At 68.1% G+C, this 54,955-nt stretch carries 53 protein-coding genes, 1 tRNA gene and 1 riboswitch (1 of these 55 cut by a window edge); of the genes, 22 read left to right on the top strand and 32 right to left on the bottom strand.

Going from position 1 to position 54,955, the window contains the following annotated elements:
• Positions 1–1,145: the 5' portion of a D-arabinono-1,4-lactone oxidase gene (locus tag Q8K84_RS00270; RefSeq protein WP_305279372.1), read on the bottom strand. 115 nt of this gene lie to the left of the window's left edge; only the first 1,145 of its 1,260 coding nucleotides appear in the window; it begins with the start codon at positions 1,143–1,145; the stop codon falls past the left edge of the window.
• A 248-nt stretch (positions 1,146–1,393) separates the two neighbouring features.
• Between Q8K84_RS00270 and Q8K84_RS00265 the strand changes: the two genes are divergently transcribed.
• A complete protein-coding gene (locus Q8K84_RS00265; RefSeq protein ID WP_305279370.1) occupies positions 1,394–2,827 on the top strand; it encodes an NADP-dependent isocitrate dehydrogenase in 1,434 nt (477 codons plus the stop codon).
• A gap of 5 nt (positions 2,828–2,832) precedes the next feature.
• A complete protein-coding gene (cysD, locus tag Q8K84_RS00260) occupies positions 2,833–3,768 on the top strand; it encodes a sulfate adenylyltransferase subunit CysD (protein ID WP_305279367.1) in 936 nt (311 codons plus the stop codon).
• Between the two features lie 50 nt (positions 3,769–3,818).
• Here the strand turns inward: cysD and Q8K84_RS00255 are convergent, their stop codons facing one another.
• The gene (locus Q8K84_RS00255) at positions 3,819–4,001 is read right to left on the bottom strand and encodes a YdcH family protein (protein ID WP_305279364.1); all 183 of its coding nucleotides are present in this window, start codon (positions 3,999–4,001) and stop codon (positions 3,819–3,821) included.
• Between the two features lie 319 nt (positions 4,002–4,320).
• On the opposite strand from Q8K84_RS00255, the gene Q8K84_RS00250 reads away from it, so the two are divergent.
• Positions 4,321–5,799 carry a carotenoid oxygenase family protein gene (locus Q8K84_RS00250; RefSeq protein WP_305279361.1) on the top strand — a complete coding sequence of 493 codons (1,479 nt, stop codon included), beginning with the start codon at positions 4,321–4,323 and terminating at the stop codon, positions 5,797–5,799.
• Entirely contained in the window at positions 5,796–6,203 is a 408-nt protein-coding gene (locus tag Q8K84_RS00245; RefSeq protein WP_305279358.1) for a nuclear transport factor 2 family protein, read from the top strand. The genes Q8K84_RS00250 and Q8K84_RS00245 overlap by 4 nt, the downstream gene beginning before the upstream one ends.
• Here Q8K84_RS00245 and Q8K84_RS00240 read toward each other — a convergent pair.
• The 3 genes from Q8K84_RS00240 to Q8K84_RS00230 form a co-directional block, all read right to left on the bottom strand.
• Positions 6,200–7,135 (bottom strand): helix-turn-helix domain-containing protein, encoded by a 936-nt coding sequence (locus tag Q8K84_RS00240; RefSeq protein WP_305279356.1) that lies wholly within the window; start codon positions 7,133–7,135, stop codon positions 6,200–6,202. The two genes, Q8K84_RS00245 and Q8K84_RS00240, sit on opposite strands and share 4 nt — an antisense overlap.
• Before the next feature lie 113 nt (positions 7,136–7,248).
• Positions 7,249–8,067: a DUF1295 domain-containing protein gene (locus Q8K84_RS00235; protein WP_305279354.1), complete on the bottom strand. Its 819-nt coding sequence runs from the start codon at positions 8,065–8,067 to the stop codon at positions 7,249–7,251.
• Positions 8,068–8,156: 89 nt separating this feature from the next.
• The gene (locus Q8K84_RS00230; RefSeq protein WP_305279351.1) at positions 8,157–9,377 is read right to left on the bottom strand and encodes an acetyl-CoA acetyltransferase; all 1,221 of its coding nucleotides are present in this window, start codon (positions 9,375–9,377) and stop codon (positions 8,157–8,159) included.
• Positions 9,378–9,661: 284 nt separating this feature from the next.
• On the opposite strand from Q8K84_RS00230, the gene Q8K84_RS00225 reads away from it, so the two are divergent.
• Together Q8K84_RS00225 and Q8K84_RS00220 are read left to right on the top strand one after the other, a co-directional pair.
• A tRNA-Thr gene (locus tag Q8K84_RS00225) sits at positions 9,662–9,737 on the top strand.
• A 79-nt stretch (positions 9,738–9,816) separates the two neighbouring features.
• Positions 9,817–11,712: a DEAD/DEAH box helicase gene (locus Q8K84_RS00220; protein ID WP_305279350.1), complete on the top strand. Its 1,896-nt coding sequence runs from the start codon at positions 9,817–9,819 to the stop codon at positions 11,710–11,712.
• A gap of 21 nt (positions 11,713–11,733) precedes the next feature.
• Here the strand turns inward: Q8K84_RS00220 and Q8K84_RS00215 are convergent, their stop codons facing one another.
• From Q8K84_RS00215 to Q8K84_RS00205, 3 genes are all read right to left on the bottom strand, one after another.
• Entirely contained in the window at positions 11,734–13,284 is a 1,551-nt protein-coding gene (locus Q8K84_RS00215) for a class I adenylate-forming enzyme family protein (protein ID WP_305279349.1), read from the bottom strand.
• A gap of 83 nt (positions 13,285–13,367) precedes the next feature.
• Positions 13,368–13,898 carry a YcbK family protein gene (locus Q8K84_RS00210; protein WP_305279348.1) on the bottom strand — a complete coding sequence of 177 codons (531 nt, stop codon included), beginning with the start codon at positions 13,896–13,898 and terminating at the stop codon, positions 13,368–13,370.
• Between the two features lie 34 nt (positions 13,899–13,932).
• Complete coding sequence (locus Q8K84_RS00205; RefSeq protein WP_305279346.1) at positions 13,933–15,327, bottom strand: murein L,D-transpeptidase; 1,395 nt, start codon at positions 15,325–15,327, stop codon at positions 13,933–13,935.
• A 147-nt stretch (positions 15,328–15,474) separates the two neighbouring features.
• Between Q8K84_RS00205 and Q8K84_RS00200 the strand changes: the two genes are divergently transcribed.
• Positions 15,475–16,008, top strand: a complete 534-nt coding sequence (locus Q8K84_RS00200) for a cytochrome c family protein (RefSeq protein ID WP_305279343.1) — start codon at positions 15,475–15,477, stop codon at positions 16,006–16,008.
• Between the two features lie 194 nt (positions 16,009–16,202).
• On the opposite strand, the gene Q8K84_RS00195 is transcribed toward Q8K84_RS00200, so the two are convergent.
• From Q8K84_RS00195 to glpK, 4 genes are all read right to left on the bottom strand, one after another.
• Complete coding sequence (locus tag Q8K84_RS00195; RefSeq protein WP_305279341.1) at positions 16,203–19,325, bottom strand: efflux RND transporter permease subunit; 3,123 nt, start codon at positions 19,323–19,325, stop codon at positions 16,203–16,205.
• The gene (locus tag Q8K84_RS00190; RefSeq protein WP_305279339.1) at positions 19,322–20,473 is read right to left on the bottom strand and encodes an efflux RND transporter periplasmic adaptor subunit; all 1,152 of its coding nucleotides are present in this window, start codon (positions 20,471–20,473) and stop codon (positions 19,322–19,324) included. Before Q8K84_RS00190 ends, Q8K84_RS00195 begins: the two co-directional genes overlap by 4 nt.
• A gap of 235 nt (positions 20,474–20,708) precedes the next feature.
• Entirely contained in the window at positions 20,709–21,479 is a 771-nt protein-coding gene (locus tag Q8K84_RS00185; RefSeq protein ID WP_305279337.1) for a class II aldolase/adducin family protein, read from the bottom strand.
• 73 nt (positions 21,480–21,552) lie between these two features.
• On the bottom strand, positions 21,553–23,049 hold the full coding sequence (gene glpK, locus Q8K84_RS00180; protein ID WP_305279335.1) for a glycerol kinase GlpK: 1,497 nt from the start codon (positions 23,047–23,049) through the stop codon (positions 21,553–21,555).
• 128 nt (positions 23,050–23,177) lie between these two features.
• Here glpK and Q8K84_RS00175 point away from each other — a divergent pair, with 128 nt between their 5' ends.
• The 3 genes from Q8K84_RS00175 (at position 23,178) to Q8K84_RS00165 (ending at position 25,753) form a co-directional block, all read left to right on the top strand.
• Positions 23,178–24,305, top strand: a complete 1,128-nt coding sequence (locus Q8K84_RS00175) for a DUF2336 domain-containing protein (protein WP_370867806.1) — start codon at positions 23,178–23,180, stop codon at positions 24,303–24,305.
• 68 nt (positions 24,306–24,373) lie between these two features.
• Positions 24,374–25,156, top strand: a complete 783-nt coding sequence (locus Q8K84_RS00170) for an NAD kinase (RefSeq protein WP_305279331.1) — start codon at positions 24,374–24,376, stop codon at positions 25,154–25,156.
• 105 nt (positions 25,157–25,261) lie between these two features.
• Complete coding sequence (locus tag Q8K84_RS00165; RefSeq protein ID WP_370867804.1) at positions 25,262–25,753, top strand: Hpt domain-containing protein; 492 nt, start codon at positions 25,262–25,264, stop codon at positions 25,751–25,753.
• An 18-nt stretch (positions 25,754–25,771) separates the two neighbouring features.
• Here Q8K84_RS00165 and Q8K84_RS00160 read toward each other — a convergent pair whose 3' ends face one another.
• Both Q8K84_RS00160 and Q8K84_RS00155 read right to left on the bottom strand, forming a co-directional pair.
• Positions 25,772–26,557, bottom strand: coding sequence for an NUDIX domain-containing protein (locus Q8K84_RS00160; RefSeq protein WP_305279324.1), 786 nt, complete (start codon positions 26,555–26,557; stop codon positions 25,772–25,774).
• A 47-nt stretch (positions 26,558–26,604) separates the two neighbouring features.
• A complete protein-coding gene (locus Q8K84_RS00155; protein ID WP_305279321.1) occupies positions 26,605–27,744 on the bottom strand; it encodes a DUF2336 domain-containing protein in 1,140 nt (379 codons plus the stop codon).
• Between the two features lie 161 nt (positions 27,745–27,905).
• On the opposite strand from Q8K84_RS00155, the gene Q8K84_RS00150 reads away from it, so the two are divergent.
• Both Q8K84_RS00150 and Q8K84_RS00145 read left to right on the top strand, forming a co-directional pair.
• Positions 27,906–29,699 carry an ATP-binding protein gene (locus Q8K84_RS00150; protein WP_305279318.1) on the top strand — a complete coding sequence of 598 codons (1,794 nt, stop codon included), beginning with the start codon at positions 27,906–27,908 and terminating at the stop codon, positions 29,697–29,699.
• Between the two features lie 121 nt (positions 29,700–29,820).
• On the top strand, positions 29,821–31,020 hold the full coding sequence (locus Q8K84_RS00145; RefSeq protein ID WP_305279316.1) for a CaiB/BaiF CoA-transferase family protein: 1,200 nt from the start codon (positions 29,821–29,823) through the stop codon (positions 31,018–31,020).
• On the opposite strand, the gene Q8K84_RS00140 is transcribed toward Q8K84_RS00145, so the two are convergent.
• Both Q8K84_RS00140 and Q8K84_RS00135 read right to left on the bottom strand, forming a co-directional pair.
• Positions 31,017–31,841 carry a transglycosylase SLT domain-containing protein gene (locus tag Q8K84_RS00140; protein WP_305279313.1) on the bottom strand — a complete coding sequence of 275 codons (825 nt, stop codon included), beginning with the start codon at positions 31,839–31,841 and terminating at the stop codon, positions 31,017–31,019. The two genes, Q8K84_RS00145 and Q8K84_RS00140, sit on opposite strands and share 4 nt — an antisense overlap.
• A 57-nt stretch (positions 31,842–31,898) precedes the next feature.
• Complete coding sequence (locus tag Q8K84_RS00135; RefSeq protein WP_305279311.1) at positions 31,899–32,909, bottom strand: FAD-binding oxidoreductase; 1,011 nt, start codon at positions 32,907–32,909, stop codon at positions 31,899–31,901.
• Between the two features lie 115 nt (positions 32,910–33,024).
• Between Q8K84_RS00135 and Q8K84_RS00130 the strand changes: the two genes are divergently transcribed.
• On the top strand, positions 33,025–33,543 hold the full coding sequence (locus tag Q8K84_RS00130; RefSeq protein ID WP_305279309.1) for a CinA family protein: 519 nt from the start codon (positions 33,025–33,027) through the stop codon (positions 33,541–33,543).
• Positions 33,544–33,546: 3 nt separating this feature from the next.
• On the opposite strand, the gene Q8K84_RS00125 is transcribed toward Q8K84_RS00130, so the two are convergent.
• A complete protein-coding gene (locus tag Q8K84_RS00125) occupies positions 33,547–34,134 on the bottom strand; it encodes a TetR/AcrR family transcriptional regulator (protein WP_305279306.1) in 588 nt (195 codons plus the stop codon).
• 153 nt (positions 34,135–34,287) lie between these two features.
• Between Q8K84_RS00125 and Q8K84_RS00120 the strand changes: the two genes are divergently transcribed.
• Positions 34,288–34,434 carry a hypothetical protein gene (locus tag Q8K84_RS00120; protein ID WP_305279303.1) on the top strand — a complete coding sequence of 49 codons (147 nt, stop codon included), beginning with the start codon at positions 34,288–34,290 and terminating at the stop codon, positions 34,432–34,434.
• Here the strand turns inward: Q8K84_RS00120 and Q8K84_RS00115 are convergent.
• A complete protein-coding gene (locus tag Q8K84_RS00115) occupies positions 34,431–35,192 on the bottom strand; it encodes an RNA methyltransferase (RefSeq protein WP_305279300.1) in 762 nt (253 codons plus the stop codon). The genes Q8K84_RS00120 and Q8K84_RS00115 overlap by 4 nt on opposite strands.
• Before the next feature lie 152 nt (positions 35,193–35,344).
• On the opposite strand from Q8K84_RS00115, the gene Q8K84_RS00110 reads away from it, so the two are divergent.
• Both Q8K84_RS00110 and Q8K84_RS00105 read left to right on the top strand, forming a co-directional pair.
• Positions 35,345–36,601: a cytochrome P450 gene (locus Q8K84_RS00110; protein WP_305279297.1), complete on the top strand. Its 1,257-nt coding sequence runs from the start codon at positions 35,345–35,347 to the stop codon at positions 36,599–36,601.
• Positions 36,602–36,702: 101 nt separating this feature from the next.
• A complete protein-coding gene (locus Q8K84_RS00105) occupies positions 36,703–37,377 on the top strand; it encodes a spermidine synthase (RefSeq protein WP_305279294.1) in 675 nt (224 codons plus the stop codon).
• A gap of 2 nt (positions 37,378–37,379) precedes the next feature.
• Here Q8K84_RS00105 and Q8K84_RS00100 read toward each other — a convergent pair whose 3' ends face one another.
• On the bottom strand, positions 37,380–37,556 hold the full coding sequence (locus tag Q8K84_RS00100) for a hypothetical protein (RefSeq protein WP_305279290.1): 177 nt from the start codon (positions 37,554–37,556) through the stop codon (positions 37,380–37,382).
• A gap of 19 nt (positions 37,557–37,575) precedes the next feature.
• Positions 37,576–37,749 carry a hypothetical protein gene (locus Q8K84_RS00095; RefSeq protein WP_305279287.1) on the bottom strand — a complete coding sequence of 58 codons (174 nt, stop codon included), beginning with the start codon at positions 37,747–37,749 and terminating at the stop codon, positions 37,576–37,578.
• Between the two features lie 102 nt (positions 37,750–37,851).
• On the opposite strand from Q8K84_RS00095, the gene Q8K84_RS00090 reads away from it, so the two are divergent.
• Positions 37,852–38,322, top strand: a complete 471-nt coding sequence (locus tag Q8K84_RS00090; RefSeq protein WP_305279284.1) for a hypothetical protein — start codon at positions 37,852–37,854, stop codon at positions 38,320–38,322.
• Positions 38,323–38,324: 2 nt separating this feature from the next.
• On the opposite strand, the gene Q8K84_RS00085 is transcribed toward Q8K84_RS00090, so the two are convergent.
• The 3 genes from Q8K84_RS00085 to Q8K84_RS00075 form a co-directional block, all read right to left on the bottom strand.
• On the bottom strand, positions 38,325–39,053 hold the full coding sequence (locus Q8K84_RS00085; RefSeq protein WP_305279282.1) for a dienelactone hydrolase family protein: 729 nt from the start codon (positions 39,051–39,053) through the stop codon (positions 38,325–38,327).
• Between the two features lie 59 nt (positions 39,054–39,112).
• On the bottom strand, positions 39,113–41,116 hold the full coding sequence (locus tag Q8K84_RS00080) for an ATP-binding protein (protein ID WP_305279278.1): 2,004 nt from the start codon (positions 41,114–41,116) through the stop codon (positions 39,113–39,115).
• 119 nt (positions 41,117–41,235) lie between these two features.
• A complete protein-coding gene (locus Q8K84_RS00075; protein WP_305279275.1) occupies positions 41,236–42,006 on the bottom strand; it encodes an SDR family NAD(P)-dependent oxidoreductase in 771 nt (256 codons plus the stop codon).
• A gap of 179 nt (positions 42,007–42,185) precedes the next feature.
• Here Q8K84_RS00075 and Q8K84_RS00070 point away from each other — a divergent pair, with 179 nt between their 5' ends.
• Both Q8K84_RS00070 and Q8K84_RS00065 read left to right on the top strand, forming a co-directional pair.
• Positions 42,186–43,385 carry a parallel beta-helix domain-containing protein gene (locus Q8K84_RS00070; RefSeq protein ID WP_305279272.1) on the top strand — a complete coding sequence of 400 codons (1,200 nt, stop codon included), beginning with the start codon at positions 42,186–42,188 and terminating at the stop codon, positions 43,383–43,385.
• Complete coding sequence (locus Q8K84_RS00065) at positions 43,382–44,446, top strand: SO2930 family diheme c-type cytochrome (RefSeq protein ID WP_305279269.1); 1,065 nt, start codon at positions 43,382–43,384, stop codon at positions 44,444–44,446. Before Q8K84_RS00070 ends, Q8K84_RS00065 begins: the two co-directional genes overlap by 4 nt.
• A gap of 2 nt (positions 44,447–44,448) precedes the next feature.
• Here the strand turns inward: Q8K84_RS00065 and Q8K84_RS00060 are convergent, their stop codons facing one another.
• The 5 genes from Q8K84_RS00060 to Q8K84_RS00040 all read right to left on the bottom strand — a co-directional run bounded on the left by Q8K84_RS00060 (position 44,449) and on the right by Q8K84_RS00040 (position 50,907).
• Complete coding sequence (locus tag Q8K84_RS00060) at positions 44,449–45,225, bottom strand: ABC transporter ATP-binding protein (RefSeq protein ID WP_305279266.1); 777 nt, start codon at positions 45,223–45,225, stop codon at positions 44,449–44,451.
• The gene (locus tag Q8K84_RS00055; RefSeq protein WP_305279263.1) at positions 45,222–46,214 is read right to left on the bottom strand and encodes an iron ABC transporter permease; all 993 of its coding nucleotides are present in this window, start codon (positions 46,212–46,214) and stop codon (positions 45,222–45,224) included. Before Q8K84_RS00055 ends, Q8K84_RS00060 begins: the two co-directional genes overlap by 4 nt.
• The gene (locus Q8K84_RS00050; RefSeq protein WP_305279260.1) at positions 46,211–47,065 is read right to left on the bottom strand and encodes an ABC transporter substrate-binding protein; all 855 of its coding nucleotides are present in this window, start codon (positions 47,063–47,065) and stop codon (positions 46,211–46,213) included. The genes Q8K84_RS00055 and Q8K84_RS00050 overlap by 4 nt, the downstream gene beginning before the upstream one ends.
• A gap of 14 nt (positions 47,066–47,079) precedes the next feature.
• Positions 47,080–49,047, bottom strand: coding sequence for a TonB-dependent siderophore receptor (locus tag Q8K84_RS00045; RefSeq protein ID WP_305279257.1), 1,968 nt, complete (start codon positions 49,045–49,047; stop codon positions 47,080–47,082).
• A gap of 161 nt (positions 49,048–49,208) precedes the next feature.
• Positions 49,209–49,401, bottom strand: a riboswitch (cobalamin riboswitch).
• Between the two features lie 51 nt (positions 49,402–49,452).
• Positions 49,453–50,907 (bottom strand): alkaline phosphatase, encoded by a 1,455-nt coding sequence (locus tag Q8K84_RS00040; protein ID WP_305279254.1) that lies wholly within the window; start codon positions 50,905–50,907, stop codon positions 49,453–49,455.
• A gap of 443 nt (positions 50,908–51,350) precedes the next feature.
• On the opposite strand from Q8K84_RS00040, the gene Q8K84_RS00035 reads away from it, so the two are divergent.
• The 3 genes from Q8K84_RS00035 to Q8K84_RS00025 are packed head-to-tail and all read left to right on the top strand — an operon-like array spanning position 51,351 to position 52,466.
• Positions 51,351–51,800 (top strand): hypothetical protein, encoded by a 450-nt coding sequence (locus Q8K84_RS00035; protein ID WP_305279252.1) that lies wholly within the window; start codon positions 51,351–51,353, stop codon positions 51,798–51,800.
• Complete coding sequence (locus Q8K84_RS00030) at positions 51,797–52,129, top strand: hypothetical protein (RefSeq protein ID WP_305279250.1); 333 nt, start codon at positions 51,797–51,799, stop codon at positions 52,127–52,129. The genes Q8K84_RS00035 and Q8K84_RS00030 overlap by 4 nt, the downstream gene beginning before the upstream one ends.
• Positions 52,119–52,466, top strand: coding sequence for a ParB/RepB/Spo0J family partition protein (locus tag Q8K84_RS00025; protein ID WP_305279248.1), 348 nt, complete (start codon positions 52,119–52,121; stop codon positions 52,464–52,466). Before Q8K84_RS00030 ends, Q8K84_RS00025 begins: the two co-directional genes overlap by 11 nt.
• A gap of 524 nt (positions 52,467–52,990) precedes the next feature.
• Here Q8K84_RS00025 and Q8K84_RS00020 read toward each other — a convergent pair.
• The 4 genes from Q8K84_RS00020 to Q8K84_RS00005 form a co-directional block, all read right to left on the bottom strand.
• Positions 52,991–53,827 carry a DNA adenine methylase gene (locus tag Q8K84_RS00020; RefSeq protein ID WP_305279245.1) on the bottom strand — a complete coding sequence of 279 codons (837 nt, stop codon included), beginning with the start codon at positions 53,825–53,827 and terminating at the stop codon, positions 52,991–52,993.
• Between the two features lie 214 nt (positions 53,828–54,041).
• Entirely contained in the window at positions 54,042–54,263 is a 222-nt protein-coding gene (locus Q8K84_RS00015) for a hypothetical protein (protein ID WP_305279242.1), read from the bottom strand.
• Between the two features lies 1 nt (position 54,264).
• Positions 54,265–54,636 (bottom strand): hypothetical protein, encoded by a 372-nt coding sequence (locus tag Q8K84_RS00010; RefSeq protein WP_305279240.1) that lies wholly within the window; start codon positions 54,634–54,636, stop codon positions 54,265–54,267.
• On the bottom strand, positions 54,633–54,955 hold a 323-nt coding region (locus tag Q8K84_RS00005), incomplete at its 5' end, for a D-Ala-D-Ala carboxypeptidase family metallohydrolase (protein WP_305279237.1). The genes Q8K84_RS00010 and Q8K84_RS00005, both read right to left, overlap by 4 nt.

Raw genomic sequence — 54,955 nt, 5'->3', positions numbered from 1 at the left:
GTCAGGAAGTGCCGCTTGCCCCAGTGGGGGCGGCCCCCATGGCTGCGGAAGATGGGCTCGGCGGCGGCGAAGACCTCCCGCCAGGGCATCTTCGCGTACTGGTGCATGGAGATCGAGGCGCCAGGCCCCTTGTTGAACGGGCTGATCCAGATGTCGTCGGCCGCCGCCCAGCGGAATTCGAAGGGAAAGGCCACCGGCCGGCGGCCCTTGCGGATCCAGGCGATAGCCTCCTTCAGGGCCGGCAATCCGGCCTCGCGGGGCAGTTCGTACTCCATCTCCTCGAAGCGCACGTTCCGGGTCGAGGGGAAGATGCGGTAGGCCGGCCCGACCTTGTGCACGTCGCCGGAGGCGCGGGTGACAAAGCGCTGGATGGGGCCGGCCAGGAAGGGGAAGGCCTTCGTCATGTCACAGCAGAAGCGGAAGATGTCCTCCTCATTGCTGGGCTGCCCCCGGGGGGTGTCGTCCGCCTCGATGGGGTGCAGGGTCTTGACGATGGCCTCGTCGGCATAGGGGAAGACGAAGAACTCCGCGTGACGGTGGCGCTGGGCGAGGTCGGCGAAATTCTCATAGACCCAGGCCATGGGCTTCTTCTCCACCCGCTCCTCCAGCCTGTAGGCCGGCAGAACGTCGATGGTGGCCGCCGTGATCACCCCGAACAGACCGAGCGACAGACGCTGCCCCTCGAAGAGCTCGGGATTCTGAGTCCGACTGGTCTCCACCACCGACCCGTCGGCCATCACCGCGCGGACCCCCTGGACCAGGGTCGACAGGCTGCCCAGGTCCCGCCCCGTGCCATGGGTCCCGGTGCCGATGGCCCCAGCCAGGGACTGGGGATTGACGTCCCCCTGATTGGGCAGGGAGAGGCCTGCGTCCCACATGGCCTTGGTCAGGCGCTTCAGGCTCCAGCCGGCGGGCGCAGTGACCGTCTTGCGGTCCGGGGCGATGACCAGCTCGCCCTCGAGCTCCGAGAGGTTCAGCAGCAGGCCGTCGGTTTCGCAGAGCGGCGTGAAGGAATGCCCGGCGCCGACCACCCGGACCTTGGCGGCCTCACGCACAAGGGCCTGCAGGTCTTCCAGAGTCTTGGGTTGCGCAAATTGCGCCGGCTGGGCGCGTACGCTGCCCGACCAGTTGGTCCAGTTGGCCATGATCCCTCCCGCCGCGCAGCGTCGAGGCCCGCAGCAGGGTCAGTGAACCCGATCCCCCAGGGCGCCGTCCAGGGGCGTCGGCATCCTTTTTCGCGCGCCGCCATAGTGGGATCGCGCCAGCGCTTCCATCACCGATGAAGGGCGATGATTGCGGGACCTCATCAGGACCATGCAGACAATCAAGGACGGGAACCCGTCATGACCCTCTAAGTGCATAGGCGTCGAACTCACCCGCTGAGGAGCGCGCCATGAACGAGACCGCCATCCCCATCACCGTCGCCCTGGGCGACGGCGTCGGCCCGGAGATCATGCAGGCCTGCCTGCGAATTCTGGAGGCCGGTGGCGCGCGCCTGGCGCCGGAACTCATCGAGCTGGGCGAGGCGGTCTGGCGCCAGGGCCATAGCAGCGGCATGACGCCTGAAGGCTGGGAGAGCCTGCGGCGGACCGGGGTTTTCTACAAGGCGCCAGTGACGACGCCACAGGGCGGCGGCGTGAAGTCCATCAATGTGACAGTCCGAAAGAGCCTCGGCCTGTTCGCCAATGTTCGGCCCTGCGCGGCCTATGCGCCCTTCGTCCCGACACGGCATCCCGGCATGGATCTGGTGATCATCCGGGAGAATGAGGAAGACCTCTATGCCGGCATCGAGCATCGGCACACCCAGGACGTGGTCCAGTGCCTGAAGCTGGTCAGCCGGCCCGGTTGCGAGCGGATCGCCCGATACGCCTTTGAGTTCGCTCGCAGCCAGGGGCGCAAGCGGATCACCTGCATGACCAAGGACAACATCATGAAGTTGACCGACGGTCTCTTCCGCCAGGTTTTCGAGGAGGTGGGGCAGGACTATCCCGACATCGCCCAGGACCACATGATCATCGACATTGGCGCCGCCCGGGTCGCGGACAACCCAGAGGCCTTCGACGTCATCCTGGCGCCAAACCTGTATGGCGACATCATCTCCGACATCGCCGCCCAAGTGGCGGGTTCGGTCGGTCTCGCCCCGTCGGCCAACATCGGCGCCCGCTGCGCCATGTTCGAAGCTGTGCATGGATCAGCCCCTGACATCGCTGGTCAGGACATCGCCAACCCCTCGGGCCTGCTGCTGGCCGGACTGATGATGCTGAACCATGTGGGCCAGGGCGCGGCGGCGGCGCGGATCCATAATGCCTGGCTTTGCGCGCTCGAGGATGGACTAGGTACGCCCGACATGGCGCGAGGGCGCACGGCGGTGGGCGCGCAGGCCTTCACTGATGGCGTCATTGATCGGCTTGGACGCGCCCCGCAACGGCTGAAGCCGGCCCAGGCGCGGCCGACGCCCACCGCCCCGATCTCCAACCACGCCCCTGCGCCCAGGGTGGAGAAGACCACGGTGGGCGTCGACCTGTTCATCGACTGGCGAGGGGATGTCGAAACCCTCGCCGCCCGGCTGAAGGCCCTGGAACAGCGGCCACTGGAACTGCGCATGATCACCAATCGAGGGGTCAAGGTGTGGCCCGAAGGCCTGCCGGAAACCTTCTGCGTCGATCACTGGCGGTGCCGCTTCATGAACGGCGGCTCGCCCATCCCGCTGCGGGACATCGCCGCCCTCACCCTGCGCGCAGCCGATGCGGGTCTGGACTTCATCAAGACCGAGAACCTGTGCGCCTTCGACGGGGCGCCCGGTTTCAGCCTCGGTCAGGGGCAGTAGCGCCCATGCCGCCCCCCTCGCCACCTGCCACCCCGGCCGTGGATCTGCCGCCGCATCTGGCGCGTCTGGAAGCTGAGGCGATCCACATCTTCCGCGAGGCCATCTCCGGCGCCGAGCGACCGGTGATCCTGTTCTCAGGGGGCAAGGACTCAACCGTGCTGGCCCATCTGGCGGCGGCCGCCTTCTATCCGTCGCCATCGCCTGCGCCGCTGCTGCACATCGACTCCACCTTCGAGTTCAAGGAGACCCTGACCTTTCGGGACCAGTTCGCCGCCGCCTACGGGTTCAAGCTCCTGGTCCGCCGCAACGAAGAGGGCCGACGGGCCGGGGTCAGCCCGTTCACCCACGGCTCGGCCGTCTATACCGATGTGATGCGCACAGACCCGCTGAAGGCGGCCCTCGACGAACTGACAGCGGACATCATCTTCGGCGGGGCTCGCCGGGACGAGGAAAAATCCCGGGCCAAGGAGCGGGTCGTCTCCATCCGCCAGCCGGGACATGGCTGGGAACCCCGGACGCAGCGGCCCGAACTCTGGAGCCTCTACAACACCCGCCTGGGGCCAGGTCAAAGCGCCCGGGTCTTTCCCCTGTCCAACTGGACCGAGAGCGACATCTGGACCTACGTCCTGGTGCGGGGCCTGCCGCTCGCGCCGCTCTACTTCGCCGCCCTGCGACCGACGGTCATGAGAGACGACATGCTGATCGTTGTGGGCGATGACCGTTTTGTTTTCAACGCCGGCGAGGAACTGGTCACCCGGACCGTCAGGTTCCGAACCGTGGGCTGCTGGCCAGTTACAGGAGCCGTGGAATCCGAGGCGACGACGATCTCGCAAGTCCTCATCGAAACCCTGGCCGATCCGCGCTCCGAACGACAGGGCCGGATGATCGACCGCGATGAGGGCAGCTCCCTGGAGACCAAGAAGCGTCGCGGCTACTTCTAACGCCAGATGCGGCCGGCCGGGAACTGGAGAACCCAGCCGGCCGCCGGGCGTCAGGCTCGGACGGGGTGGAGGCCCGCCTCGGCGAAGAACAGCTGGTCCTTTACCGACAGCTTGCGGCGCTTCAGCTCCCGGATGCGCTCGATATCGGGGTGGGCGCGCCGCTCCTCCCGCCGAACCTCATGGTCGAGCCAGCGGTGTTCGCTGCGCAGCCGGTTCATACGGATGTAGTTCACAATGGGCTCCTCACACTTGGGAGGCGCGCTGTCGGCCACCGGGTCCGGGGAGCGTGGGGGACAAGCTCAATGACCCTGATCGCAGCCGGGCGCGCCCGCTGCGGTCCGACATCGCGATCCCATGATCGCCAGAGGGGCCCGGCCCGCCGGACGATCAGAGCACAGCCGGGCTCGCGTTCAAGCCAAACCGCCATGCCGATCGGTCATGGTCATGATGAGTTGTGAAGCGCGCCGGGACCATGTCACTTGCGTAAAAAGACCTTGCTGCTAGGTTTCCGACTGGCTCCCGTAGAGGAGCGTTCAATCAGGAGCCCAGGTCATGAAGTTGGAGCGTCTCGCCCCCGTCCAGACCTCGCTGCAGCCGAGCAACCACCCCTATCTCACCGGGGCCTGGACGCCGCTGCACGAGGAGGTCAACGCTGAGGGCCTGGAGGTCCTGGAAGGCGTCATCCCCACTGACATCGACGGGATCTATGTGCGCAACACCGAGAACCAGGCCCATCAGCCGCTCGGCCGCTACCACCCCTTCGATGGGGACGGCATGGTCCACATGATCAGCTTCAAGGACGGCAAGGCCGACTATCGCAACCGGTTCGTGCGCACCCGCTGCTTCGAGGCCGAACAGGAGGCGGGTCAGTCCCTGTGGGGTGGGCTGGCCGATGGTCCAGGCGTATCCGTGCGCCCAGGCTTCGGCGCCCATGGCAGCCTGAAGGATTCCTCCAGCACCGATGTGGTGATCCATGGCGGCAAGATCGTCTCGACCTTCTACCAGTGCGGCGAGGCCTATTGGCTGGACCCCGAGACCCTGGAACAGGGCGGCGTGGCCAGCTGGGGGCCGCTGGACGGGGTCTCGGCCCACACCAAGGTCGATGAGGCCACCGGCGAGCTGTTGTTCTTCAACTACTCCAAACAGGCGCCCTTCATGCACTACGGGGTGGTCGATAAGGACGGCAAGCGGGTCCACTATACGCCCGTGCCCCTGTCCGGCCCGCGCCTGCCCCACGACATGGCGTTTTCGGCCAACTATTCGATCCTCAACGACTTCCCGGTGTTCTGGGACCAGGACCTGCTGACCCAGAACATCCATGTGGTGCGCATGCATGAGGGCCTGCCGTCGCGGTTCGCCGTCATCCCGCGCTATGGCAGCCAGACCGATATCCGCTGGTTCGAGGCTGCCCCCACCTATGTCCTGCACTGGCTGAACGCCTATGAGGACGGCGACGAAATCGTCATGGACGGCTACTTCCAGGAAGACCCCTGCCCGGCGCCCATGCCCGACGCGCCCCGGGGCATGGCCCATATGATGGCCTATCTGGACGAGCATAGCTTCAAGCCCAAGCTGCACCGCTGGCGCTTCAACCTGAAGACCGGCGAGACCCGCGAGCATCACCTGGATGACCGCATCCTGGAGTTCGGGATGTTCAACCAGCGCTATGCCGGCAAGCCCTATCGCTACGCCTATTCCACAACCACGAAGCCCGGCTGGTTCCTGTTCAACGGTTTCGTCAAGCACGACCTGGAGACCGGCGAGTCCTGGTCCTTCACCCTGCCTGAGGGCCAATACGCCAGCGAGGCGCCCTTCGTGCCCCGCATCGGCGCGACCGCTGAGGACGATGGCTATCTGGTCAGCTTCATCATCGATGAGGCGGGCGGCGGTTCGGAATGCGTGCTGATTGACGCCCAGAAGATCGAGGCCGGGCCGGTGGTGCGGATCGCCCTGCCCCACAAGATCTGCAGCGGCACCCATAGCGTCTGGGCTGACCGGGATTTCCTGCGCAACGGCGTGGCCGCGGCATGAGGCCTGAGGATCACAAGGCCCTGGCGGAGCGCTTCATCACCGCGCTGGAGGCCGGCGATGTCGAGGCCGTGCGCGCCATCTACGCCCCTGACGCTAAGCTCTGGCACAACAATGACGAGGTCGAGCAGACGGTGGATCAGAACCTGCGGGTCCTGGCTTGGCTGATCCGCGCCCTGCCTGAGCGTCGCTACCGGATCGTGCGGCGGGAGATCCTGGCCGACGGCTTCATGCAGCAGCATGTGCTGGAGGGCGTCCTGGCCGATGGCGAGCCCTTCGCCATGCCTGCCTGCGTGGTGGTCCAGGCCAGGGATGGCCAGATCGTGCGCCTGGATGAATATCTCGATCCCGCCGCTGGCGCCTCCCTCGGCGCCCAGGCCAAGCGCGCCAAGGCCGCGGCGCCCTAGCTGGCCGGGGCGGCGATGCTGTCCAGACCCGCGGGCTCGCCGCACTGGTCGCAGGTGATCTTCGCCTTCAGGGGTTGGCCGCAGGGACGGTGATAGGTGATCAGCGGCGGCCCCCTGCCGCCGTCGAGCCAGCGATCGCCCCAGCGATTCAGTTCAGCGATCAACGGATAGAGATCACGGCCCTGATCGGTCAGCCGGTATTCCCAGCGCTGGGGCTTGTCCTGGTAGAGCGTCTTGCGCAGCACCCCGAGCTCGACCAGCCGCAGGAGCCGGTCAGACAGGATGTTCGGCGCGATCCCCAAGGCTGACTGCAGGTCACCAAACCGCCTGCGCCCCATGAAGGCCGAGGCGATCACATGCGAGGTCCAGCGGTCGCCCAGCACCTGGAAGGCGCGGTCGAGCATCGGATTGCCGAGGTTCAGGGCCTCGGCCGGCACGATGGACCGCCGCTGCGCCCGGGGCGGCTGGGCCGGCTCCACCCCGGCGCCGGGCCCATCGACCACATAGACGTCCCTCGCCGTCACCACCTCATTGCAGCAGCCGCAACGATACTGCGGCATGAAGGGCTTGCCGCAGGTGTGGCGGATTTGGTGGGCGGGATGAGTGGGGTCAAAGAACCAGTGCTGCTCCCAGGCGATGATCATCAAGGCGAGGCTGTAGAGATCACGCCCCATTTCCGTCAGGCGGTACTCCTCCCGGACCGGGCGCTCGCGGTACTGAACCTTCTCGAGCACGCCCACCCCGGTCAGCCGACGCAGCCGGTCGATCAGCAGGCTGCGGGCGACGCCGATACGTCCCTGAAAATCCTCAAACCGCCGCACCCGCTGGAAGGCCAGGTAGAGGATCATCAGGGTCCAGCGGTCGCCGAGAATATTCAGGGCCCGGGTGGCGGAATTGGCCTGCACGAGCTGGGTCGTACGACGTGCGTCCACGGGGGGGCTCAAGCTGGAATCAGCCATGGGATCTCGGCGTTATGGGCGGCCGGACCCTTGGAGCATGGCGCCCCCTTGTCAACCCGCGGTACGCCGGGCCTGGGTCCCCGCCCTCAGGCCTCTTCCAGGGGACGGGCGGGCTTGGGCGGCCAGGGGATAAAGGGCGAGGTGCGGCGGGCATAGTCCTCATAGGCTGGCTTGCGGCGGTGCATCCGGCCCTCGACCGTGGGCATGCCGCTCCAGCGGGTCAGGGTGTAGACGAGGAAGATCGGCCCCACGATGGCGAACAGCCCCGGGGTCGTCTCCGCAGCCACCAGCCACAGACCCCACCAGACGCAGGCGTCGCCGAAATAGTTGGGATGGCGGGTATACCGCCACAGGCCTGTGTCGAGGACCTTTCCCGCATTGTCCGGATTCTTCTGGAAGCGAACGAGCTGCCAATCGCCCAGGCTCTCAAACAGGATGCCGAAGATGGCGAGCCCGGCCCCGACATAGCCGATCACGCCGAGGCTCGCCGGCTCATCGGCGATCTGGCCAAGCTGGACCGGCAGACAGACCAGCCAAAGCAGCGGCATCTGCAGCATGAAGACCAGGCGGAACGAGGCGTAGCCATAGTTCCAACCGCGCTCAGCCTTGGCTTTCTCCATCATGCGCACATAGCGCCGGTCTGGCCCGTGGTCGCGCCAGCGCCACAGGAGATAGCCCCCCAGGCGCAGGGCCCAGAAGGCGCAGATCAGGGTCAGGACGAGGCGCCGTTCGGTGTCGCCGCCCGTCTGGATAAAGGTCGCGACGGCCACGATCCCCATGCCTATCGCCCAGAGGCTGTCCACCGGCGTCGGGTCGCGCATCGCCCAACAGGCCGCCCAGGCCAGGATGAACAGCACCAGCACCACCAGGGCGTTGATCCCCAGGACCGTCACGATCTCAAGCATGGTTCCCCCCGTCCCTCACCGAGGGACAATAGTCCGTCTTTCTATGCAAGCTACTCGACCTCTGTGCCGGCCACAAGGCTGAGGCGCGGTCAGGTTCCCACGACGAGGCTGACCGTGGTGGTGGTCGAGCCGCCGATATTGAGGGTCTGACAGGTCTTTGCGCCCTCGACCTGGTAGTCGCCGGCCTGGCCGGTGACCTGCTTGCAGGCGTCCAGCGCCATACGCACCCCGGTGGCGCCCACCGGATGGCCCAGGCCGATCAGGCCCCCGGAGGGATTGACCGGCAGGGCGCCGCCGATCTCGATCATGCCGGACTCCACCGCCTTCCAGGCCTCGCCGGGCGCGGTCAGGCCCAGGTGATCGATGGCCATGTATTCGGTGATGGTGAAGCAGTCGTGGGTCTCGACCACGTCGATCTGGTCCAGGGCGGTGACGCCAGCCCGGCGCCGCGCATCCTCGATGGCCCGCCGCACCTGCGGGAAGACATAGGGCTGGTCAGCGCTGGCGCGGACCTTGGCGTCATAGGAGATGGGCGCCGAACGATGCCCCCAGCCCTTGATCCGGGCGAGGCTGTCCAGAGGAATTCCCCGGCGGGCGGCGTACTCGGCCGCCTTGCGGTCGGACGCCAGGAAGACCACGGCCGCCCCATCGGTGACCTGGCCGCAGTCCTGCTTGCGGGTCCGGCCCTCGACCACCGGATTGGCGACGTCGTCCTGGGTGAAGCTCTCGGGTCCGAAGGCCCATTGCCGGGTCTGGGCGTTGGGGTTGCGCTTGGCGTTCTCGAAATTGATCTGCGCGATGCGCATCAGATGGGCGGGATCGAGGCCGTAGCGGCGCTCATACTCATCGGCGAGGTCGGAAAACGCCCTGGGCCAGAGGAAGGTGGCGTCCTGGAATTCATGGCCGGTCCAGGCCGCCGCCCCCAGATTCTGCGCCGCCTGCTGGCCCGACACATTGCGCATCTGCTCGAGCCCGACGACGCAGGCGAGATCGTAGCGCCCGGCCTCAAGCTCGGCCGTGGCCGCCAGGATGGCCACGCTGCCCGAGGCGCACGCCGCCTCATGCCGGGCTGTAGGCAGGCCGTCGAAGTCGGGATGCACCAGGCCGAAGAACCCGCCGAGCAGACCCTGGCCGGCGAACAGGTCGCCGACGAAATTGCCTACGTGGCCGGTCTCGATCTCCCCCGGCTCAAGGTCCACCGCCGAAAGGCCCGCCCCGACCGTCTGCGAAAAGACATCAGCGAGGTCCTCGCCCTGGCGGGCCCAGTTGACCGCGAAGTCGCTCTGCCAGCCGCCCAGAATGTAGACCATGGTCGCCTCCTCCAGCCGCTGCGGCTCTTCTGATTTTGTAGGTCCGATTATACAAGTAACCTGCCCGACGCCAAGCGCGAGACGCACCTGCCCTCGTTCGGGCGCGCAATTGGCCGCACCAAACCAACCGAGATCGGCGGACTTCGGTCTTGGCGCCGGTGCGGCGACGTGGCATCGGTCGCCGCACAAACGTCTTGTGGTCTGGTCTTTCGTTGCGTCGCCCATCCAAATGGGGACGACAGCGGGCGGGGTCGCACGGCGATCTCTTTGATATTGCTAGGTTCGCCGGTTTAGCTCAGCTGGTAGAGCAGCGGTTTTGTAAACCGAAGGTCGCGGGTTCGAGTCCTGCAACCGGCACCATTTTTCGTCCCCAGGCGATATCAAGACAGAGGACGCCCGCGCCGACCGGCGCTGGCTCACCACCGGAAAGAGGATTCCGATGTCATTTCCCGCCACGCACCCGGCGCTTAGCCGGGCGCTCGAGGCGCAAGGCTATGCGACCCCGACCCCCGTTCAAGCCGCCGTTCTGGGCGCGCCCGAAGGCCGAGACCTGCTGGTCTCCGCCCAGACCGGTTCTGGCAAGACGGTCGCCTTCGGGCTGGCCGCCGCCACCACCCTGTTGGGTGAAGCCGAGCACTTCGAATACGCCGCGGCCCCCCTGGCCCTGGTGATCGCGCCGACCCGCGAACTCGCCCTGCAGGTCAGCCGCGAACTGGAATGGCTCTACGCCCACGCCAAGGCCCGGGTCGTCACCTGTGTCGGCGGCATGGACGCCCGGCGCGAGCAACGGGCGCTGGCCGCCGGCTGCCATATCGTCGTCGGCACCCCGGGCCGCCTGCGCGACCACCTTGAGCGCGGCAATCTTGACCTGTCGGCGCTCAAGGTCGCCGTCCTCGACGAGGCCGACGAGATGCTCGACCTGGGCTTCCGGGAGGACCTGGAGGAGATTCTGGATTCCACCCCGGTGGAGCGCCAGACCCTGCTGTTCTCGGCCACCATCGCCAAGGACATCGTCACGCTCGCCCGCCGCTATCAGCGGGATGCGACGCGGATCGACACCACCCGTCGAGACGAAGCCCACGGGGACATCGCCTATCGCGCGGTCCGGGTGGCGCCCAACGAGGTCGAGAAGGCCGTCGTCAACCTGCTGCGCTACTACGAATCCCCCGGCGCCCTGATCTTCTGCGCCACCCGCGAGGCGGTGCGTCACCTCTATGGCGCCCTGCGCGAGCGGGGCTTCTCGGCCGTGCAGCTGTCAGGCGAACTGAGCCAGAAAGAGCGCGCCGACGCCCTGCAATCCCTGCGCGACGGCCATGCCCGGGCCTGCGTGGCCACCGACGTGGCCGCCCGCGGCCTGGACCTGCCCGACCTTGGGCTCGTCATCCATGCCGACCTGCCGGTGAACAAGGCCGGCCTCTTGCACCGCAGCGGCCGCACGGGCCGGGCCGGCCGCAAGGGCGTCTCGGTGCTGGTGGTGCCCTATACCCGCCGCCGCAAGGCCGAACAGCTGATCGCCTCGGCCGGCGTCGAGGCCGAATGGGTCGGGCCGCCGTCCGGTGAAGAGATCCGCCTGCGCGACCAGGAACGCCTGCTGGCCGATCCGATGCTCAATGAGGCCCTGACCGGGGAAGACCTGACCCTGGCTCAGAAGCTGCTGGAAGTGCGCGGGGCGGAAGCCGTCGCCGCTGCGCTCGTCCGTCTGCACCGGGCCCGCATGCCGGCGCCGGAAGAGCTGTTCGACGATGTCCGCGACCGCTCGCCGTCCGAGCCCCGGCCGGCCCGACCCGAGCGTGGGCCGCGGCCTGAGGCGATCAGCGACGGGGTCTGGTTCCGCATGCCCATCGGGCGCAGCAAGAACGCCGATCCCAAGTGGATTCTGCCGATGATCTGCCGCCTGGGTCACGTGACCAAGAAGGATATCGGCCAGATCCGCATCTTTGATCGCGAGACCAAGTTCGAGATCTCCAAGGAGGCCGAGACGCGCTTCCGCGAAGCGGTCAAGGCCGCCGGTCCGAACATGGAAATCCCCGTGGAGGCCAGCGAGCCCCCCGGCGCCGCGCCGCCCCGCCGGCCGGGTCCGCCCCGCGGCCGTCCTGAAGGTGGCGACGACCGTCCGCCGCGCCGTGACTTTGGTCCGCGCCCTGAAGGCGCCGGCGACGCCCGGCCTGACCGCGGCCCGCCCAGGGATCGCCCCCGCGGCGATGGCCCGCCGCGTGGCCCGCGCACCGGTCCCCCGGGCGCCGGCTTCGCCGGCCCCAAGGGTCCGAAAAAGCCCTGGGACCCCACCGCGCCCAAGGGTCCCAAGGGCGGCAAGCCCCGCAAGCCGCGGGACTAGACCCGATCAGGTGACCTGCGCTCAGGCGGTGAGCGCAGGTCCCTGATAGCTGTCGCGCAGGTCCTTCTTGAGGACCTTGCCGATGTGGCTGCGGGGCAGATTGTCGATCAGCACCACATCAGCCAGGCGCTGGGTCTTGCCGACCCGGGCGTTCAGCCAGGTCTTGATGTCGTCCGGCGTCGCGGTCTTGCCCGGGCGCAGGGTGACATAGGCCACCGGCGTCTCCCCCCAGCGGTCGGACGGCACGCCGACCACGGCGGATTCCAGCACGTCTTCGTGCTTGGCCAGTTCCAGCTCCATGTCGCTGGGATAGATGTTGAAGCCGCCCGAGATGATCATGTCCTTCTTGCGGTCCATGAGCGTCAGGAAGCCCTCCTCGTCGAAGCGGCCCACATCGCCGGTGCGGATGAAGCGCAGGCCGTCGGGGCTGTACCACTCGGCGTCGCGGGTCTTGCCCGGCTGGTTGTGATAGCCGACCATCATCGCGCCAGAGCGGCCGACGACTTCCCCCACCTGGCCCTGGGGGACCTCCTGCCCGTCCTCGTCGATCAGCCGGATGTCGTGGCCATTCATCGGCTGGCCCACCGTGTGCAGCTTGTCGGGATGCTCGTGAGCCACCAGCATGCAGGAGCCGCCGCCCTCGGTCATGCCGTAGAACTCGATCAGCCCGCCAGGCCAGCGCTTGAGCACATCGGCCTTCACCTCAGGGGCGAAGGGCGCCGAGGTCGAGAACTTCAGGACAAAGCTTGAGAGGTCATAGGTGTCAAAGTCCGCCCGCTCCATGATCCGGCGGTACTGAACCGGGACCAGCATGGCGTGGGTGGCGCGGTGTCTGGCCGATAGCTTCAGGAACTTCTCGGCGTCGAACTTGGGCATCAGCACGGCGGTTCCGCCATTGCCGAGCGTCGGCAGGAAGCTGACCAGGGTGGTGTTGGAATAGAGCGGCGTGGAGATCATGGTCACCGCGTCGACCGAATAGATCCCCCGCCGCACCTGGCCCCAGCGCATGGCGTGGGGCTGGACAATCCCCTTGGGCGTGCCGGTCGTGCCCGAGGAATAGATGATGTTGAAGGGGTCGTTCGGCCCGACCTCCACAGCCTGGGGCGTCGCGCCCTCCGGCACCAGCCAGTCCTGGAACGCCAACCCCGCCGAAGAGCCGTCCAGGGCCACGCGCCTGGCCTTGATCTGATCGGCCACCGGCTCCAGCAGGGCGGCGACACCCGCGTCCAGGAAGAAGACCTTGGCCCCACAGTCGTTGAGCATCATCACCAGGCTGTCGGCCGTCGAGGACGGGGCCAGCGGCGCGGCCGCCGCGCCGGCGCGCAGGGCGCCCATGAACACCGCGGCGTATTCCAGCGAGGTGGTGGCGCAGATGGCGGCGGCCTCATGGGGGCCCACGCCGTCGCGCTGCAAGGCTGCGGCGATGCGGTCCATCAGCCGGTTGAGGCCCTCATAATCGAGGGACCGCTCGCCATCCACCAGGGCGGGCTGGCTGGGACGGTCGCGCCCCTGGGCGGCGATCAGCGCAGACAGGGTCCCGAAGTCCTGGGCCATGAGTTCTTCGGTGGTCATCGGCGCGTCCCTTTCCCGGATATCTTTTCGGGAGTGGGCATATCGCGGAAGCCCGCCGGGCGGCAACAGGGCGGGCGTGGGTCTCAGCCGGCCCAGCGCCGGACGCGACCCACATCCACATGGACAAAGTCCGAGCCTGGATAGTAGCCGACGCCGCCCCCCTGCAGACCCCAGGCCGCATCCCGCAGCCGGGCGAGCCCAACACCAGGCATCCGGATGTCCATGGCCAGGCCATCCATGTGCAGGCTGCGTTTGGCCACGCCCCCGCCGCCGGACTGCCGCAGGGCTTCATTGGTGCGCGGGGAGCGGTAGCCTGAGATCACCTGCACCGGCTGGGTCGCCCCCAGGTCGGTCTGCAGGCGGGCCACCAGGTCCAGCAGGTCCGGCGCCATCTCATGGGTCTCGCCGGTGCGATGGTCGCGCAGAACCTTGGCCAGGCCTGCCAGGGCGTCCCTCACATAGGCGCCGGCCTCCCAATAGGTGGTCGCCAAGCGTTCGCCTGTGTGCAGGTTGAGGACTGAGAGGCTTCGCGGGGCGGGGCTCGTCGCCAGGGCCGGCCCCGCCAACGGCAGGGTGAGCGCGGCGCCGATCAGGGCGCGTCTGTTCAGAGACATGTGACTTCTCCTGGAGAGACAAGCTTAGCAGGCCCTAGCCCGCTGACGAGGCGCATTCGCTCTCCGGCGGCGCCATGTCGCGGTCAAGCTGCGCCAGGACCTGGCCTTGCAGGGCGGCGGTGAGCTGGGCGTCCCAGCCGTAGGGGTCGGCCAGCAGGTGCAGACCCTCCTCATTCACGAAGGCGGTGCTGTAGACCACGAAAACCGGGACCGGCGCGGCCAGGTCGACCCGGCGGGTCTGCCCCTGGGCGATGGCCCCGTCCACCGTCTCTCGGGTCCAGCCCTGGCTGGCCAGCAGCAGGGTCGCCAGTTCCCGGGGCTTCTCCAGCCGCATGCAGCCATGGCTGAGCGTGCGGACGGGTCGCAGGAACGCCGCCCGCCCAGGGGTGTCATGCAGATAGACGCCGAAGGGGCTCGCCATGTCGAACTTCACCTGGCCCAGGGAATTGCTGGGTCCTGGTCGCTGCTGCAGCCGGCCGTTCTGGTAGGTGAAGTTGTTGCGGGCCAGATAGCCGGGATCACGGGCCGCCCTCGGCAGGATCTCGCCCCTGGCGATGGAGGTCGGCACGTTCCAGGGCGGATTGAAGACCACCGTCTCAACCTCCGAGGCGAACATCGGCGTCTTGGTCGATGGGGCGCCCACAATGATGCGCATTTCAAGGACAGGGGCGGCATCGACAAACAGGGTCGCGCGGGCCGATCCGGCGTCAGCTTCGATACGGACAGCTGGCAGGGGCCGGGGCAGCCAGCGCCAGCGCTCCAGATTGGCGTCGATCTGGGCCAGCCTGACGGCTGCGCTGACGTTCAGGGCACGGTAGGTGGCGGGGCCCACCACCGCGTCGGCCGCAAGCCCTCGGAGTTCCTGATAGGTCCTGACGGCGGCCTCCAGCGCCTCGTCATAGAGACTTGGCGCCTCCGGGGTCGGTGTCTCGAACCCCTCGGCGGCCAGCCGGGTCCGGAGGGCCACCACGGCGGGGTCGTCATCGCCCAGCCGCAGGATCTGCCCCGTCTCCAATGTCGTCCAGTTCCCCGCCGCGACCCTGGCGGCATAGTCCCGGCGGGCGGCCACCAGCCGTCGATAGCGGGGGTCGGCCGGGGACAGGCTCCTGATCCAGGCCTCAGCCGCGCCGCTGGTCCGCGCCGACGTCCATTCAGCGGACAGGTCGCGGGGCGCGGGCTCCAGGGCCCAGAGGCGGTTGAGTCGGGCGGGCTGGGCGACCAGCCCGGCCTCCCGGCGGGCATGGGCCATGAGCTGCGCTTCAAGGGCCTCAGAGGTGACGACCCCGGTGGCGGCCTGCGCAGGCTCCGGTCCCGCCTCCAGCGCCTTGATGATGGCCGACCGCTCCATCCGGGTCAGCGGCTCGGCCGCCACGGCCGGTGTGGACAGAAGCGCAAGGGCCAAAGCGCCCAACCGGAGAAGCCAGATCATGGCCTAGCCTAGCACGCCCCCCGCATGCTGAACGGCGGGCCGACGATTTCAGCCGTTTTTGTTGCGCCGCGGCGCTGCGGCGCCATTGCATGGCGCGGGGACTGGGCTAGCTTGCCGCGACATTTCGCAAGGGGCGCGCGCATCCACATGCTTCACCAAACCAAGACGGCCCTGGCGGCCGCCGGCCTCCTGGGTCTGGCGGCCTGCGGACAAGGCGGCGAGGCCTCCGGCTCCGGCGAAGCGGCCAAGGGGCCTGCGGCCCAGGCGAGCGACGCCGAGAAGCAGGCCATGCTGGCCGCGCTGCCGGCGCCCTACAACACCGGCGACCTGGACAATGGCCGCCGTCAGTTCGGCCTGTGCCGCTCCTGCCATACCATCGCGGAAGGCGGCCCCAACCTGACCGGTCCCAACCTCTACGGGGTGTTTGGCCGGCCCGCCGCCTCAGTGGAGGGCTATCGCTATTCCGACGCCCTGCAGTCGGCCGGCTTTATGTGGGATGCTGAGCGTCTTGACGCTTGGCTGGCCAATCCCCGGACCTACCTGCCCGGCAATCGCATGACCTTCGCGGGCCTCGCCGACCCCCAGAAGCGCGTGGACCTGATCGCCTATCTGAAGGTGGAGTCTGGCTTTGCGGCGCCTGCGGTCGAGGGCGCTGCGCCTGTCGCCCCGACGGAGCCCTGAGACACGCGCTTTAAGTGCGTTTTTTGGCGATGCAATCTTGACGGTTGTCGGTCGGAGACCCACCTTGGGTGGGTCGTGATTACATTGCATCTGTCGATCTCGGCGATCGCTCCTGGACCTTGGCCCAGGAGCACCCCCAATCCTGACGACTTGGCCTTCCTCCTTTCGGAGGAAGGCCTTTCTTTTCCGCGGGCCTATTCGGCGGCGTTGGCGACCCTGGCCTGCTCGGCCTCTTCGAACGCCTCGATGCGCCGGGCCATGTGCTCGGGCGACTTCGTGAACCGCGCCAGCAGGTTGTAGAAGATCGGCACGATAAAGAGGGTGAGAAGGGTCGCGAAGATCGCCCCGAAGAAGATCACCACGCCAATGGTCCGCCGCGCCTCGCCACCAGCCCCGCCCCAGACGATCAGCGGCACAGCCCCGGCCGCAGCCGAGATCGAGGTCATGATGATCGGCCGCAGACGCAGGGTCGCGGCCTCGATGACCGCCTCACGGATAGACAGCCCCTCATCCCGGAGCTGGTTGGCGAACTCCACAATCAGGATGCCGTTCTTGGCGGCGATACCCACCAGAATGATCAGCCCGATCTGACTGTAGGTATTGATGGTCGAGCCCGCCACCAGCAGGCCAAACAGTCCCCCCAGGGCCGCCACCGGCACGGTGAGCATGATGACCCCTGGATGGATCCAGCTCTCGAACTGAGCCGCCAGGACCAGGAAGACCAGCAATAGAGCCATGGCGAAGGCCAGGCCGACAGCGCCACCCGCCTCCAGATAGTCCCGGGCCCCGCCGCCCCATAGCACCCCGACGCCGCCAGGCTGTTTGGCCACCTCAGCCTCAAAGAAGGCGATGGCGTCACCGATGGTGTAGCCGGGGTTCAGCTGGGCGGTCAGGTCAATCGAGCGGGAACGGTCGGTCCGCTCACGGTCCGGCGTGTCGCCGCGCACCTCGGTGGTCACCACCGAGGCCAGAGGTATGACCGCTCCGGAGTCCGAGCGAACATAGAGGTTGTTCAGGTCTTCCTGGCTCTGACGCTGGTCCCGGTCCGTCTGCAGGATCACATCATATTCGCGGCCCTCGCGAATATAGGTGGTGACGCGACGGGAGCCGAACATGGTCTCCATGACCCTGCCCACCGCCTGGGTGGAAACCCCCAAGGCCGCCGCCTGCTCGCGATTGATGGTCACCAGCAACCGCGGCGAGGTGGGCTCATAGTCCATTCGCACGCGGGTCAGGCCGGGGTTGTTCTCAGCCGCGGCCTGGATCGGACCAAGCCAGGCCGCGATCTGCTCATAGTCTGTGCCGATCGCCACGAGGTCGACGCTATTGCCCTCACTGCCCCGCAGGGCTGGCCGGACAAAGGCCGTCGCGCGCACCGCCGTGATTGCTGAAAACTCTTTGTTCAGCTGCGCGGCCAGCGCGTTGGAGTCCATGGCGTTGGGGCCTTCGCCCACATTTACGTTGGCGTTGGCGGTGTTGTACTGCGTACCGCCGAACCGGGGCATGGAGATGAGGTAGCGAGAAACCGTCCCCTCCTCGTACAGCTCCATCAAACGGGCTTCGATCTGCTGGACCGCCGCGGAGGTGTAATCGTAGCCGGCGCCTTCTGGGCCGTTGATGCTGATATCAACCCGCCCGCGGTCTTCCTCCGGGACCAGCTCGCTGGGCAGATAGCGGAACAGTCCGAACGCGCTCACCGCCAGCACAACCACCAGGGCGCCGGTCAGCCAGGTCGCCGAGCGTTGGCCCAAAAGGAATTCCAACGAGGCGTGATAGGAGGCCCGCAGCCTGGTCATGAAGCCATCCACGGTCCGCGCCACATAGCCCTGGCTCCGGGCCGGCCGCAGGAGCAGCGAGGCCAGCATTGGCGACAGGCTGAGCGCCAGCAAGGACGAGAAGGCGACTGCGGCGGCCACAGCCACGGCCAGCTCGACAAACAGCCGTCCGATATAGCCAGGCAGGAACATCAGCGGCGCAAAGACGGAGATCAGCACGATGGTGGTGGCGACGACCGCGAAGAACACCTGACGGGTCCCGCGCTGAGCCGCGACAGGCGCGGGCTCGCCCTCGTCGATCCGTCTCTGAATATTCTCCACCACCACGATGGCGTCATCCACCACCAGGCCGATCGCCAGCACGAGGGCAAGCAGAGTCAACAGGTTGAGCGAGAAGCCGAGCGGGGCCAGGACGATGAAGGTCGAGAGGATACAGATCGGGGCGACGATGGTCGGGATGATGGCCGCCCGCCAGGTGCCCAGAAAGATGAAGTTCACCAGCCCGACCACGGCCAGGCAGATGGCCATGGTGTACCAGACCTCCTCCAGGGCGTGTCGGGTGAAGACGGTGAAATCCACCGCCACATCCAGGCGCGTGCCCTCGGGCAGGCCGCGGTTGAGCTCAGGCAGGATGGCGCGGATGCCATCCGAGATCTCCAGGTCATTGGCCTGGGACTGACGGGTCACCGGAATGCCCACCTGATCGCGGCCATTGGAGCGGAACATCCGCCGACGCTCGTCGGCCTCCTCAGAGACCCGGGCGATGTCGCCGAGGCGGGTGACATAGCCGCCGTCTGCGGCGGTGCGCACCGGCAGGCTGGCGAACTCCTCCGGCGTGGAATAGCCCCGGGCGACCCGGATGGTGAAGTCCTTCGCCGCCGACTCCAGAGAGCCGGCCGGCAGTTCCAGGTTCTGGGTGTTGAGCGCCGTCTCGACGTCGCTGACGGTGATGTTCCGCGAGGCCATGGCCTGGGGATCAAGCCAGATCCGCATGGCGTAGTTCTGGGCGCCCCCGACCCCCACCTGAGCGACCCCGGGGACCGTGGAAACACGCTCGACGATATAGCGCTGGGCGTAGTCGGTGAGTTGGAGCCTGTTCAGCGTCGTCGAAGACAGGGCCAGGAAGATGATTGGCTGGGCGTCGGCGTCGGCCTTGCGGATCTGGGGCGGATCAGCTTGCAGCGGCAGGTTGGCCGAGACGCGGGAGACGGCGTCGCGCACGTCGTTGGCGGCGGCGTCCAGATCTCGACTGAGCTTGAACTGGATATTGATCCGCGAGGAGCCGTCCCGGGACCCCGAGGTCATCCGGTCGACGCCCTCGATGCCGGCCACCTGCCGCTCGATGACCTCTGTGATCCGCTCCTCGATCACCTCTGACGAGGCGCCCCGATAGTCGGTGCTGATCGAGATGACCGGCGGATCCACCGCCGGCAGTTCCCGCACCGTGAGCTGGGTGAAAGAGGCCAGACCGACGACGCAAAGAATGATCGAGGCGACGGCGGCGAAGACCGGGCGGCGGACTGAGAGGTCGGAGAGCGTCATGCGCCCGGCCGTTCGCTGGCGGCCTGGATCCGGGCCACATCGGCGGCGTCCAGGGTTTCGGCCACCCGGATGGGCTGCCCCCCGGTGACCTTGTTGACGCCATTGGCGACGATCCGGTCACCGGACGCCAGGCCATCGCGGACTTCGACGAAGCCGTCCTGGCGGGCGCCGGAGACTACCGGTCGCTGCTCGGCCCGGGTGCGTCCATCCTCCTCGGTGATCACGAAGACAAAGGCTGACGCGCCTTGGACAGCCAGGGCGGCTTCGGGGACGGCCAGGCCCTCGCGCTGCCCTCGTGACAGGGAGACGCGGATCATCATGCCGGGCTTCAGCGACCCATCAGGGTTCGGAAAGATAGCCCGGGCGGTAATGGCCCGGGTGGCCTCATCGACGCGGGTGTCGAGGGTTTCAATCCGCCCGGTGATCACCATGTCGGGATAGACGTCGGTGCGGGCTCGGATGGTCTGCCCCGCAGCCAGGCCCGACAGGTAGCGCTCAGGAACCTGAAAATCGACGCGGACCGCCGAGAGATCGTCCAGGGTGACGATCGCCGCCCCCGGATTGACCAGAGCGCCTGGGGCGATGTCAGAGAGGCCGACGACTCCAGCGAAGGGCGCCCGGATCAGTCGGTCGCCCCGACGGGCTTCGGCGGCGGAGAGATCGGCCTGGGCTGTGAGATAGGCCGCCTCGTGCTGATCCACCGCGGCCTTGGAGGCGAAGCCTTGCTCAGAAAGGGTGCGCCAGCGCTGCAGGGTGCGCTCGGCTTCGGTGACCCTCGCCCTGGCCTGCTCCACGCCGGCGCTCTGTTCGGCGTCCTTGAGCTCCACCAGCACAGCGCCTGCGGAGACAAACTGGCCATCGCTAAACCGCACGCGTTCGACAAGCTGGGTGGCGGCTGCGGTGAGCGTCACCGACTGGCGGCCCTTGGCGACACCCAAGAGTTCGACCGTGTCGTTGAAGGTGTGCGTCTGAACCAGGGTGGCTGCGACCTGCACGCCGCCCCCCCCCGGACCACCAGGTCCGCCCGGTCCGCCCGGTCCGCCGCCCTGCGGGGATGATCCGCCAAAGACCATCAACAGGCCTCCGACAACCGCCATCAGCCCCAGGACCACCAGCGCGCTGACCAGGAAGAAGTGACGTCTCAGCAATGCAGGCTCCGTCGCTCCGAAGACGGAGCGTTTGAAAAGCGGGACAGGGACAGCGGGACTCAGCCTGCAGGCATAGGCTGCGCCACATGACACAACGATGGCCATACGTTTCGTGGCGGAAACGTATGGCCATCGGTTATAGTCTTCGGGCGAACAGCCTAAAAAGATGCAAGGCGGCGCCTATCAAATCAGCGTGCTGGCGTCAGGACGCGGCGGTCCGTCGCTCCCGCTGACCTCAGGCGTCGTAACCGGGCGATTCGCGGTCGAGGCGGCGCAGACAGCCGGGCCAGGCGAGCTTGCCGCCGATGCCGCGGGCGACCTGGGACCTGACCTCGGTCTGGGCGGCTTCCGGCGCGAACAGGACGTTCTCTCGGCCGGCCGAGAGCGCCATGACCTGCTGCTTGCAGGCGCGCTCCAGATAGAACATGCCGACCCAGCAGTCGGCGGCGGAATCCCCCACCGACAGGGTGCCGTGATTACGCAGCAACATCAGGGTCTTCTCGCCGATATCGGCCACCAGACGCTCACGCTCGTCCAGGTTCAGGGCGATGCCCTCATAGTCGTGATAGGCGAGCCTGGGGAGCACGATCAGGGCGTGCTGCGACAGGGGCAGAAGGCCTTCCTTCTGGGCCGCGACCGCGACGCCCTGGTCGGAATGCAGATGCATCACGAACTTGGCGTCCTCCCGGGCCTCGTGGATGGCCGAGTGAATGGTGAAGCCCGCCGGATTTATGAAATAGGGCGTGTCCTGGAGGATGGCGCCTTGCAGATCGATCTTCACCAGGGACGAGGCGGTGATCTCCTCGAACAGCATCCCATAGGGATTGATCAGGAAGTGGTGCTCTGGACCCGGGATACGGGCCGAGATGTGGGTGTAGATCAGGTCGTCCCACCCGTGCAGCGCCACCAGCCGGTAAAGGGCCGCCAGTTCAACCCGCGCCTGCCATTCCTCGGCGCTCACCTTGCCTTGCAGCGACATCACGACGCCGGCGGATCCATCGGCCATGACGGCCTCCCTTGGTTCTTGTTCTTCGTGGCTAAAGTCCCCCCGGCGCTGCGCATCGTCAAGGGTCAGGCGATCAGCTGTGACTGAGCACCCGGCGCACAGCGTCGCGCCAGCGCCCCTGCCCCGCCGCTCGCTCCATGGCCGACAGGCGTGGCTCGGCGGGTTCGGTGGCGGGCCGGGCGGCCGCGGCGCTGGCGAGATCAGGATAGAGGCCTGCGCCCAAGCCCGCGAACAGAGCCGCGCCCAGAGCCGTAGTCTCCTCGTAACTGGCGCGTGCGACCCGCTGGTCCGTGAGATCGGCCAGCCTCTGGGCGAACCAGTGGCTGCGCGACATGCCGCCGTCGATGCGGAGCTCCGACCCGGTCCCGAAGGCCTCCGGTGCGTCCGAGCGCATGGCGTCAATCAGGTCGGCGGTCTGATAGGCGCAGGCGTCATAGGCCGCGAGGGCGATCTCGGCGAGACCGGCGTCCCTGGTCAGGCCCATGAGGGCGCCGCGGGCCTCAGCGTCCCACCAGGGCGCGCCCAGGCCCGTAAAGGCCGGCACCAGGACCACCCCATTGCCGGGCCTGGCCTGCTGGGCCAGCGCTTCGGCGGCGGCGGGGCTGTCTACGCCGAGCCCGTCCACCAGCCAGCCAATGGCCGCGCCGGCGATGAAGATCGCCCCTTCCAGGGCGTAGGTCGTCTGACCCCCGATCCGGGCGGCGACCGTGGTCAGCAGCCGGGCCCGGGACCGCGGGGCCGTGGTCCCGGTATTGACCAGCAGGAAGCAGCCGGTCCCGTAGGTGGCTTTCATCTGGCCAGGCGCGATACAGCCCTGCCCCATCAGCGCGGCCTGCTGATCGCCAGCGACGCCGCAGATGGGAATGGACCGGCCCAGGAGGCCCGGCAGGGTCTCGCCGAACAGGCCCGCGCAGTCTCGTACCTCCGGCAGAATGGCCCGCGGCACGTCAAACAGGTCGAGCATGGCCTCGGACCAGGCCTGGGCGCGAATGTCGAACAACAGGGTGCGCGAGGCGTTGGTGGCGTCCGTCACGTGAGCGGCCCCCCCGGTCAGCTTCCAGATCAGCCAGGTATCGATGGTGCCGGCCAGGAGTTCGCCGGCCGCCGCGCGGGCCCTGGCCCCGGGCACATGGTCCAGCAGCCAAGCCAGCTTGGTCCCGCTGAAATAGGGATCGATCAGCAGACCGGTGACATCGGTGACCTGATCCTCGACCCCCTGCCGCCGCAGGCTGTCGCACACTTCGGCGGTTCGGCGGTCCTGCCAGACCACCGCCCGGTGGACGGGCTCGCCCGTGGTCCTGTCCCACAAGACCACCGTTTCCCGCTGGTTGGTGATGCCGATGGCGGCGACGTCGGCCATGGTCGCGCCGGCGTCGGCCACCGCGGAGACCATCACCTGGACGGCGGCCTGGTAGATCTCGATAGCGTCATGCTCCACCCAACCATCAGCCGGATAATGCTGAGCCAGCGGGAGGGACGCCTCGCCCAGGGCCTTGCCAGCGAGATCGAACAGAATGGCGCGGGTGCTGGTGGTGCCCTGGTCCAGAGCCAGGATTAGGGGGCTCGTCACTTAAATCTTCTCCTCACGCTGACTGATCGACACCTGCGGCGATTTGGTTGGCCGCGGTTTAAGCATGTTTTCACTTGCGAGCTTCAGATTCCCCCGAGCAAGCGTCGAATCCGGAGATCCCCTTGAGCGTGCTCGCGCGGACGGAAGAAATCCTCAGCCTCGCCCGTAGCCGAACGCCTGGTGACCGGGACCGGCTGCTCGTGGCCGTGGTCGACCTGTGCGACGTGGCCGACAGCGCCCAGATCATGTCGGCGCCCGCGGTCCAGGATCTGCTCAACTCCATCTTCATGAGCCTGGTGGTCGAAGCCGAACGAGACATCCGGCGGCGGCTGGCCGAGAAACTCGCCCATGTGGACTGGGCGCCGGCCGCCCTGATCAATGTGCTCGCTTTGGACGACATTGAGATCGCCCGCCCGATTATCGCATCAAGCCCCCTGCTCGACGATCACGATCTGGTCCGCCTTCTGATCGAAGCCACTGTTGAACACCAGATCGAAGTCGCCCGGCGTCCGCGCCTGCCAGCGACGGTTGTCGCGGCCATCCTGCAACAGGGCGAACCCACCGTGCTCACCGCCCTGGCCGGAAACGTCCAGACCGCCCTGAGCGGCGACGACATGGCCATGCTGGTCAAGGCGGCTCGTCGGGTGGCGGCCCTGCGGTCCCCCCTCATCCGCCGCCCCGAACTCACCGAAGACCTCGCGCTGCAACTCTATGTCTGGGTTGGCCAGGCTTTGCGCCAGGCGATCACCACCCGATTTCGCCTCGACGTCGCCGCCCTTGAGGCGGTCCTGGGTCAGGCCGTCGCGGAGGCCCATGCCGGCGTCCCCGGGTCGGACCCGACCGCAGACGCCATCGTCTGGCAGCAGGATGACGAACGCGAGGAGATGGAACGTCGGCTGATCTCCAAGCTGGTCGCCGCCGGCCAGCTGCGCCCAGGCTATCTGCTGCGCGCCCTGCGGGAAGGCAAACTCTCCCTGTTCGCCGGCGCCCTGGCCACTCTGGGAGATTTTCCGCCGGAGATGGTGCGACGCGCCATGGATGGGGAGCAGCCTGAGCAGCTGGCGCTTGCCTGCGCGGCGGTCGGCATTGATCGCAGCGCCTTTCCCACCATCCTCGAGCTTGTGCGCGACCTCAACGGCAGTCGCCCCGGGGGCGGTGCGGAGGGCGCACGCCGCGCCCTGGCGGCTTTTGGCCCCTTCGCCCCAGACCTGGCGGCCCTGGCCTTCCGTCGCACCATGACCCCGCGCTCCGTCTGAACGACCCTCAGCCAGCCGCCCACGATGGGGTTTGACAAGGACGGCGCCCTGCCACCTTTTGGCGGCCCATGTTCAAAGCCGAACCCTTCGTCACCCGCGTAGCCTTCGCCGCCAGCGACCGGCCCGAGGCCCAGGACGCCCTGAAAGAGCTGACCGTCCGCTATGGACAGGTTCCCCAGGACCAGGCGCAGGTGATTGTCGCCCTGGGTGGCGACGGCTTCATGCTGGAGACCCTGCACGGCAATATGGGCGCGCCAAAGCCGATCTACGGGATGAACCGCGGCTCGGTCGGCTTCCTGATGAACGAGTACAGCGCTGATGGCCTGCTCGACCGGATCAACGCCGCGGAGCGGGCGCTGATCCACCCCCTGAGCATGGTGGCGGTGGACGCCCGCCGTCGACAGCACCGGGCGCTGGCGATCAATGAAGTGTCCCTGCTGCGCCAGACCCGGCAGACCGCCAAGCTGCGCATCTCGGTGGACGGCAAGGTTCGGCTGAACGAACTGTCCTGCGACGGGGCGCTGGTGGCCACTCCGGCCGGCTCGACAGCCTATAATCTCTCCGCCCATGGCCCGATCATCCCCCTGGACGCCCGGGTCATGGCCCTGACCCCAATCAGCGCCTTCCGGCCGCGCCGCTGGCGTGGCGCCCTGCTGTCGCACGCCGCCCGGGTCAGTTTCGAAATCATGGAGGCTGACAAGCGTCCGGTCAGCGCCGTGGCCGATAATTTCGAGGTCCGTGACGTTCTGGAGGTTCACGTGGCCGAAAACCGTGACATCAGCCTGGTGATGCTGTTCGACGCCGGCCGCAGCCTTGAGGAACGTGTCCTGGCCGAACAGTTCTCAGCCTAGCCCTGCGATGGTGGGCCCGATTGTCGCAGCATCCGCCCTGAGCGCTCGCCTCATTCGTTGTTAAGCTCTCCTGCCTAGAATCGTTGGCAATCATCCCAAAAGGAGATGGCAGTGAGTCAGCAGAACACGGGTCAGGTGATCCAGGTCCCCAATACGCTTCGCATGAAGGTCGGAGGCCGCTTTGGCGCCGTCGACGCCAGCGCGATCGCCAAGGCTGAAGCTGCGCTCAAGAGCCTCTCGGGAAACTTCGCCGCCTGGCTGCAGGACGAAGTCACCAAGCTTGAGGCCTCCCGCCAGGCGGTGAAGACCGAGGGCACGACGCCAGAAACCCTTGAGACGCTCTATCTGCGGGCCCACGACCTCAAGGGCCTGGGCGCCACCTATGAATTCCCGCTGATCACCCGCATGGCCGGCTCGCTGTGCAAGCTGATCGACGACAAGGACAAGCGCATGGAAGCGCCCATGGTCCTGATCGACGCCCATATCGACGGCATCAAGGCCGCGGTCCGCGATGGCATCAAGACCGATGATCATCCGGTGGGCAAGATTCTGGTCGAGGAACTCGAGCGCCGGGTCTCCGCCTCAGGCCTGGTCTGAGGCGGGCGGCCTAAGCCTCTACATTCCCGGCAGAAACGGCTCGCTGATCGCCCCGTAGCCGGCGTTTTCAGGCAACACCAGGCGCCGGCCGTCAGGACCTTCGCGAATCTCTGGCTGGACGGTCACAAGCGGCCGCCCTCGGGCCTGTTCGATGGCCGCCGCGGCGCTGGCCGCTCGCGCCAGCATCACGAGGTTCATCCGCGTGGGAAACACAACCTTGCGCTCTCCCCGCTCGGCCGCGCTGAGCGCCGCCTGTGGCGCATACCAGCAGGCGTCCACGGTCTCGCGGCCGTCGCACACCGCCAGCTGTCCCACTGGCGCATGCGCCACATAGAACCAGGTGTCGAATCGCTTGGGCGTCACAGGCGGGGTGATCCAGCGGGCGAAGACCGTCAGCGCCGAAAGATCCAGCCTAGCGCCGGCCGCCCGCACCACGTCCAGAAACGGGGTCTCGCCACGATCAACCGACTTGCGCAGATCCATGGGCGCGGGCTCCACGTCCAGGGGCGCGCCATCGGCGCGACGCGCCAGCAGCAGACCCGCCTCTTCGAAGAGCTCCCGGATGGCGGCGATTCTCAGACCGGCCTGGTCCTCCCCGTGCTCCGCCCACCCCAGCGCATGGTCGCCCCAGGCCTCGTCGTGGTCGCCGGTGTGGGACTTGCCGCCAGGAAAGACCAGGGCGCCGGAGGCGAAATCGATCTCGTGATGGCGCTCGACCATCAGCACCTCAAAGGCGGGATCGTCACGGAGCAGAAGCAGGGTTGAGGCTGGCCTGACCAGGCCGCCCGAAAGGTCGTGGGTCATGGACGATATCTGGGCTCAGCCCGACCATTCGCCAAGGGAAAGCTTGGTCAGGCTGTCTGAAGGGCCGGGGTCGCGCGCTCGGCCATACGGTCCATGCGGTTGAGAAGATAGTCGGCGTCCTCCCGGGCGCCCACATGGGGCTGGGTGAGAAAGCGCTCGAGCATCTTCTTCTGGAACTTGTCGCGGTCCCGGGCCCCGCCTTCGAACTCCATGGCATGGAAGGTGTCCACCCCGGCCCGGAAGGCCGGCAGCAGGCGGGCGGGCATACCGGCCCGCTCGTAGATCGCCTTCAAGCCCAAGGCGCCCGCATCGTGGATCATCAGCCAGGTGCGGTGGTGGGGCACGCCCGCCAGCTCCGCCAGGCCCCACTCAAAGAAGGCCATGTGGCCGTGGGCCAGAGCCCGCAGCAAAAGGGACGCCGTCAGACGTTCATTGCGATGAAGATGGGCGACAAAAGCCTTCAGGTCAGCGGCGCGTCCCGCCTGGTCCACAAGATCGAGGGTCGCCCGCTCCTTGGCGCCGGTGGCGATCTGCAGCGCCAGTTCCGGCGACACCGGATGGTGGGCCAGCAGATGGTCGCGGACCTGATCGCCGACCAGATCGATGAGCTTCTCCGTCACTGACAGGGGCAGGGTCTGGCGATAGGCCACCGCGGCCAGCACCCGCTCGGACCGCTCAAAGCGGGCGAGGACGTTCATCAGGGTGGAGTCGGCGAAATCGGCGTTGTCGTTGGAGCAGACCACCTCCACCGCCCGCTCCACGCCGGTCTCGACGATGACGTCGGTAAGACGCTTCGACAGACGGGGACGCTTGGCGATGGCGACCTGACGGACAGGGCCGCCCAGGCGGACGATCTCGACCAGCTCCTCATCGGTGAAGACCGGCGAGAAACTTAGGATGGGCTGACAGACGCTCTCCACGTCGCGGGCCAGCTTCAGGGCCACGTCGTGGGGGATCAGGGGCGAACTCTTCAGGGTGACGGCCAGGGCGCGGCGCACCAGTTCGGCGGCGTCCTGCGCCATGACCCGCAGGATGTCCTGCGCCAGAACCTGTTCTTCCGGCGTCAGGGGCAAGGTGTCGATGCGGCGGCAGAGCTTGTGCGCCACCAGGGCGCGCTCGTCCGCGGTCGCGCCCTTGACCAGGGTGCGTATGTCGTCCTCGGTGAGCGCCGCCCGCGTCGTGGTCATGTGCCCCTTCCCCTCCGCCGGGACTCCCGTCCCGTCTCACGACAATGCGTGGTTAGGCTTAACGGACAGTTTCGAATCCGTTTGTGGATTAACGCTGTTGCGTAACCCCCCGCCAACCCTGAGCCACTACCTTCCCGGGCGTCGCCGCAAAGGACCAGCCCGTGTCATCCAACGATTCTGCTCGGTTCGCCCCACGCGGCGGCGCTTCCCTGGCCCATCAGGCGTTGGATGCCCAGGCCGCGCTGCTGCCCTACGCCCTGGTGGCGTTCGTCGTCAGCATGCCGGTGTTCGTCTGGGCCGGCTCCTACGCCGACAACGCCGCCTGGATGACCGCCAGCTTCGCCCTGTTCGCCCTGGCCTGCGGCGCCACCTATGTGGCGGTCAGCTGGCTGCGCACCCCGGCGGCGGATGACCTCCGGGCCCGGTCCCGGGTGCATATCGTCACAGGCCTGGTCTGGGCCGGCTGCGTGGCGCAGATCGCCGCCTTCGCCGACGGCGCGGGCCCGATGCGCGAAACTCTGCTGCTGATGGCCACCGCCGCGGCGGTGATCTGTATCTTTTTCACCGCGCCCTGGTTGCCCAGCCTGCTGGTGGTTGGCGCCGCCGCCGCCGCAGGTCCCCTGGTCGCCCTCTTCTCCAGCCCGCACAGCCAGAACGCGGCCACCTTGGCGTGGGGCGGCGTGGCCCTCGCCTTCGCCCTGGCCCTGATGCTCAACCGAGTGCTTCGGCGACAGTTCGCCATGGCCGCCGAGCGAGAGGTGCTGATCGCCGAGCGGGCCGGCAAGGTCGAGGAGGCCAGCCGCCTGGCTCGCTCCAAGTCCGATCTGGTGGCGACCCTGAGCCACGAGATTCGCAATGGCCTGACCGGCGTGTCTCATGTGCTGGCGGCTGCAGCCGGCCGCAACGGCCGGGCCGCCCCCTCCCGAGAGCAGTTGTCGGCAGCCCTCGACGCCGTCAGCGACCTGATTGCAGTGCTGAACACGACCCTGGATTCCGAGACCGCCGAAGCCGGCCGGCTGGCCGTCGACATCCGCCCCCTGGACACACCCGGCCTGGTCCGTGACCTGATGCTGCTGAACCGTCCCCTGGCCGGCGCCAAGGGTCTGGAGCTCAGCGTCTATGTCGCGCCGGAACTGGCGGAAGGTCCCGGCGCCGCCCTGGGGGACCCCGCCCGGGTCAGGCAGATCCTCGCCAATCTGATCGGCAACGCCATAAAATTCACGGTCCGTGGCCGGGTGGAGGCGCGGCTCAGCCTGACGCCGGAAGGGCGGGTCCTGATTGAGATCGCCGACACCGGGCCTGGCCTCTCCAACACTGAGCTCGCCCAGGCCTTCGAGGCCTTCCACCGGGTAGAGCGCACCAGCGCCGGCGTGCCGGGCGCGGGACTTGGCCTGTCCCTGTCACGGCAGCTTGCCCGGTTGATGAACGGCGAGCTGACCGCCACCAGCGCCCCGGGTGTGGGCAGTTGCTTTGGGCTTGTCCTGGCCTTTGATCCACACGCCGCAGCTCCCCTTGACCTGGCGCCAGAGAACCCGGCCGACAGCTCGGGCGAAGGGCGCAAGCTGCGAATCCTGATGGCCGAGGACGACAGCCTGAACGCCGCCATGATGCGCGCCGTCCTCGAACAGCTGGGCCACCAGGTGGTCCACGCCCAGGACGGTCGCCGGGCGGTGGACCTGGCGCGGGTCTGCGAGTTCGACCTGGCCCTGATCGATGGCCGCATGCCGGGCCTGGACGGGCCTGAGGCCACCGCCGCCATCCGAGCCCTGGACGGGCCCGCCTCTGACCTGCCGATCATCGCGGTGATCGGCGGCGACGCCGGCGAGGCCCTGGAGTGCACCCAGGCTGGGGCTGATGCGGTGCTGCGCAAGCCGGTCAGCGTCACCGCGGTGGCGAGGGCTGTGGCCGACGCCACCGCCGCCTCCCGCCGGGCCGTGATCCGCAAGATCGCCTGAAGGTCGCCTGACGCAGGGTCAGGCGCGGAACGCCTTCCCCCCCTCGCCGGCCCCGGTCAGTATGGCTCCAAGAGGCCAGGCGCTGATCAAGGCGCGGCCAGAGGCGGAGGACCAAGGGCTCGTGATACTCAAGGGTTTGAAGGTGGTGGAGTTCGCCACCTATATCGCCGCGCCGGGCGCCGCCGGGATCCTGGGCGACTGGGGCGCCGAGGTGATCAAGATCGAGCGGCCGGGTGGCGACGACATGCGCCACGTCTTCGCCGACGCCAAGAGCGACTTGGGCGCCAATCCGACCTTCGAGATGGACAATCGCGGCAAGCGCTCGGTGGTGCTCGACATCTCCAAGCCGGAGGGCCGCGAGGCGGTGGCCAGGCTGGCGGCGAGCGCCGACGTCTTCCTCACCAATGTGCGGCCGGCTTCCCTCAAGCGCGCCGGCCTGGACGAGGCGAGCCTGCGGCCGGCCAACCCGCGGCTGATCTACGCCCTGGTCACCGGCTATGGGATGGAGGGGCCAGACGCCCATAAGCCGGGTTTCGATGTCACCGCCTTCTGGTCCCGGGCCGGCGTGGCGCGGATGACGACGCCCAAGGGCGAGGACCCCTTCCTGCTGCGCACCGGCTTTGGCGACCACATCACCTCTCTGGCCACCACCTCGGCCATCCTTGCGGCCCTCTATGAGCGCGAGCAGACTGGCGTGGGCCGTATGGTCCAGACCTCGCTCCTGGCCACCGGGACCTATACGGTGGGCTCGGACCTGGCCGTCCAGCTGCGCTTTGGCAAGCTGTCGTCCAACAGGTCCCGCCGCGAGCCGCTCAATCCCCTGGCCAACTTCTTCCAGAGCGCCGAGGGCCGCTGGTTCGTCACCAATCCCCGGGGTGGGACGGTGGACTGGGCCGCCATGGCGGCGGCCGCCGGGCGGGCTGACCTGCTGGAGGACCCGCGCTTCGCCACCGGACGTCTGCGCAAGGACAACACCGCCGCCCTGACATCTGAGTTCGACGCCGCCTTCGGGGCCCTGTCCTGGGACGAGATCACCACCCGCCTGGACGCCGCTGACCTTGTCTGGGCGCCGGTGCAGACCCCAGCCGAGGTGGCCGCCGACCCGCAGGTGCGCGCCTCAGGCGCCCTGGTGCAGGTGGAGAACGCTCAGGGTGGGTTTGGCGATTCGCCAGCCGCCCCGGCTCAGTTTCCCGGGGTCGATCTCAGCCGCAGGCCGCCCCCGCCAGGTCTTGGCCAGCACACGCGGGAGGTGCTGGCGGAACTCGGCTACGGGACGGAGACCATCGAGGCCATGATCGAGGTTGGCGCCGCCGGCGTCTAGCTGTCGTCGCGGGCGTCGGACAGCATCCGGAGCATCTCGCTGGAAAAGAGCGCGCCCCCCAGGCGCTGACCCGCGCCCGCCCCTTCAGGGGCCTGTGATCCCCGCAGGATGAAGTCCACGAGGGCTTCCTGTTCCCGCATGGCCTCGGCGCGGCGGGCGGAGGCGTACTGGATGAAGCCGGTGTCCGCCGGCGCGTTTTCCCGCGGCCGGATCGCCTCGCCGCCGCCGCCGGTGCGGGTCAGGTTGGCGTAGACCTCCGCCACGGTCGCGGCCCGGCCGCCCTTGTAGAAGATCGATCGATTGGCCCGGGCGGCTTCCGGGAACAGGGACGCAGCGCTGGCGCCGGGCTGCGACCGGGTGGCCTCGATCAGCTTGGCTGATCCGTGTGGTCCCAGGAAATGGGCGGCGTAGAGTTCGCCGGCGGTCGGGGTGCGTCCCACCCGGCCCTTCAGATAGGCGGCGTGGTCGGAGGTCAGTTCGCCGGCCATCAGGGACGCGGCCTGGGGATCGAACCGCAGGTCCATGACCGTCTTGCGCGCCTCGGCGCCGGAGACCCTGAAACGGCCATCCGAACCCTTCTGGATCAGGTCGGCGTAGCGGGCGTAGCCGTATTTGGAGCCATGCTGCTTGAGCGTCGCCAGCCAGGTCTGTTCGACGAACTGGAACAGGCCAGCCGCCGATGAGGTCTTGGCCTTGGCGGTGGGATTGTAGCCGCTCTCCCGGTGAGCCGTGCCCATCAGGAAGGTGAAATCGACGCCCGTCGCGCTGGAGGCGCGCTGGATCGCGGTTTCAACCGCACCTCTGAGACCCTGGACGGACATGGCCCCTGAATGACCCGGGCATGGTTAACGTCGCGCTAACCACGTTCGCTCAGCCGTTCAGGCGCGAAAACGCCGAGGCGCCATAAGGTCGGCCCAGGGCCCAGGCTCTCGGCCGAACGCGCAGGCGGCGACCACCTCTCCGACCAGGGGCGCCAGCAGCCAGCCGTTTCGCCGGGCGCCGCAGGCCAATATGAGCCCCGGCCTCTCCGAGGAACCGACCAGGGGCAGGCCGTCGGGGGTGGCGGCGCGGACCCCCGACGCGGCCGTCCAGGCCTGACCTTTCAGCCCGGGAAAGACGAGCTCCGCCCTGGCGGCGAGGTCAGAAGCGATATCGGGATCGACACCGGCCCGCCCCTGCCCGACCTCCATGGTGGCCCCGATCAGCAGCCCCTCGGCGGACGGGACGGCATAGGCCCCCGGGCCGCGCAGCACCGGTCCTTCATAGGCGAGGCCACGATAGCGCAGGATATGCCCGCGGATTGGCGTCAGGCGGGCGAGTTCCGGCGCCAGGGCCAGGTAGTCAAGGGACGCTCCGGTGGCCACAACCGACAGATCGTGGTCGGCTGAGTCCGGCGGCGCGCTGAGACGCCTCACGCCGAGACGACGGGCCGCCTCGGCCAGGCGCGCCAGAGCCCCAGCATCAACCCGCCAGTCGCCGCCGACCTCCAGCCCCCCGGTGACCTCCGGGCCATAGCCGCCCCCGAGATGGGGCAGGCCGGTCAGGTCGAGTCGCGCGGTGTCCAGGCCAAGGGCCTGCCCTGCAGCCCTCAGCTGCGCCAATCGCCCCGCATCCCCCAGTAGGACCGCGCCGGACCGGTCGAGCCCGATCCCGAAGGTTGCGGCGAAGTCAGGCCAGCGGGCCTGGGCGGCGACGAGCAGGTCCAGGTGCGGGGCGGCGGCGGGATCAGTCAGGGCTTCGCTGAACGGCGCCAGCATGCCCGCGGCCACGGCCGATGCGTTGGCGTCCGCCGGACCTGGATCATGGAGCGTCACCCGGGCGCCCCCCCTGGCGAGGGCCAGAGCGCTGGTCAGGCCAAATACGCCGGCGCCGGCCACCGCGACTCTCAAAGTCTGGCTCATAGGGCTAACGAGCCAGCCGGCGGCGGAAAATCAAGCGGAACCGCCCTGCCAGCCGTCGAGTTGAACCATCCCTGTCGAAACCCCGTCGCAAGAACGCCGTCCCATGGCCGAAGCCCTCGCGCTCACTGTCCCCGCACCGATTGATGATCTCGCCCGTCAGGTCTTGCGCCTGGCCTGCGACCGAGACCTGAAGCTGGCGACGGCCGAAAGCTGTACAGGCGGCTTGCTGGCCTCCCTGCTCACCGATATTCCCGGCTGTAGCCACGCTTTCGAGCGAGGTTTCGTCGTCTATACGGACGCGGCCAAGCATGAGCTGCTGGGAGTCCGTCAGTCGGTGCTCGATATCGAAGGCGCCGTCTCGGAGGCCGCAGCCCTGGCGCTTGCTGAAGGGGCGCTGGAGCGGTCGCAGGCCGATGTCGTGGCCGCCATAACGGGCTTTACTGATCCGGGTCCCTCTCCTGAAGAGGAGGCGGGGCTTGTGCATTTCGCCGCGGCGCGCCGCGGCGGTCCGAGCCCCAGCCACAGGCGTATGCGGTTCGGCGCCATTGGCCGGGCCCGGGTGCGCCAGGAGGCCCTGCAGACCGCACTCGAGATGATGCGTGACGAAATCCTGGCGATCTGAGCCTCAACGGCGCCCGAACAGAAGCTCCAGCCCCTGAATGACATCTTCCATCAGCTCATCGGCCCGCTCGGCGTCAGAGGCGCGCAAGGACGCCGCCCCGTGACCGCAGGCCCACACCGCCCAGGCGATCTTGTCGATCTGGGCTATGTCCTTTCGCGCCGGCAAGGCGACGGCGACAGCGGCCTGCAGGACGGCGAAGCACCGGACCCGCGCCTGCTCGACTCCGGGATGGGTGGCGACGGCAGGATCGAACATCAGGCCGAACATCGCCGCGTCGGTCTTTGAATAGGCGAAATAGGCCCGTGCGAGAGTCCGGATCCGCTTACCCTCCTGAGCGGAGTCCTGCGCGGCTTTGAGCCGCTGTTCCAGCTCCAGAAACCCGGCGGCGGCCAGTTCGGCCAGCAGTTCGCCCTTGCCCGAATAGTGGTGGTAGACCGAGCCCGCCGCGATCCCCGCCCGCGCCGCGAGGGTGCGCAGGTTGAGCTTGGCCACGCCCCCCTCCTCGACGATCGCGCGCGCCTCCTCCAGCAGTTGCGCCCGGAGGTTTCCCACGTGGTAGCGCCGGCGGGCGGCGATGTCGGACCAGGTCATGCGGCTCCAAACCGTGGGGTGATTGCAGCCGATTGAGCCGGACAACCGTCGGTGTGTCCAGCGCAACAGCGCCCCCACGCCCCTGGAACCGAGCCCGGAACCGCCCGCCAGGAGTCAGCGTTGCAGAAGTCAGCAGACTTTGGATGAAGGACCATGGCTCAAGCAATCTCGAACGATCCCTACGCCCACAGCGCCCATGCCCCCCGGGGACGGTGGCCAGTCCGACGCAGCGTGATCTTCGTCCTGGCCGCCTCGGCCGCGCTTTGGATGCTGATCCTGCTGCCGGCCGCTGCGCTCTAACCACCACCGGTTAGATGATGCAGGACGATGCCGCTGGTGGTGGCGACGTTCAGCGAATCAAAACCCCCGGCCATGGGAATGCGAACCGTCTCGCATCGCGCCAGCAGGTCGAGCGGCAGCCCGGGCCCTTCAGCCCCGAAGATCACCGCAGTCCTTCGCGTGCGTACATAATCCCTGAGATCCTGAGCTCCGGACGGCGTGAGCGCCACGGCCTTGAACCCCATTTCGTGCAGCAGATCGATTGCGTCGTCGGCGGCCTCCAGCCTGGCGAACGGCGTGATCAGCGCCGCCCCGACCGAGACCCGGATCGCCTTGCGATAGAGCGGGTCGCAGCAGCTGGCGTCCAACAGGACGGCGTCGACGCCGAAGGCCGCAGCGTTGCGCAGCAGGCCGCCCATATTGTCGTGGTTGCCGATCCCGTGGACCACCGCCACCAGGGCGTCCGGGCCAAGACCAGATAGAAGCTCGCGCGCTGCCGGCGTCGCCCGCCGCCGGCCAAGCCCCAGGAGACCCCGATGGATGGGAAAGCCTACGATGGCGTCCATCACCGCCTGCTCTGCCACATAGATCGGCGCCGTCAGCTCCCGGTCGCCGACGAGCTCCATCAGCCGCGCGACCCGATCACCCGCCGCCAGCAGCGCCAGGGGCTCGCACAGCGATGATGCCAGCAGGTGGCGCAGCACCACCTCGCCCTCGGCGATGAACTGACCGCGCCGCCCGACCAGATCGCGCTCGCGCACCTGCAGGAAGGGCTCCACCCGGGGATCGGCTGGGTCGGTGATGGTCGTAAGTCGCGGTGACAGAAGGGTCTTCCTTGGGGGCCGCGAACAATCGCGCGGTGAGCGAACGGGAAAAGTTGACGCCGGCGTCATCTTTAGCCTATCGTAGGCGAAAATCTGGAGGATTCCCCATGGCTGACGGTACGGTTGATATTCTGAAGGATGCGCGGGCCAAGGCCTACGGCACGCCCCTTGATCAGCTCAACCCCGCCCAGCCTGAGCTGTTCCAGGCCAACGCCATGTGGCCGATCTTCGAACGGCTCCGGAAAGAAGCCCCGGTCCACTACACGGCCGAGAGCGAGTACGGCCCCTACTGGTCGATCACCAAGTACAACGACATCATGGCGGTGGACACCAACCACCAGGTCTTCTCCTCCGAGGGCGGCATCACCATCGCCACCCAGGACGGCGATGAAGGCCCCCTGCCCATGGTCATCGCCATGGACCCGCCCAAGCACGACGTCCAGCGCAAGACCGTCAGCCCAGCCGTCTCGCCGATGAACCTGGCGATCCTGGAGCCCCTGATCCGCGAGCGGGCGGCCAAGATCCTCGACAGCCTGCCGATCGGCGAGGAGTTCGACTGGGTCGACAAGGTCTCGATGGAACTGACGGCCATGACCCTGGCCACCCTGTTCGACATGCCGCAGGAAGACCGTCGCAAGCTGACCTACTGGTCCGACGTTGTGACCGCAGTCCCCGGCCATGGTCTGATCGACACCCTCGAGCAGAAGATGGAAATCTTCATCGAGTATCACGGCTACTTCACCGAGCTGTGGAACCAGCGCGTCAACGCTGAGCCCACCGGAGACCTGATCTCCATGCTGGCCCACGGCGCAGAGACGCGGAACATGTCGCCCCGGGAGTATTTCGGGAACATCGTCCTGCTGACCGTCGGCGGCAACGACACCACCCGCAACACGATCACCGGCTCGGTCCTGGCCCTGAACCAGAACCCCGACCAGTACGCCAAGCTCCGCGCCAATCCCGAACTGATCCCGTCCATGGTCTCCGAGACCATTCGCTGGCAGACGCCCCTGGCCCACATGCGCCGGATCGCCACCCAGGACTTCGAAATGGGCGGCAAGACCATCAAGAAGGGCGACAAGGTCGTCATGTGGTACGTCTCGGGCAACCGCGACGACGAGGTCATCCATGACCCCGACAGCTACATCATCGACCGCGAGCGTCCGCGCCAGCACATCTCCTTCGGCTTCGGCATCCACCGTTGCGTCGGCAACCGCCTGGCCGAACTGCAGCTGAAGATCATCTGGGAAGAGATCATGAAGCGCTTCCCCGACATCCAGGTGGTGTCCGAGCCCAAGCGCGTCTTCTCGACCTTCGTGAAGGGCTATGAGTCCATGAAGGTGATCATCCCCACCCGGATCTAGTCTCCGCGCCAGCCTCCAGTTGGTGTTGCAAGGCCCCGTCGCCCCTCCGGGCGGCGGGGCTTTTGTTTGGCGAGGCGGTCGCCTGGGTTTAAGCGAAGCCGATGAAGCCCTGGATCCACCTCGATTCCGCACAGATGCCCGATGGCGGTGGCGAGTTGCGTCTGATGCGACGTGACACCGAGTTCTCGATCATGGCCGGGTCGATCGAGCTAATGAACAGCCGGCTGAGCGGATCTGAGGAGGCGCTTGCAACCCTGGCCTGGGCGCGCCTTGCCGGCCGAGAGGGTCCGCGCGTGCTGATAGGCGGTCTGGGCATGGGGTTTACCCTGCGCGCGGCGCTGGCTGTCCTGCCGGCCGACGCCAAGGTCACGGTCGCCGAGCTCGTTCCAGAGGTGATCGCCTGGGCCCGCGGCCCCCTGGCCGAGGTCTTCAGGGGCTGCCTGGACGATCCTCGCGTCGCCGTCCACCAGGGCGATGTCGGCCCCCTGATCGCAGCCGCGCCCGCCGCCTGGGACGCTATCCTGCTGGACGTGGACAACGGCCCCGAGGGCCTGACCCGCAAGGCCAATGACAGCCTCTACGACCTGCCCGGCTTGGCGCGAGCCCAGACCTCTCTGCGCCCCGGCGGCGTGCTCGCGGTCTGGTCTTCGGCGCCCGATGAGGGCTTCACCCGCCGGATGCGCCGCACCGGTCTCAAGACCGAAGAGGTGCGCGTGCCCGCGCGCAAAAACGGCCGCGGCGCCCGCCACGTGATTTGGTTGGGGGTACGGGGCTAGGCCTAGTCGTCGATCCCGGCGCGCAACGGATCTTGCCCGGTCAGGCCCTCAATATGCTGGCGCTGCTGGCGGACCCGCTTGGCCAAATTTTCGACCGGCGGGGCCGGCTTTGACTCTTCCACCTTGTCAGGCTGGGCCTCGCCGGCCGGCGAGGATCGGCTGTCGTTCTCGTTGTCCATGACAGGCCTCCCGAAGTCCCTATCGCGGCCCGATGTCCAGACCGTCGGGTCCCTTTTCGACGTCGTTATCCAGGGGATCGCTACGGTCGGGCAGTTCAGGGATGTCCTGGCCAGGGCGGCCGCCCGCCGGCAGCTCACTGGGCGGGGGCTGTTGATCGTCTGACGGATCAGGGATGAGCTCAGGGTCAGGCATGGCGGCTCCTCTCAACGTGAACACGCCAGCTCAACGCCCCGCCGCGCCGACTTGATCCGTCGGCCCCTCTGAACCACCGCCCGCGCTCTGAGTTTAGCCGTGATGAAAAAGCTCGGCCTGCTCCCGTCTGCTCTCATTGGCGCCGTCGCCAGCGCCCGTTCCATGACTCCCATGGCCACCCTGGCCACAGCCCGCCTGGCCGGCGGTCGAACCCCCGGAACCCTGGTCCTGCTGGACCATCCCCTGTTCAAGTACGGCGCCCTGGCCATGGGGGTGGGCGAGCTGTTCGGGGACAAGATGAAATCGGCGCCGGACCGGACCGTGTTCCTCGGTCTGCTGGCGCGGGTGATGAGCGCAGGTATCGCCGGGGCGGCCCTGGCGCCCCACGGGCGGGAACGGGCCGGCGCGGCGGTGGCGGTCGGCGCGGCGGTTCCCCTGGCCTATCTCACCCTGGCGGGCCGCAAGCGCGCCATGTCCCGGCTGGGACAGACCCGCAGCGGACTGCTGGAGGACGCTCTGGTTGTCGCCGCGGGGGTCGCGGTCGTGGCCCTGACCGTAAACCGCCGGGGCTAGGCTCAGCCCAGATTGCGGCGGAACAAGGTGATCAGCCGCTCCCAGTGGCGCTCGGCGGCGGCCTTGTCGTAGGCCGCGCGCTGGGGAAAGGCGAAGCCGTGCGCCGTTCCGGGATAGAGCTCAAGCTCGGTCGGCGCCTCGCGGGGCTCCAACGCTTCGGCCAGGGCGCGGACGGTCTCCAGGGGCGCCCAGCGGTCGGTTTCGGCGCAGGCGAAATAGAGCTCGGCCTCCGTCTGGTGGGCGACCTTGTGCGGACTGTCATCCCTCTCGGTGACCAGATAAGTCCCATAGAGCGAGGCCGCCGCGGCGATCCGGTCGGGATGACGGGCTGCGGCGTTGATCGAAAACTGGCCACTCATGCAATAGCCGAGGCAGCCGGCGGGCCCCTTGCCTGCGGCGGAATCTTTCTCGGCGAAGGCCAGCAGGGCGTCGGAGTCAGCCATGACCATCGGGATGGTCAGGCCGTTCATCAGCTCGACCATTCGCTCGCGGGTCGCCTCGTCGTTAAGGTCGCCGATCTCCAGCACGCCTTCCCGATGATAGAGGTTGGGCAGCATGACGTAGTAGCCGACGGTGGCCAGCCGCCGGGCCATGTCGCGCAATTCTTCGCGGATGGCGGGGGCGTCCATGAAGAACAGGATCACCGGATGGGGCCCGTCTCGCTCCGGATGGACCACGAAGGTGGTCATGGCGCCATCGGCGGTGGCGACCTCGTGGACATGTTCGATCATGAGATGGCTCCTGGCTTACACAGAACGGAGGCCACCGGCCGCCGCGCCGTTCGGTCATCCTAGGCGGATCGCCCTGTTCCGGGGGGCGGTGGGTTGAGCGCGGTGTTCATGGCTTCGACCAGCCGGCCGACCTCGATCGGCTTGGCCACCACCTCGTCCATCCCGCAGGCGACGTATTCTGCTACCTGATGGCTCAGCGCATTGGCGGTCAGGGCGATGATCGGTGTGCGCGGCCGCCCCAGGCGGGCCTCATCGGCGCGGATCAGACGGGTGGCTTCCATTCCGTCCATGACCGGCATCTGGGCGTCCATCAGGATGAGGTCCCAAGGCTCACGACGCCAGGCCTCGACCGCCGCCACCCCGTCCCCGACAAAGAATGGCTCGACCCCAAGCTGACCCAGCAAGGTGTCCAGCACCAGTTGGTTGACCTGATTGTCCTCGGCGGCCAAGACGCGCAGAGCCTCGCTAAGGGCCTCCGGCGCCGTTTCGCGCGGCGCCGGAGGCGCGTTTAGGCCGTGGGCTGATCCCCTTGCCAATGGCAGGGTGATAAGAAAGGTCGAGCCGTCCCCAAGCTGACTGGACAGGGAGAGCTCCCCCGCCATCAGCGCAACCAGTTCGCGGCAGATGGTCAATCCCAGACCCGTCCCGCCGAAATGGCGGGTGGTCGAGCTGTCGGCCTGGACGAAGGACTCGAAGATGAGGGCCTGACGGTCCTCGGCGATCCCAACTCCGGTGTCGGCGACGCTGAAGCGCAACCCGGCTGGGACGTGATCGAGGCCGATGACCACCTCGCCTGTCGCCGTGAACTTCAGAGCGTTGGATACGAGGTTGGACAGCACCTGACGCAGTCGCCCCGGGTCGCCTCGGAACGGGCCTGCGGCGGCAGGGGTCGCCTCGACACGCAGGTCCAGGGCCTTGGCGGCGGCCAGGGAAGCAAAGGTCTCCCTGACCCCGTTGGCCAGATCGACGGGATCAAAGTCGATGTCCTCCAGCTCGACCTTGCCGGCGTTGATCTTGGAGAGATCAAGAACGTCGTTGACGATGGAGAGCAGGCTCTCGCTGGAGCGGCAGATCACCTCCAGGCGCTGGCGCTGCGCGTCAGGCAGGTTGTCGCGGGCCATAGCCTGGGCCATGCCGTAGATCCCGTTCAGGGGCGTCCTGATCTCATGGCTCACCGTCGCCAGGAACAGGCTCTTGGCCTCGTTCGCCGACTCTGCGGCTTGGCGTGCTTCGATCAGTTCCTGCTCATTGCGCTTCTCCTGATCGATGTTGCGGACTGCGCCCACCGCGCCGATCAGTTCGCCGGCGTCGTCACGGATCGCTTCGGCGACGCTCTCGACCCAATGCATGGCCCCGTTCTGGCGAACATGCCGGTGGACGACGTGAAACGGTGGCCCGCCCGCCAGATGTTCGTCCCAGGCGGACAGCGCGCCGGGAAGGTCATCGGGATGGACCGGCGCCCAGAGGTTGTCCATCGCCGCTTCATAGTCGATCTGGTCACGCCGCTGCTGCTCGCTGAACGCCTCCCGGCGGGCATGGTCGAGCTCCCAGACCCGGAGTCTGGCGATGCGCATGGCCGCCCGGAGCCGGCGCTCCGACCGGGCCGAATCCTCCAGCGCTGCCTCCAGTTCGTTGGCCATCTTCACCCGGGCGTAGTCGTCGCCCAGCAGGGAGGCCAGCGACTCAAAGTGCCGCACCACCTTGTCGGCAGGGGGCCGCACCTTCGTGTCGATCGCGATCAGGGCGCCCAAGACCTTGCCCTCGGTGAGGATCGGCACCCCCACAAAGGCCTTCACCTCGGAGCCGGCAGGCGCCAGATTCATCGCCCGGGCCGTGGGGTCGGCGTCAAAATCGCCGATCCAGAGAGGCGCCGCCGTCGCCATCACGTGACGACTGGGGAAGCGCTTATTGGTGTCGCCCTTGAACGGCCGGGTGCGGGACTGCCTTCGCCCTTCCCGCCACACGACATCGGCGCCGACACCGCCATAGACCGCGTGCGCCAGGCGAACCACGCGCTCGGCGGTTGCGCGCACGGCCTCAAGGGGAACGGGAGCCTGGAGCAATGAACGGGTCCTCGACGCGATTTCCGAAGCCTATCATAGGGCCGCACCGTTGAGCCGGCGGCCTCACGAGGCGCCCAAGGAGGTGCGGCAGGACGCCACACCCCTACGGGCGCGGTCAGTCAGAAGTTCACACGGCTGGAAATCGCCCCGTCCACCAGCATGTTGATGCCCGTCGTGAAGGCCGAGCGGGGGCTGGCCAGGAAGACGGTGGCCGCGGCGATCTCTTCGGGGGTGGCCATGCGGCCGGTGGGGTTTCGCTTGATCATGGCGTCGAAGAAGCCCGGCGCATTGGCCTTCACATTGCCCCAGACGCCGCCCTCGAAGAACACCGTGCCCGGCGAGACGACGTTGCAGCGGACGCCCTTGGCCGCGCCTTCCTTGGCCACGCCCTTGGCGTAGTGAATGAGGGCCGCCTTCATGGCGCCATAGGCTGAGGGGCCGCTGGCCTCGGCGGCCGAGACCGAGGAGGTGATGATGAAGGCCGCGTCACCACTGGCGGCCGCGGCCTTTTCCAGGTGAGGCTTGGCCGCCTGATAGGTGCGCACGGCGCCCAGCATGTCGATCTCGAACATGGCGCGCCAATCGTCCTCCGACCCGCCATTGACCAGGGCGCTGGCGTTAGAGATGAGAATGTCCAGGCCCCCAAGGGCGCCGGCCGCAGCCTCGATGAAGGCCTTGAGGGCCGGACCATCGGCGATGTCCACCGCCTGGCCCCAGGCCTTGACGCCCTTGGCTTCAAGAGCGCTGACCGCCGCATCCACCCCGTCCTGTCCACGGGCGCAGAGGGCCACGTCACAGCCCTCGTCAGCCAGGAGCTGGGCGATCGCCAGGCCGATGCCGCGGCTAGCGCCGGTGACGATCGCCTTCTTGCCCTTCAGTTGCAGATCCATCGTCGTTTCCCGTGCCTGATTTGCTTTGAGGACAGTTACGCCGCGCCTTGGCCGGCGGATCAAGGGCACCTGCGGCGATTCCTGATCATTGTTCTCTTTGCCATTGCGCCCCCGGGAGCACGCCGCCAAGCTGGACCTCAAGGCCGGCCGCAAGAGCCTGCCGCTCTGGGAGGATGACCATGCGAAGCTTCGCCCTCGCCCTTTGCGCCCTTGCGCTCGCCGCCCCCGCCCACGCCAAGACCCTGGCCGTGGCGCCTGGCCCCGACGCCCAGGAGGCCCTGCAGCTGGCCCTGCTCGACGCGAAGCCGGGCGACGTCGTCGAACTGGCCGCAGGCCGGTTCGAGCTGACCGACGGCCTGTCCCTGGACGTGGATGACGTGACCATCCAGGGCGCCGGGCCAGACGCCACCATCCTGTCCTTTGATGGCCAGCAGGGCGGCGCCGAGGGCCTGCTGATCACCTCGGACCGGGTGACGGTGCGCGACTTTGCGGTGGAAAATTCCAAGGGCGACGGGGTCAAGTCCAAGGACGCCGACCAGATCAGCATGATCAATCTTCGGGTCGAGTGGACCGGCGGGCCCAAGGCCACCAATGGCGCCTACGGGGTCTATCCGGTGGGGTCATCCAACGTGCTGATCGACCGCGTGATCGTCCGCGGCGCGTCTGACGCTGGCGTCTATGTGGGGCAGTCCAACAACATCATCGTCCGCAACAGCGTGGCGGAATTCAACGTCGCCGGGATCGAGATCGAAAACTCCAGCAACGCTGACGTCTATGGCAATACGGTCACCCACAACACCGGCGGCATCCTGGTTTTCGACCTGCCCAACCTGCCGGTGATGGGCGGCCACTCGACCCGGGTGTTCGACAACAGGATCGTCAATAACGACACGCCCAACTTCGCGCCTGAGGGCAATATCGTCGCCAGCGTGCCGGTGGGCGCGGGGGTCATGATCATGGCCAACCGCAATGTCCACATCTTCGATAATGAGATCGACGGCAACCAGACCGCGGCCATCATGCTGGTCGGCTATACGCGGGCCTTTGACGATGCGACCTACAACCCCATTCCCCGGGAGGTGGTGGTCCGCGACAACCGGATCGGCCGAAATGGCTGGGCGCCGGCCTTCCCGGGCGGGACAGAGCTGGCGGCCGCCGTCGGCGGGACCCTGCCTCCGGTGATGTGGGATGGCGTCGCCCCGGAGACGGGTCCCCAGGCCATGCGGATCACCGACGGCCCGGTCCTGAACCTCAACCTGCCCAAGGCTGGCGCCATGGATCAGGCCAATCCCTCGGTCACGCCCACCCTGGAGCGCGGCGAGATCCTTGAGCCTGCCGCCGTCGTCCTGCCGGAGGCCCAGGCCGCGCTCATCTCATGAGGCGCGGGCTGCTGGCCGCGCTGTTCGGCCTCGCCGCCCTGGGCCTGAGCGGCGCCCAGAACGCCCCGTCGCCGGTCCGGCTGGAGCTTATCCTGGGCGATACCCCGGCGCCGCGCCTGTCCGACTATGGGCTGTTCCAGGATGCGGGCGCGCGCACCCCCAGTCCGCGGGTGACGCCCTATGATCTCAACACCCCGCTCTTCAGCGACTATGCGGTCAAGCATCGCTACGTCTTCACCCCGAAGGGCGAGACCGCGCGCTTCACCGAGGCCGGTCCGCTCAACTTTCCGGTGGGCGCCGTCCTGGTCAAGACCTTCGCCTTCGCCCCGGACATGCGCGCGCCCGCTGTGGGCGAGCGATTCGTGGAGACCCGGCTGCTGATCCGAAAGGCGGAGGGCTGGACCGCCCTCGCCTATGTCTGGAACGCCGACCAGACGGAGGCTGTGCTCAGGCGCACCGGCGCACGTCTGGACGTGGCCTTCATCGATCCTCAGGGTCAGGCCCAGGCGATCAGCTACCTCGTGCCCAATCAGAACCAGTGCAAGACCTGCCACTCGGCGGACGGCGAGCTCGTCCCCATCGGTCCCAAGGCGGGCAACCTCAACCGCGATCTGGACTATGGGGACCGCGTCCAGAACCAGCTGGTCGCCTGGCGGCGGCTGGGTCATCTGAGCGGCGGGCCAGACGCCGCCGAAATTCCGCGCACAGCGGCCTGGGATGACCGGTCAGCAGGCCTGGAGGCCCGGGCGCGCGCCTATCTCGACGTCAACTGCGCCCACTGCCACAATCCCGCAGGCATGGCCTCGACCAGCGGCCTCTTCCTCGGCCTGGAAGAGCAGCGCCCCGCGCATCTGGGGGTCGGCAAGGGGCCCGTGGCCGCCGGGCGGGGCTCAGGCGGCCTTTCGGTCTCCATCGCCCCCGGCCACCCCGAGCGCTCAATCATGATCTATCGCATGGCCTCGACAGACCCCGCGATCATGATGCCGGAATTGGGGCGCGCCCTGCCGCATCAGGAAGGAACCGCCCTGGTGGCGGCCTATATCGCCAGCCTGAAGCCCTGACCTCACCCCCAGCGACCGACGACGTCTACGGTCAGCCCATGGTCGGTCTCACGGAGGCTGGCCTCAACCCCATAGGCCACGGCCAGGACCTCAGCGGTCAGCGCCTCTCGAGGCGGGCCATCGGCCAGCACGCGCCCCTCGACCAGGACGATGATGCGATCGGCGAGGCGGGCGGCCAGGGTCAGGTCATGCAGGGTGATGATCACCCCGCAGCCCCGCTCATGGGCCATCCGACGAAACAGATCGGCGGCGTCCAGCTGGTGGCGGGGATCGAGACCGGCCAGGGGTTCGTCCGCCAGGAGCCAGTCCGGCTCACCCGCCAGGGCCCGCGCGATCAGCACCCGGGCCCGCTCGCCCCCGGACAGGGTGGTGACATCCCGGTGCGCCAAGGGCTGCAGGTGGGCGGCCGCCAGGGCGCGGTCGACCGCCACCTCATCGGCCACGCCCAAGCCTCGGGCCCCCAGCCAGGGGGTGCGTCCAAGGCCGACCAGGGTGCGGACCTCCAGGCCCCAGGCGATCTCCGGGGTCTGGGGGATGAAACCGATCTGTTGCGCCCGGACCTTGGCCGACAGGCCGCCCAGCGGCCGCCCGTCCAGCCGGCATAGGCCCGATGCGGGTCGCCGCAGCCCGGCCAGACAGGACAGCAGGGTCGACTTGCCGACCCCATTGGCGCCCAGGATCGCCACCACCTCCCCTGTGCGGAAGGTTGCGCTAACGCCGGCCAGCACTGGCTTTCCGCCAAGGGTGAGATTCAGGTCCTCGGCCGCTAATTCACTCATGAGAGCCTCCGGCGCTGAACCAGCAGGAGGCCTAAGAAAAACGGGCCGCCCAGGGCCGCCATGGCCACGCCCAGCCGCACCTCGGCCGCCGAGGGGATCAGACGCACCAGGATGTCGCCGGCCAAGACGATCACCGCCCCGCCAAGGGCGCTGGGCAACAGCAGGCCCGCGGGCCGGGGCCCCAGAAAAGGCCTGAGCAGATGTGGGGTCACCAGGCCAACGAAGCCGATCACCCCGGTGACCGCGACACTGGCGCCGGCGGCCAGGCCAACGCCGAGGGCCAGCAATACTCGGGTGCGCGGCAGGCTGATCCCCAGGGACTGGGCTCCGGCCTCCCCGAGCGTCAGGGCGTCCAGGGCCCGACCGGTGATCAGCAGCAGGGCCAGGCCCACAGCCACGAAGGGACTGGCCATCTGCAGGTCAGCCAGGCTGCGGTCGGTGAGCGAACCCATCAGCCAGTTGACGATCTCGTTCACCGCCCAGGGATTGGGGGCGAGGTTCAGCGCCAGCGCCACCCCGGCGCCCGCCACAATGTTCAGCACGACCCCAGCCAGGACAAAGGTCACCGCCCCAGGCGCCGATCCCGTCAGCCCGATCAGCACCATCACGCCCATCAAGGCGCCGGCCATGGCGCAGAGCGGCATCAACCAGGCGATTCCCGCCAGGACAGGGGCGTAAAAACCCACATAGAGGGAGATCACCGCACCTAAGGCCGCCATAGAGGAAACCCCCAGAACCCCTGGATCAGCCAGGGGATTTCGGGTGTAACCCTGTAGCGCAGCCCCGGACATGCCCAGGGCGGCCCCGACCACCACGGCCAGCAGGGTGCGGGGGATACGCAGTTCGAGGATGATTACCCAGCCGGGGTCGCCGGCGCGCCAGGCCTCGAGCGGAACCCAGACCCGTCCGACCATCAGGCTGAGGGCTGACAACGCCACCAGCGCCAGGGCGAGACCGGCCATGACCGCAGGAGCTGACAGGCGTCTCATGCCGCCGCCAGGACATTGCGCCGCGCCCGGGCCAGGGCTTGGGCGGTTTCGATGAGCACCGGGCCGCCGCAATAGAGCAGACGCTGGGGGAAGGCTTCCCGGCGCATGAGGCCTGAGATCCGGTCAAGGGCGGGGTGACTGAGGACCCGGTCAGCCCAGGTCGGCGCCCCAGGGGCCGCCTGCCCCGCCAGAAGAACCTGGGGCGGATCAGCGATGATCTGCTCAAGACCAATATTGCCCCAACGCCCCAGACCATAGCGGGCGGCCACGTTCTCAAACCCCGTGCGGCGGAGCATTTCGTCGGTCAAGGTGCCGGTCCCGGCGGCGAAGCCGTTGGGTTGATAGACGATCGCGGTCAATCTGGGCGCGCCGGCCGGCGGGGCGGCGGCGGCGAGCGCGGCCTGAATCCGGGCGATGACCGCCTGGCCCCGCGCCGGCTGACCGATCAGCCGGGCGACCTCCCGAATCTGCGCCAGGCTGCCGGCCACGGTCTGGGGGACATCAAACATGGCCTGGGGAATGCCCAGCCGCTGCAGGGCGTGACGGGTGGCCGGGGCCGAGTGATGACTCATCAGCACCAGGTCGGGGCGCAGGGCCACCACCTCCTCGGCGGTCTCGTGGGTGATCGGGATGTCCCTGGCCAGCCGCGCGAGAGTCGAGGCCTCGGAGTCGCGCGCATAGTGGGTCAGGGCCGCGATCTGCGACCGTTCGGCCACATGGAACAGGATCACGTCCAGGCAGGGGTTGAGGGACACCACCCGCCGCGGTCGGGGGGGCGGCGCTGCGCCGACGAGGCCGAGCGCAAGCCCGCCCACCGCAGCGCGGCGGGAGAGAGCGCCTGGGCGCAGCATCGTCGGCGCGCCCATCAGAACCGGGCCCGCAGGCCTAGGGCGCCGAAGCGGCCCAGCTCTCCATAACCGCGGGTCGAGGGGGCGCGGTCATCGAAGACGTTCTCCACCCGCCCATAGACTTCGAAGGTGTCGCTGAGCGGCCAGGCGGCCCGGAGGTCCAGCAGGGCCCGCGGTTCCAGCCGATTGAGGTTGGCCGCATCATCGAACGCCTCGCCGATGTAGCGCACAGCGAGGGTGGCGGTCGGACCTGCGGTCCAGACATGGGTCAGGGACATGTAGCCCTGATGCTCGGGCCGGCGCGCCAGCTGATTGCCCCGATTGGCCGATCCCGCCGACTCGTTGGTCGCATCGGTCCAGGTGTAGTTGGCCGCAAGATCGAAGGGCCCGACCTTGGCCTGGCCCGTCAGTTCGACCCCATGGGCCTCGGTGCGGGCCGTGTTGCTGTAATAGCCGAACCGGGTGGACCCGCCGACCCGGCAAAGGGGATCGGCAGGCGCGCTGAAACAGGAGACGTAGTCGATCTGGTTGGTCGTCTTCCGCTGGAACCAGGTGGCCGAGACCAGAGCCAGACCGCCGGCGAGCGACTGTTCGACGCCAAGGTCCCAGGCGTCGGCCTCCTCGGGATCAAGGGCCAGATTGCCGTATTCGCTATAGAGCTGATAGAGGCTCGGCGCCTTGAAGCCCTGCCCGAGACTGGCCCGCAGGACCGTGTCGCCGCCATTCAGGGACCAGGCCAAAGCGCCCTGCCCCAGGGTCTGGCCGCCGAAGGTGTCATGCTCGTCCCGCCGCACGCCGGCGGTCACGGTCAAACCGGCGAGCAGCGGTCCCTGGAGCTGGAGATAGGCGCTGTCCAGGTCGGCGCTGGCCGCCTGGGCCGGCGGGTTGGGGTTGAAGGCGCTGGGCGAGAGCGTCCGCATGGCGGCCTCCTCCCGCTCCAGGCCAAACACCGCCTGCCAGGCGGGCGTCAAGGCGAAGCTTCCCTGGTACTCCCAGCGGTCGACCTCGGAGAGGGCGTCAAAGGTCACGTCCGTCACCGCCTGCGCCGGGTTGAGGCTCTGGCGGTCGGTGCGGGTCCGGGAATAGGCCAGCCGGTTACGCAGCCGCTCATCCAGCAGGGCGAGGTTGAGGCCGACATAGCCAACCAGTTCCTCCGTGACGCCGTACTCGGCGGTGTCTGCGAAGCTGTAGGCCGGGGCCGGATAGCCGTCGACCTGGGCCCGGCCGTAGGAATAGACGCCGCGCAGATCCAGGGACAGATTGTCGGTGATCTTCACCCCCAGGCGGCCATTGGCGCTGGTGTGCTGGAATCCGTCATCCTCGGCGCCGCCGGCCACGGCGGAGACCCCGTCGGTGGTGTAGTAGCCGGCGCCCAGGCGCCAGACGAGGCGCTCGCTGGCCCCGCCGACTCCGCCCCGGACATAGGCGGTGGCGTTGTCGCCGCCCTCAACATCCAGGCTGGCCTGGAACGGCGCGGTCGGGACGGTGGTGATCACATTCACCACGCCGCCAATGGCCTGGCTGCCCCAGAGCGTGGACTGGGCGCCGCGCAGCACCTCGACCCGGGCCACATCGCCGGTCAGCAGGTTGGCGAAGTTGTAACCCGCCCCAGGCTGGGCCACGTCGTTGAGACGGACCCCATCGATCACCACCAGGGTCTGGTCGCTCTCTGCGCCGCGGATGCGCAGAGCGGTGACGCCGCCTGGTCCACCATTGCGCGAGAGGGTGACGCCGGCGGTGCGGCCCAGCAGATCGGGCAGCAGGATGGCCTGACTGGCCTCGATCTGCGCCCGGTCGATCACGGTGACCGCCTGAGCGACCTCGGCTGCGGCCGCCGGCGCCCGGTTGGCGGTGACGATCACCCCGCGCACGGCGTTGGACGACTCGGCCCCGGCCACGTCGGGCGCGGCAGCCGGTTGGGCGGCTGCCACGGTGGCGGACAGGACGCCCAGCACGGCGGCCGTAGAAAACAGAATGGACTTCATTGGGTCTTGCCCCTCGAATTGACGACAACGAGCCGACAAGGAGGCGGACCACGGGGAGCCGGACGCAGGCGCGCGACTCCGTCGGGATCCGCGCCCTCGCGCGGCCCTGGACGGTTGTCGCCACCCGGGTAGACCCGTTCGTTCGGCGCACCCCGGCCGGACGAAGGACGACCGCGACAGGCAGGTCTCCTGGCTAACGGGTCATCACCCCTTGCACGCCGCCTTCCCAGACCCGAGGGCCCAGTGGCTGAGTGGCGTGCGGGCTCGCCGCTTACAGTTGCGGGGGCAGCCCAGGTTTCACACCTGAGTTCCCTTTTGATCCCCTCTCGGGGAACCTGTCGCAAGGCCAGCCCTTAGGGGCGCTTGCGGCCGTCGTCAACGCTGACGCGATGATCGGCCTGCTGGTCAGGGCGCTTCGACGGGCAGACGCAGGGCGTGGCGCATGACCTGGAACAGATAGGGCTGGTCCATGGAGCCGGTGACCAGATGGGCCGACGGCCCCTGGGCATAGGCCGGCACGTCCTCGCCGGTATGGGCCGCGCTTGCAAGCCGCACCCCGGCCTGGCGGACATGGTCTGTCGCCGTCACATCAACCCCCTCCAGAAGCGGGCGACCTTCCTCGCCTTCCGGACCTCCAGGGCCCGTGGAGTAGACCAGGATCGGCAGCGGCCGGCCATCGCCAGCCAGGCGTGGGGCGCCGGTGGGGCCCTTGATCAGGCCCAGGACATCGTCGTGCCGGGCGCCGCCGTTCAAGGTCAGGCCATGACTGTGATCGGCAGTGACAATGATCAGGGTGTCTTCGGGATCGGTGAGCGCCTGGGCCGCGGCCACGGCCTTGGAGAACTCGATACTGTCGGTCAGCGAGGCGTTCAGGAGGCCGGCGTGGTGGGCCTTGTCGATATGGGCGGCCTCGACAAGCAGCACGTAGCCTTCAGGCGCGCTCGCCAGTCGCGTGATCGCCGCCCGGGTCATCTCTTCCAGGGTCGGGGCCTGGGGCGCCACGGTCGGACGATTGACCTCCTGCGGAATGTGCACGGACGCAAACAGCCCCAGAATGTCCTGCCCGGCGGCGACCGCGGCGTTCATGGCGTCCCGATCGGTGACCACGACACTGTCAGGGCGCCCCGACCAGCGGGCGGCCAGGTCCTGCCCGTCCTGCCTGCGCCCACCCGCCTCAGCCGGCTGGAAAAAGGACAGACCGCCGCCCAGGGCGATGTCAGGCCGCAGATCGTCAGGCGCCAGGACAAGCTGAGCGGCGATATCGACACAGCCCGCAGCCTTGGCCGCATCTGGCATATCGGCGTCGCTCTGCCAGTTGCGGTCGGGGCTATGGGCATAGAAGGCGGCGGGCGAAGCGTCTGTCAGGGACGAGGTGGCCACCACCCCCACAGCCTTGCCGAGCTCGCGCTTGGCCCGTTGCGCCAGGGTCGGAACATTGCGGCTGGTGTCGCACACCCCACGGCGTGCGCCACCGTCGACGCCGATCCCACCGTTGATGGTGCGGTGGCCCGTGGTGATGGCTGAAGCCCCGTTGGCCGAATCGGTGACCAGGCCGTCCGCCGAATAGGTCCGGACCAGACCCCCATAGGGCATCCGGTCAAACGCGAGATCATAGGAGGCGCCGTCTGCGCCCGCCCGCTGTCCCGCCAGAATGCGCGTCGCCGTGACGGTGGAGACCCCCATCCCGTCGCCAATGAACAGAATGATGTTCCGCGCAGGCTCGGTGTTGGGCGCCCGCGCCAAAGCCGCCTCCAGAGCCGTCTGCGGGCCGGCCTCAGCCGGACCAGACCACAGGGCGACAGACGCCACCACGGTGGCGGCGAACGCGCCGGCGGCTCGAATGGGGATCGGGATGGTCATGGGGCCTCGCAACACCGCGCGGGAGGAGCCCGTCAAGGCCCCAGGGGATGTGCGGCTTATGGCCCGGGAATGTGACGAAGGGACGAAACCGGGACCCGAAATCCCGTAGGGCGATGGTACCACCTCCCGGGTTCGAACCGGGGACCTCCAGAGCCACAATCTCGGGGGCCATCAGGTCCTTCAAAGACTTAGCCGGACAACCTGAAAAACCGCAGGCACGCGAACGGCGTTCGCGGGGCTTGGCCGTTGACTCCGATGTTCTCCTGTCGTTCTCATTTCGCCATGGCCTGCCCCAAGCCCCCTCGCCCCCTGCCCGCTGAACCGCCGCCCCTGCCGGCGGGCTTCCCCGGCGGCTATGTCCGCATCATCGGCACGGTCGGCGAAGGCGGCATTGTTCGGCTTGCACCGGGGCCCGGCAATCGGAGCTCTAAGGCCCAGACTCGATGAAAGAGACGCCCCAGACCCTCTGGCAGAATGCGATGAGCTTCGCGTTTGCGATCGACAAGATCGCCCGGGATGAGGATGACGCCACCGTTGGCCGCTACTCGGCTGCCGCCCACCTCCTCAGCGGGTTCGCATTGGAGCTCGTGGGGAAGGCGTTCCTGCTTCACGTCGAAGATCCCACGCGCTCCAGGCACGATCTCATTCAGCTCTATGAGCGCGTGACCGCTCACGGTCTCGATGTGCCTGCCGACATCCGGGTGGCGGTGGAGGCTCTCGCACCCAGTCATAAAGACCTGGCTTTTCGCTACATGCCCCCTGGCTACAAGACGACGGTCCCGGACCTTGGTGTGTTCGCGCCAAGCCTCGTGTCCTTCGTCCGCGAGATGGCCATCGTTATGGCCGGAGAGGAACGGCAAGTTGTGAGCTGGCTGTGGGCAGATCGAACGTGAGCCCGGTCCCAACATCAGCCGACACTGACGACGGCGTGCCCCTGGCGCACTATCGCCAACATGAGGGCTGCGGCGTCGAGATCACCTGCAATGTCTGCGTGAAGCGCCGCGTGGTCGGCCTTGAGGCCGTTATCGCCCGCCTGGTCGCCACCGGCCGGGGCGGACCGCAGACCGGCGTGCGGGCCATCGCCCGGCTGATCCGCGAGCCTTGCGGCTGCGGGGCCAGGTCATGGGACACCCGGCCGGCCTTTCGCGCGGGGATCTACGCCGACGGCGTCATCCCGCCGGCGCTGCTCATTGAGGACCAGGAGCGAAGCGATGACGCCTGAAGATAGCGATCTACTGGCTGAGGTGTCGCGTGAGTTGGCCATCCTGCCTGGGCATTGGGAATGGAATTGCCCGACCGCCGAGTTCGCCGTCGACATCAATCGCGTTGAGCCGCCCACTCGATCGCCAGGCACGGTAGGTTTCGATCGCACTAGGCTGACATCTCTGATGCGCCAGCTCCGGTCCGCCGGCGAGATCCCGCCAGTTGGGCTACGGCGCCTCGGGGGCCGCCCCTATGAGTATGCCGTGTACGATGGCTATCACCGTTTCTGGATATCTTTGGCGCTGGGCGTTCGTGCTTTACCTGCGCTGCTCGTCGAGCCGATTGAACTGCGATGAGCCTCCACCCCGCACTCGCGCCTGACCATGCTGCGGCTGCAGAGGGCCTGAACGCGCCGCCGGGCATCGGACCCGCTGGTGGACGGGGTGGATACCTGTAACACCTCACCGCCGAGCAACAGGCCCAGCCCTGGCGTATCGGCAAGGATGACCTCCCAAACGCAAAGCGCCCCCGGCCTGGGGGCCGAGGGCGCAGGGATCTAGCAAAGTAGCCAGATCGCGAAGGCGATGGCGCGGATAATTGCCGCGACATCGACCTTTAGCCAGTGGCGCAGTGACATGGGGAGATACCATGGCAGGGCCGATCGATCAGGCGTTGAAGCCTAGCTTGCGCGCAAACAGTGAAGGGCGCTCTTCGCCCAGTCTCCGCAGCTCTTGCGGGTTCTCTGGTCTGGCACTCCGCCTCTGTAGCGGAGGTTAGTCCCCGGGGTCGCCGGAAACGCTAGACGCCATCTGTAGGCGTCCGTGGCCCTCTTGGCCGGTGGGCATATTGCTTGTGAATCAGCTGGACCGCAACCGCGCACTCACAGCAGCCGAGCCTGCGGCTCCAGCGCCTGCAGATTGACGCCTCGGCCGATCAGCAGCTCGGAGACCTTCTGGCTCTCGCCGGAGATCTGATAGCGGGTCTCCACCTCTTGGATTTCCGCCCAGGCGAACGCCGTTCGCACCTCGGGCACGTCATTGATGGAGACCAGGACCCTGGCGTCACTGGCGGCCAGGGCTGCCGCCAGGCGGTCGAAATCCGCCCGCGCGAACAGGCCGGGGCCATAGTCGCCTTCTGAGCCCCAATAGGGCGGGTCGAGATAGAACAGGGTGCCGGGGCGGGCGTAGCGCGGCAGAAAGTCGGCCCAGTCCAGGTGCTCGATAATGACGCCGGCGAGCCGCTCATGAAGTCGCTCGAGGCGCGGCTCGAGGCGCTTCAGGTCGAAGGCGTGGCCCGCCTTGGTGTCCACCCCGAACGACCGGGCAGTCACCTTGCCGCCATAGGCCAGGGTCTGCAGGTAAAGAAACCGGGCCGCGCGCTCGATGTCGGTCAGGTCCTGAATCCGCGCGCTCTTGAGGCGGTCGAACTCCACGCGCATGGCAGGGCGCCACCTGAGCTCCCTCAGAAGGGCTTCCGGATGGCGCTGCAGCACCCGGTAGAGGGTTACGATGTCGCCGGATACGTCGTTTATGACCTCAGCCGGCGGCCGGACCCCGCGGCGGAGAAAGACCCCGCCCATGCCCACGAAGGGCTCGGCGTAGCAATCATGGGGCGTGGCGGCCAGGATGGCGCAGATCCGTCTGGCCAGAAGGCGCTTGCCGCCAATCCACGGCGCCGCTGGCTCGGCCGGGATCACCGGCCGCAATAGGTTTTCCATTAAGAGGTTCCAGGTAGTCATCCGCTGGCTCGGCCGAGCAGGGCGGATGGGCCGTCGGCGATCGACGGCGGTTCGTGGCGAGGTCGCACTCGCCGATCGGCGCGCGTCAACGCGCCGGTCCCGCCTCTCGGCGGAATAGCAAGACGACCCCAGCCGGACGGCCGAGGGCGTCAGGACCACTCGGGTGCTGAGCCGGGCCGTCAGCCTCGACCGATCACCAAAACCTCCACCACGGCCGCAGCCGCCTATCCCGCGCCTCCGCGTGCCGCGCCTCAAGCTCATGCTCAGCGTCGTGGATGGCCACCGCCGCCGCCCGCGCCCCGTCGCAGGCGACCAGCTGGGCGCCGCGGGTGGCGTAGCCGATCTCCAGGTCGGCCTGGGTCGGCTCGGCCGGCAGGCGATGCAGGCTGCAGGCCGCCCGGGCCTGGGCGGTCATCTCAATCTGGGGGCTGTCCGCAGCCGTCGAGATGAGGTGCTGTCCCGCACAGCTGGTCATCATGAGCGCGCAGGCGATCAGCCCGGGCAGGATCCAGGGGCGCATCGGCGTCCTCCGCTTGAATGGCGGCCCGCTCCAGGGCGCTGAGCGCCTGCTGCTGGGCCAGGGACTGCTGGTGAAGGGCCTCGGCCAGATCGGCGGCCAGGTCGGCCCCCTCGCCCTCCAGCTCGGCGCTGACGGCCTTGTCGGTCGCGGTCTCGATGGCGGGCGCGGCGTCTCGCCGGCCGGCCAGGAAGACGATGGCCAGGATCATCGCAATGCCGACAACACCGGCGGCGAGCAGGGCCAGGCGCAGGCGGATATCCAGGCTCACAGCCAGAGCCCCTGCCGGATCTCCGACCCGGCCTTCCCCGCCTGGGTCATCACCTGCTGACGCATCCGCGGGGCGAAGCTGATGTGCACCACGCCCCGGCTGGTCTCCAGGATCAGCTGGTCGAACTTCAGGCCGCTGTCGCGGATCCGCTTGGCGGTCTCGTATGGGCTCAGGCCCGCGACCACGATGTCGGCCGCATGGCCCTGGGCATGGTCGGAGGTCTTCACCCCGCCCACCGCCGCGTTCACGGCCGGGTTGCGATAGGCCGAGGTGACGGTGATCGGCCGGTCGCCCAGCAGGCTCCGGACCTTCTCCAGAT

The sequence above is a fragment of the Phenylobacterium sp. genome (assembly GCF_030679875.1).
Lineage (GTDB): Bacteria > Pseudomonadota > Alphaproteobacteria > Caulobacterales > Caulobacteraceae > Phenylobacterium.
Note: the sequence above shows the minus strand (reverse complement) of the source record. Positions and strands in the feature narration are given on the sequence as shown.

Excerpts from the sequence above, each read along its gene's own strand:
- Q8K84_RS00265 (WP_305279370.1), top strand. The coding sequence starts at position 1,394 with ATGAACGAGACCGCCATCCCCATCACCGTCGCCCTGGGCGACGGCGTC.
- cysD (WP_305279367.1), top strand. The coding sequence starts at position 2,833 with ATGCCGCCCCCCTCGCCACCTGCCACCCCGGCCGTGGATCTGCCGCCG.
- Q8K84_RS00250 (WP_305279361.1), top strand. The coding sequence starts at position 4,321 with ATGAAGTTGGAGCGTCTCGCCCCCGTCCAGACCTCGCTGCAGCCGAGC.
- Q8K84_RS00245 (WP_305279358.1), top strand. The coding sequence starts at position 5,796 with ATGAGGCCTGAGGATCACAAGGCCCTGGCGGAGCGCTTCATCACCGCG.
- Q8K84_RS00235 (WP_305279354.1), bottom strand. The coding sequence starts at position 8,067 with ATGCTTGAGATCGTGACGGTCCTGGGGATCAACGCCCTGGTGGTGCTG.
- Q8K84_RS00230 (WP_305279351.1), bottom strand. The coding sequence starts at position 9,377 with ATGGTCTACATTCTGGGCGGCTGGCAGAGCGACTTCGCGGTCAACTGG.
- Q8K84_RS00220 (WP_305279350.1), top strand. The coding sequence starts at position 9,817 with ATGTCATTTCCCGCCACGCACCCGGCGCTTAGCCGGGCGCTCGAGGCG.
- Q8K84_RS00215 (WP_305279349.1), bottom strand. The coding sequence starts at position 13,284 with ATGACCACCGAAGAACTCATGGCCCAGGACTTCGGGACCCTGTCTGCG.
- Q8K84_RS00210 (WP_305279348.1), bottom strand. The coding sequence starts at position 13,898 with ATGTCTCTGAACAGACGCGCCCTGATCGGCGCCGCGCTCACCCTGCCG.
- Q8K84_RS00205 (WP_305279346.1), bottom strand. The coding sequence starts at position 15,327 with ATGATCTGGCTTCTCCGGTTGGGCGCTTTGGCCCTTGCGCTTCTGTCC.
- Q8K84_RS00200 (WP_305279343.1), top strand. The coding sequence starts at position 15,475 with ATGCTTCACCAAACCAAGACGGCCCTGGCGGCCGCCGGCCTCCTGGGT.
- Q8K84_RS00195 (WP_305279341.1), bottom strand. The coding sequence starts at position 19,325 with ATGACGCTCTCCGACCTCTCAGTCCGCCGCCCGGTCTTCGCCGCCGTC.
- Q8K84_RS00185 (WP_305279337.1), bottom strand. The coding sequence starts at position 21,479 with ATGGCCGATGGATCCGCCGGCGTCGTGATGTCGCTGCAAGGCAAGGTG.
- Q8K84_RS00170 (WP_305279331.1), top strand. The coding sequence starts at position 24,374 with ATGTTCAAAGCCGAACCCTTCGTCACCCGCGTAGCCTTCGCCGCCAGC.
- Q8K84_RS00165 (WP_370867804.1), top strand. The coding sequence starts at position 25,262 with ATGGCAGTGAGTCAGCAGAACACGGGTCAGGTGATCCAGGTCCCCAAT.
- Q8K84_RS00160 (WP_305279324.1), bottom strand. The coding sequence starts at position 26,557 with ATGACCCACGACCTTTCGGGCGGCCTGGTCAGGCCAGCCTCAACCCTG.
- Q8K84_RS00155 (WP_305279321.1), bottom strand. The coding sequence starts at position 27,744 with ATGACCACGACGCGGGCGGCGCTCACCGAGGACGACATACGCACCCTG.
- Q8K84_RS00140 (WP_305279313.1), bottom strand. The coding sequence starts at position 31,841 with ATGTCCGTCCAGGGTCTCAGAGGTGCGGTTGAAACCGCGATCCAGCGC.
- Q8K84_RS00130 (WP_305279309.1), top strand. The coding sequence starts at position 33,025 with ATGGCCGAAGCCCTCGCGCTCACTGTCCCCGCACCGATTGATGATCTC.
- Q8K84_RS00125 (WP_305279306.1), bottom strand. The coding sequence starts at position 34,134 with ATGACCTGGTCCGACATCGCCGCCCGCCGGCGCTACCACGTGGGAAAC.
- Q8K84_RS00120 (WP_305279303.1), top strand. The coding sequence starts at position 34,288 with ATGGCTCAAGCAATCTCGAACGATCCCTACGCCCACAGCGCCCATGCC.
- Q8K84_RS00110 (WP_305279297.1), top strand. The coding sequence starts at position 35,345 with ATGGCTGACGGTACGGTTGATATTCTGAAGGATGCGCGGGCCAAGGCC.
- Q8K84_RS00105 (WP_305279294.1), top strand. The coding sequence starts at position 36,703 with ATGAAGCCCTGGATCCACCTCGATTCCGCACAGATGCCCGATGGCGGT.
- Q8K84_RS00100 (WP_305279290.1), bottom strand. The coding sequence starts at position 37,556 with ATGGACAACGAGAACGACAGCCGATCCTCGCCGGCCGGCGAGGCCCAG.
- Q8K84_RS00095 (WP_305279287.1), bottom strand. The coding sequence starts at position 37,749 with ATGCCTGACCCTGAGCTCATCCCTGATCCGTCAGACGATCAACAGCCC.
- Q8K84_RS00090 (WP_305279284.1), top strand. The coding sequence starts at position 37,852 with ATGAAAAAGCTCGGCCTGCTCCCGTCTGCTCTCATTGGCGCCGTCGCC.
- Q8K84_RS00085 (WP_305279282.1), bottom strand. The coding sequence starts at position 39,053 with ATGATCGAACATGTCCACGAGGTCGCCACCGCCGATGGCGCCATGACC.
- Q8K84_RS00075 (WP_305279275.1), bottom strand. The coding sequence starts at position 42,006 with ATGGATCTGCAACTGAAGGGCAAGAAGGCGATCGTCACCGGCGCTAGC.
- Q8K84_RS00070 (WP_305279272.1), top strand. The coding sequence starts at position 42,186 with ATGCGAAGCTTCGCCCTCGCCCTTTGCGCCCTTGCGCTCGCCGCCCCC.
- Q8K84_RS00065 (WP_305279269.1), top strand. The coding sequence starts at position 43,382 with ATGAGGCGCGGGCTGCTGGCCGCGCTGTTCGGCCTCGCCGCCCTGGGC.
- Q8K84_RS00060 (WP_305279266.1), bottom strand. The coding sequence starts at position 45,225 with ATGAGTGAATTAGCGGCCGAGGACCTGAATCTCACCCTTGGCGGAAAG.
- Q8K84_RS00055 (WP_305279263.1), bottom strand. The coding sequence starts at position 46,214 with ATGAGACGCCTGTCAGCTCCTGCGGTCATGGCCGGTCTCGCCCTGGCG.
- Q8K84_RS00050 (WP_305279260.1), bottom strand. The coding sequence starts at position 47,065 with ATGCTGCGCCCAGGCGCTCTCTCCCGCCGCGCTGCGGTGGGCGGGCTT.
- Q8K84_RS00045 (WP_305279257.1), bottom strand. The coding sequence starts at position 49,047 with ATGAAGTCCATTCTGTTTTCTACGGCCGCCGTGCTGGGCGTCCTGTCC.
- Q8K84_RS00040 (WP_305279254.1), bottom strand. The coding sequence starts at position 50,907 with ATGACCATCCCGATCCCCATTCGAGCCGCCGGCGCGTTCGCCGCCACC.
- Q8K84_RS00035 (WP_305279252.1), top strand. The coding sequence starts at position 51,351 with ATGAAAGAGACGCCCCAGACCCTCTGGCAGAATGCGATGAGCTTCGCG.
- Q8K84_RS00025 (WP_305279248.1), top strand. The coding sequence starts at position 52,119 with ATGACGCCTGAAGATAGCGATCTACTGGCTGAGGTGTCGCGTGAGTTG.
- Q8K84_RS00020 (WP_305279245.1), bottom strand. The coding sequence starts at position 53,827 with ATGGAAAACCTATTGCGGCCGGTGATCCCGGCCGAGCCAGCGGCGCCG.
- Q8K84_RS00015 (WP_305279242.1), bottom strand. The coding sequence starts at position 54,263 with ATGACCGCCCAGGCCCGGGCGGCCTGCAGCCTGCATCGCCTGCCGGCC.